General features: G+C 62.0%; 45 protein-coding genes and 1 pseudogene. 19 read left to right on the top strand and 27 right to left on the bottom strand.

The genetic code is table 11. The features are described from left to right. Positions 1-273: 273 nt before the first annotated feature. The 5 genes from ACWRN3_RS20185 to ACWRN3_RS20165 form a co-directional block, all read right to left on the bottom strand. Entirely contained in the window at positions 274-2,121 is a 1,848-nt protein-coding gene (locus tag ACWRN3_RS20185) for a hypothetical protein (RefSeq protein WP_166843129.1), read from the bottom strand. A gap of 152 nt (positions 2,122-2,273) precedes the next feature. Then, complete coding sequence (locus tag ACWRN3_RS20180; RefSeq protein WP_166843101.1) at positions 2,274-2,510, bottom strand: hypothetical protein; 237 nt, start codon at positions 2,508-2,510, stop codon at positions 2,274-2,276. Between the two features lie 246 nt (positions 2,511-2,756). Then, positions 2,757-3,065: a hypothetical protein gene (locus tag ACWRN3_RS20175; protein ID WP_098937225.1), complete on the bottom strand. Its 309-nt coding sequence runs from the start codon at positions 3,063-3,065 to the stop codon at positions 2,757-2,759. Between the two features lie 15 nt (positions 3,066-3,080). After that, positions 3,081-3,845 carry a hypothetical protein gene (locus tag ACWRN3_RS20170; RefSeq protein WP_166843102.1) on the bottom strand — a complete coding sequence of 255 codons (765 nt, stop codon included), beginning with the start codon at positions 3,843-3,845 and terminating at the stop codon, positions 3,081-3,083. Next, on the bottom strand, positions 3,842-4,579 hold the full coding sequence (locus ACWRN3_RS20165; protein ID WP_166843103.1) for a hypothetical protein: 738 nt from the start codon (positions 4,577-4,579) through the stop codon (positions 3,842-3,844). The genes ACWRN3_RS20170 and ACWRN3_RS20165 overlap by 4 nt, the downstream gene beginning before the upstream one ends. Before the next feature lie 391 nt (positions 4,580-4,970). Between ACWRN3_RS20165 and ACWRN3_RS20160 the strand changes: the two genes are divergently transcribed. The 10 genes from ACWRN3_RS20160 to ACWRN3_RS20115 all read left to right on the top strand — a co-directional run bounded on the left by ACWRN3_RS20160 (position 4,971) and on the right by ACWRN3_RS20115 (position 16,002). Next, positions 4,971-5,864 carry a M23 family metallopeptidase gene (locus ACWRN3_RS20160; RefSeq protein WP_324645363.1) on the top strand — a complete coding sequence of 298 codons (894 nt, stop codon included), beginning with the start codon at positions 4,971-4,973 and terminating at the stop codon, positions 5,862-5,864. Then, the gene (locus tag ACWRN3_RS20155) at positions 5,864-6,394 is read left to right on the top strand and encodes a hypothetical protein (protein WP_166843105.1); all 531 of its coding nucleotides are present in this window, start codon (positions 5,864-5,866) and stop codon (positions 6,392-6,394) included. The genes ACWRN3_RS20160 and ACWRN3_RS20155 overlap by 1 nt, the downstream gene beginning before the upstream one ends. Before the next feature lie 178 nt (positions 6,395-6,572). Continuing rightward, the gene (locus ACWRN3_RS20150) at positions 6,573-7,748 is read left to right on the top strand and encodes a MinD/ParA family ATP-binding protein (protein ID WP_166843106.1); all 1,176 of its coding nucleotides are present in this window, start codon (positions 6,573-6,575) and stop codon (positions 7,746-7,748) included. A gap of 17 nt (positions 7,749-7,765) precedes the next feature. Further along, positions 7,766-8,095, top strand: a complete 330-nt coding sequence (locus ACWRN3_RS20145) for a hypothetical protein (RefSeq protein WP_243753418.1) — start codon at positions 7,766-7,768, stop codon at positions 8,093-8,095. A gap of 3 nt (positions 8,096-8,098) precedes the next feature. After that, positions 8,099-8,878: a hypothetical protein gene (locus tag ACWRN3_RS20140; protein ID WP_166843108.1), complete on the top strand. Its 780-nt coding sequence runs from the start codon at positions 8,099-8,101 to the stop codon at positions 8,876-8,878. Beyond that, positions 8,859-10,745: an MraY family glycosyltransferase gene (locus ACWRN3_RS20135; protein ID WP_324645364.1), complete on the top strand. Its 1,887-nt coding sequence runs from the start codon at positions 8,859-8,861 to the stop codon at positions 10,743-10,745. The genes ACWRN3_RS20140 and ACWRN3_RS20135 overlap by 20 nt, the downstream gene beginning before the upstream one ends. A 46-nt stretch (positions 10,746-10,791) precedes the next feature. Continuing rightward, positions 10,792-12,357 carry a hypothetical protein gene (locus ACWRN3_RS20130; protein WP_166843109.1) on the top strand — a complete coding sequence of 522 codons (1,566 nt, stop codon included), beginning with the start codon at positions 10,792-10,794 and terminating at the stop codon, positions 12,355-12,357. Beyond that, positions 12,354-13,928 carry an ATP-binding protein gene (locus ACWRN3_RS20125; RefSeq protein WP_166843110.1) on the top strand — a complete coding sequence of 525 codons (1,575 nt, stop codon included), beginning with the start codon at positions 12,354-12,356 and terminating at the stop codon, positions 13,926-13,928. The genes ACWRN3_RS20130 and ACWRN3_RS20125 overlap by 4 nt, the downstream gene beginning before the upstream one ends. Then, positions 13,925-15,622: a type IV secretory system conjugative DNA transfer family protein gene (locus ACWRN3_RS20120; RefSeq protein ID WP_166843111.1), complete on the top strand. Its 1,698-nt coding sequence runs from the start codon at positions 13,925-13,927 to the stop codon at positions 15,620-15,622. Before ACWRN3_RS20125 ends, ACWRN3_RS20120 begins: the two co-directional genes overlap by 4 nt. Then, on the top strand, positions 15,619-16,002 hold the full coding sequence (locus ACWRN3_RS20115; RefSeq protein WP_166843112.1) for a DUF4913 domain-containing protein: 384 nt from the start codon (positions 15,619-15,621) through the stop codon (positions 16,000-16,002). Before ACWRN3_RS20120 ends, ACWRN3_RS20115 begins: the two co-directional genes overlap by 4 nt. A gap of 141 nt (positions 16,003-16,143) precedes the next feature. On the opposite strand, the pseudogene ACWRN3_RS20110 reads toward ACWRN3_RS20115, so the two are convergent. Together ACWRN3_RS20110 and ACWRN3_RS20105 are read right to left on the bottom strand one after the other, a co-directional pair. Further along, positions 16,144-16,836, bottom strand: a pseudogene (locus ACWRN3_RS20110) (MFS transporter); the annotation flags it as partial. A gap of 72 nt (positions 16,837-16,908) precedes the next feature. After that, complete coding sequence (locus ACWRN3_RS20105) at positions 16,909-17,529, bottom strand: Lrp/AsnC family transcriptional regulator (protein WP_324645365.1); 621 nt, start codon at positions 17,527-17,529, stop codon at positions 16,909-16,911. Between ACWRN3_RS20105 and ald the strand changes: the two genes are divergently transcribed. The 3 genes from ald (at position 17,528) to ACWRN3_RS20090 (ending at position 19,996) form a co-directional block, all read left to right on the top strand. After that, positions 17,528-18,643, top strand: a complete 1,116-nt coding sequence (gene ald, locus ACWRN3_RS20100; protein WP_142122576.1) for an alanine dehydrogenase — start codon at positions 17,528-17,530, stop codon at positions 18,641-18,643. The two genes, ACWRN3_RS20105 and ald, sit on opposite strands and share 2 nt — an antisense overlap. A gap of 68 nt (positions 18,644-18,711) precedes the next feature. Continuing rightward, entirely contained in the window at positions 18,712-18,969 is a 258-nt protein-coding gene (locus tag ACWRN3_RS20095; protein WP_324645366.1) for a hypothetical protein, read from the top strand. A 532-nt stretch (positions 18,970-19,501) separates the two neighbouring features. Further along, positions 19,502-19,996, top strand: coding sequence for an HtaA domain-containing protein (locus tag ACWRN3_RS20090; RefSeq protein WP_235565123.1), 495 nt, complete (start codon positions 19,502-19,504; stop codon positions 19,994-19,996). Positions 19,997-20,217: 221 nt separating this feature from the next. Here ACWRN3_RS20090 and ACWRN3_RS20085 read toward each other — a convergent pair whose 3' ends face one another. From ACWRN3_RS20085 to ACWRN3_RS20040, 10 genes are all read right to left on the bottom strand, one after another. Continuing rightward, positions 20,218-20,982, bottom strand: a complete 765-nt coding sequence (locus tag ACWRN3_RS20085; RefSeq protein ID WP_324645367.1) for a type 1 glutamine amidotransferase — start codon at positions 20,980-20,982, stop codon at positions 20,218-20,220. A gap of 265 nt (positions 20,983-21,247) precedes the next feature. Beyond that, positions 21,248-23,032 (bottom strand): helix-turn-helix domain-containing protein, encoded by a 1,785-nt coding sequence (locus ACWRN3_RS20080; protein WP_207597854.1) that lies wholly within the window; start codon positions 23,030-23,032, stop codon positions 21,248-21,250. Positions 23,033-23,036: 4 nt separating this feature from the next. Then, the gene (locus ACWRN3_RS20075) at positions 23,037-24,197 is read right to left on the bottom strand and encodes an NAD(P)/FAD-dependent oxidoreductase (protein ID WP_324645368.1); all 1,161 of its coding nucleotides are present in this window, start codon (positions 24,195-24,197) and stop codon (positions 23,037-23,039) included. Further along, positions 24,194-24,430, bottom strand: a complete 237-nt coding sequence (locus ACWRN3_RS20070; protein WP_056332056.1) for a ferredoxin — start codon at positions 24,428-24,430, stop codon at positions 24,194-24,196. Before ACWRN3_RS20070 ends, ACWRN3_RS20075 begins: the two co-directional genes overlap by 4 nt. Before the next feature lie 5 nt (positions 24,431-24,435). Then, positions 24,436-25,629, bottom strand: a complete 1,194-nt coding sequence (locus tag ACWRN3_RS20065) for a cytochrome P450 (protein WP_056331965.1) — start codon at positions 25,627-25,629, stop codon at positions 24,436-24,438. After that, the gene (locus ACWRN3_RS20060) at positions 25,626-26,366 is read right to left on the bottom strand and encodes a gamma-glutamyl-gamma-aminobutyrate hydrolase family protein (protein WP_207597855.1); all 741 of its coding nucleotides are present in this window, start codon (positions 26,364-26,366) and stop codon (positions 25,626-25,628) included. Before ACWRN3_RS20060 ends, ACWRN3_RS20065 begins: the two co-directional genes overlap by 4 nt. A 1-nt stretch (position 26,367) precedes the next feature. Continuing rightward, complete coding sequence (locus ACWRN3_RS20055) at positions 26,368-27,141, bottom strand: SDR family NAD(P)-dependent oxidoreductase (protein ID WP_324645369.1); 774 nt, start codon at positions 27,139-27,141, stop codon at positions 26,368-26,370. Between the two features lie 58 nt (positions 27,142-27,199). Beyond that, positions 27,200-28,645, bottom strand: coding sequence for a glutamine synthetase family protein (locus tag ACWRN3_RS20050; protein WP_324645370.1), 1,446 nt, complete (start codon positions 28,643-28,645; stop codon positions 27,200-27,202). 213 nt (positions 28,646-28,858) lie between these two features. After that, on the bottom strand, positions 28,859-30,565 hold the full coding sequence (locus tag ACWRN3_RS20045; RefSeq protein WP_324645371.1) for a diflavin oxidoreductase: 1,707 nt from the start codon (positions 30,563-30,565) through the stop codon (positions 28,859-28,861). Continuing rightward, a complete protein-coding gene (locus tag ACWRN3_RS20040; RefSeq protein ID WP_324645372.1) occupies positions 30,562-31,929 on the bottom strand; it encodes an aldehyde dehydrogenase family protein in 1,368 nt (455 codons plus the stop codon). Before ACWRN3_RS20040 ends, ACWRN3_RS20045 begins: the two co-directional genes overlap by 4 nt. 410 nt (positions 31,930-32,339) lie before the next feature. Here ACWRN3_RS20040 and ACWRN3_RS20035 point away from each other — a divergent pair, with 410 nt between their 5' ends. From ACWRN3_RS20035 to ACWRN3_RS20015, 5 genes are all read left to right on the top strand, one after another. Further along, on the top strand, positions 32,340-33,836 hold the full coding sequence (locus tag ACWRN3_RS20035) for an APC family permease (RefSeq protein WP_324645373.1): 1,497 nt from the start codon (positions 32,340-32,342) through the stop codon (positions 33,834-33,836). Positions 33,837-34,037: 201 nt separating this feature from the next. Then, entirely contained in the window at positions 34,038-35,402 is a 1,365-nt protein-coding gene (locus tag ACWRN3_RS20030; protein ID WP_324645374.1) for an aminotransferase family protein, read from the top strand. A 151-nt stretch (positions 35,403-35,553) separates the two neighbouring features. Further along, on the top strand, positions 35,554-36,669 hold the full coding sequence (locus ACWRN3_RS20025; RefSeq protein WP_324645375.1) for a Zn-dependent alcohol dehydrogenase: 1,116 nt from the start codon (positions 35,554-35,556) through the stop codon (positions 36,667-36,669). A gap of 207 nt (positions 36,670-36,876) precedes the next feature. Beyond that, a complete protein-coding gene (locus tag ACWRN3_RS20020; protein WP_324645376.1) occupies positions 36,877-38,373 on the top strand; it encodes an aldehyde dehydrogenase family protein in 1,497 nt (498 codons plus the stop codon). Between the two features lie 151 nt (positions 38,374-38,524). Then, entirely contained in the window at positions 38,525-39,796 is a 1,272-nt protein-coding gene (locus ACWRN3_RS20015) for a M20 metallopeptidase family protein (RefSeq protein ID WP_159636078.1), read from the top strand. A 547-nt stretch (positions 39,797-40,343) separates the two neighbouring features. Here the strand turns inward: ACWRN3_RS20015 and mobF are convergent. Next, complete coding sequence (gene mobF / locus ACWRN3_RS20010) at positions 40,344-44,804, bottom strand: MobF family relaxase (RefSeq protein ID WP_243753420.1); 4,461 nt, start codon at positions 44,802-44,804, stop codon at positions 40,344-40,346. Between the two features lie 406 nt (positions 44,805-45,210). On the opposite strand from mobF, the gene ACWRN3_RS20005 reads away from it, so the two are divergent. Next, positions 45,211-45,624, top strand: coding sequence for a hypothetical protein (locus ACWRN3_RS20005; RefSeq protein WP_166843118.1), 414 nt, complete (start codon positions 45,211-45,213; stop codon positions 45,622-45,624). Here the strand turns inward: ACWRN3_RS20005 and ACWRN3_RS20000 are convergent. From ACWRN3_RS20000 to ACWRN3_RS19960, 9 genes are all read right to left on the bottom strand, one after another. Next, positions 45,568-46,050: a hypothetical protein gene (locus ACWRN3_RS20000; protein WP_166843119.1), complete on the bottom strand. Its 483-nt coding sequence runs from the start codon at positions 46,048-46,050 to the stop codon at positions 45,568-45,570. The genes ACWRN3_RS20005 and ACWRN3_RS20000 overlap by 57 nt on opposite strands. Before the next feature lie 7 nt (positions 46,051-46,057). Next, a complete protein-coding gene (locus ACWRN3_RS19995) occupies positions 46,058-46,315 on the bottom strand; it encodes a chemotaxis protein (RefSeq protein ID WP_166843120.1) in 258 nt (85 codons plus the stop codon). Positions 46,316-46,453: 138 nt separating this feature from the next. Then, positions 46,454-46,741: a helix-turn-helix domain-containing protein gene (locus tag ACWRN3_RS19990; protein WP_166843121.1), complete on the bottom strand. Its 288-nt coding sequence runs from the start codon at positions 46,739-46,741 to the stop codon at positions 46,454-46,456. A 2-nt stretch (positions 46,742-46,743) separates the two neighbouring features. Continuing rightward, entirely contained in the window at positions 46,744-47,010 is a 267-nt protein-coding gene (locus tag ACWRN3_RS19985; RefSeq protein ID WP_166843122.1) for a ParB family protein, read from the bottom strand. A gap of 14 nt (positions 47,011-47,024) precedes the next feature. Next, the gene (locus ACWRN3_RS19980) at positions 47,025-47,474 is read right to left on the bottom strand and encodes a P-loop NTPase family protein (protein WP_166843123.1); all 450 of its coding nucleotides are present in this window, start codon (positions 47,472-47,474) and stop codon (positions 47,025-47,027) included. A 28-nt stretch (positions 47,475-47,502) separates the two neighbouring features. Next, complete coding sequence (locus tag ACWRN3_RS19975) at positions 47,503-47,703, bottom strand: hypothetical protein (protein WP_166843124.1); 201 nt, start codon at positions 47,701-47,703, stop codon at positions 47,503-47,505. Positions 47,704-47,780: 77 nt separating this feature from the next. Continuing rightward, entirely contained in the window at positions 47,781-48,677 is an 897-nt protein-coding gene (locus ACWRN3_RS19970) for a single-stranded DNA-binding protein (RefSeq protein ID WP_420716283.1), read from the bottom strand. 5 nt (positions 48,678-48,682) lie between these two features. Then, positions 48,683-48,949, bottom strand: a complete 267-nt coding sequence (locus tag ACWRN3_RS19965; protein WP_166843126.1) for a glutaredoxin family protein — start codon at positions 48,947-48,949, stop codon at positions 48,683-48,685. A gap of 742 nt (positions 48,950-49,691) precedes the next feature. After that, positions 49,692-51,041: a ParB/RepB/Spo0J family partition protein gene (locus tag ACWRN3_RS19960; protein WP_166843127.1), complete on the bottom strand. Its 1,350-nt coding sequence runs from the start codon at positions 51,039-51,041 to the stop codon at positions 49,692-49,694. Positions 51,042-51,244 lie beyond the last annotated feature (203 nt).

The following is a 51,244-nucleotide window of genomic DNA, read 5'->3' as shown; positions in this document are numbered from 1 at the left end:
GGACACGCAGTGAAGCTTATATACCTTTTATACCTAATGGATTTATTACACCCAGGCACGGTCAGGCCACCCGCCACAGCGTCACTTCGTCAGGGGGCAGCCAGTATTCGTCCCGCTCCTGGTCCCAAGCTTCGCCGTGATCCCGGGTATGGCGGGTGAAGTCTCCAAGGCCCCTCGGTCATGACCCGACAATCGGGCGGTTGGAGCTTCGTGGACACGCAGTGAAGCTTATATACCTTTTATACCTAATGGATTTATTACACCCAGGCACGGTCAGGCCACCCGCCACAGCGTCACTTCGTCAGGGGGCAGCCAGTATTCGTCCCGCTCCTGGTCCCAGGCTTCATGTTCGCCAACCTGACTCGTGAGAAAACGATCCAGATACGCGTGCCAGGAGGCCCGCTGCAGCCGATTACGACGTATGTGCGCCTGGTAATCCTCCAAGACGCCCAGTCGCGCGGCCAGATTGGCGAGATCGATGGCAACGGTCTTCCATTGGCCGTTGTCCCGGCGGATCATGCCGAGAGCTTCCATCTCGGTAAGGGCTGCCGTCACGGCGTTGCGGCTAATGCTGGTGGAGCGCACGACGTCAGCGGTGGTGGGGGAGTGGCGGGCTCGTTCGATGGACTCGTATACGAGAGCTGCGACGTCTCCTAGGGCACGGAACACGGGCCGCACAGCGTGGATGCGGCCCTTGCGCCACATCAGTTCCCTGGCCAGTTGTTCATAGTGTTGAGGCAGCTGGATGAGATAGACGTCGGCTGCCTTGTGACGCGCGTCCGCCACTTTGGTGAGAATGCCATCTGAGGCCTGGGCCAGAATCGGCAGCAGCCGCGCAATGGTGACGTGGTGTTTGCCCAGGGCGACCGCGAGAGTGCGGCACCCAACGTCGAGAAGGTCGGTTTCTTTCGCGCGCATGTACCCCAGCAGTCCACGGATCAGCAGGCGGAGGCTGAGGCCTTCCCGGCCTCTAGCTGCCAGCCGGTGATCCAGTACAGCGAACAGGATGTTTTCCAGATCGTTGACCAGTTGGTGGATTGATGCAGAGCTAGCGTTGAGTGCCCCCCCTGTGGGTTTAGTGGGGCTTGTGTTGTTAATAAGGGCATTGTTTTTCCCTGTTTTACGGGGACTGCGTTTTTGGGCTTCGCGGGCATTGGTGAAGGCCTGGGCCTTGGCCCATTCAGTGGGCAGCAGCCGTGCCTGTTTGGCCGGCGTGCCGTACAGGGCAGCTAGGCCCGGGAACTGCCCGGTGAGTTCGTTCTGTACGTCTTCCAGGGCCCACCCACACGCGGAGAAGTGATTGAGTACGCCCATGCGTGCTTCTGAGGGGCTGGCGTACTTGGCTGTGTCGTAGAGACCGGTACGTGCGATTCGCCGCAGCGGAGATTCGCTGTGACCAGCGATGGGCAGCTGCGCAGCAGTAGACCTGGCTGTTGGCGCTGCTTTGGCCTGCCGTTCTTTGAGGACGCGGAGGCGGGCCAGCTCCGGCGCCAACGCAGTTCGAAGGGCTGCTAGTGCGCGCGGGGAGTTGCGGACGCGGAGGGTGGCGTAGGCCTGCGACAGGGGAGTGAGGAGAGTCTGGTGGCCGCCGGCCTTGTGCTTGGAGCCAGGGACACGGATGCACCCGTCGGTGATGTTCTGGTGCGGGCTTGGGTCCAGGCTCGTCGCCAGAAGGCCGAGGGCCTCGATGAGGTCTCGGGCTTTGGCCGCGGTAAGCCGTTCCTGCAGTGGGATGTAGATGTGCCTGCCGCCGCTGGGGGAGAAGTCCTCCACGAAGCTGACGTTTGCTTCCTGGAGAAGCTTTCCAAGCCGTGCCGCGTCTGATTCAACGACGCCCTTCACTGCCTTGGAGGTATCTAGGTCGATGCAGAGCGTGGCTACGGAGCCGTCCACGCCGTGGATCATCACTGCTGCCGGTCGTTCGGGCAGTGATGCCGTGATCGTGGGCGGGGTCGCGGGCCGGGGGTACTGGAACCGTGCGCCGATCCACCGACCCAGACGGTAGGACGGCTGACCGGCAATCAGTGGTGCCAGGACCCAGGCGTCTTGTGGCGTGACTTGACGTACGGCGGCGACACTCTCACGGGCATGCGTTGACGCGGAATTGACTTCCGGTACCATGGGGAACAAGACCTTTCCGTAAGGAGGGTGTGAAAACGGGAGCGTCCTCGAATGAGGAAGCTGCTGAATAGTTCAGATCGCTGTAACTGCCAGGAAACGTGGATCTGAACGGATACTTAGTGAAGGCCCGCCTTGTGCGGGCCTTCAGCTATTTAACTGGCCTTCGCAATAGGCAATGCCTCCTGCAGGCTGTCGCGGTCTGCCCATGCGGGCAGGCCGTCTGCTTCGAGTTCGAGGTGAATCAGGATCTGTTCCAAGCCCTGCGAGTCACTGAGGCCCATCCGCCTTGAGACTTCGCGTACGAGGTCTTTGCAGTGGGGCGGGATCGAGTAGTTGGCCTGCACATTGTTCATGCCAGTGCCGCGTTGGCGGCGAAGAACGGTTCCCATATGGCTCACCCTAGCCTTAGCCCTAGGGCTAAGGTTTCCAGACACGCCCGTGGGCTCGGGGATTCTTTCGGGCCCCGGTGCTTTGCTAAACGTGTGGCTGACGTCTCGGGCAGGGACTCGGCGTCCCGTTGTAACTATTGTGCGCGCGCAGCTTTCTTGACCGCCGTGTGACAGATTGCGTGAGCTCATTGCTCCAATATGTCATAAAAACTGGAAAATTTAGATATGGGACGACCCGCTGTTCGATTATCTGTTCCAGGCGCGCCGTACGATGGCATCAACCGCCTTGGGGCTCGCCTCGCTCTCTCCTGCTCCGCCGGAGAATGCGCTGCGAAACAGGTCCCCCGTAGCCTTTAGTGACCTGAAATAGCGCCCCTGGCCGTCAATACGCCATCGGGAAATTCCAAGGTAGCTGGCAGCTGCGCGCCGGTCCATGCCGGCCAGCAGGCAAACTTTCACAGCCTCATAGATGACGCGATAAGCAGCCTCATGCTCCCGCGGGACTTCCGCCAGGACGCTCTGAACGGCTTTCTGCGCTTTTTCTGGAGTGGTCATTCTGCTGCTGCCTTCCTAATCGAGGGAGAGGGCGGAGCCCAGGTCGGCCTCAACCTTGCGCTTTCTGCGGGCGTAAGCGAAGAGTGCAAGGCCTACGACGACCAGGGCGGTGGATGCGTAGGAAACGAGCATGTAGAGGTAAACCACATCTCCGGCCCCAAACCACTCGATGGGGTAGGCACCCGCGCGCAGCAGCGAGAGTGTGAAGCCCGCGGCAATCATTCCGGACGCCGTGCGGCCTGTGCGCAGTGGGTTGTTTCTGGAATCGAGGTAGGCCGGCCGCACAAGAGGAAAGACGACGTAAGCCACATAGAAGAGCACCAGCCAGATGTTGATGCGGACGCTGGGCTGGGTGGCAAAGTCGAGCATCTGGGGCGATGAATAGGGGGCGTCTGTGGCCAGGACGGTCCAGAGAAGGCCGGCCGACACGAGCCCCAGCACTGCAGCCCCAGGCGCTCCGACGGTCCAGCGCCGTGCAAAGGACGAGCCGTAGGCGAGGCTTAGGTGGCCGCCGAGGAACGCAACAGCTACCAGGGCGCAATACTTCGAGATGAGGTCGGTTGCGTTGTGGATCGGCATCATCGAATCCAGCGGGTAATACACCGGCGGCAGCAGGAGCAGGTAACCGATCGTGAGGAAGATTCCCGACAGGGCAATGCTGCTGGCCTTGCCCCGTAGGGCGTGCTGATAGCCGGTGGCCGGTGTGTTGATGCGCTTGAAAGTCAGGCTTCCCAAGAGGATGAGCATCAGCGTCACAGGGACAACGGACAGTGGATTCACCCGAGCAGCTCCGTCATTTTCTCCGCGTATTCCCGGGCCTCTTTGCGCTGTTTGACCCGTCGCTGCAGCAGGTTGATCCTGCCTGAGATCAGCTCCACTAGGGCATCATCGGAAATCTCAAGTAGCTCATCCTCGCGCGCACGGGGTTGCCAACCACCCTCGGCCGGTAACACGAGGCCGATAACGACCAGACCCGATGCGAAAGAGGTCCCCGCTGCTCTGGAGGCTGCTACTGCCAGCGGCGGTGTCAGCTTGTTTTCGGTCAGCTGAGTAAAGATGTAGGTCAGGGCCATGCCCGTTTCTTCGGCCATGCGGTGCCGCAGTTCGCCAGGGTCGATGGCATCGATCCAGGCCCGGTTGGAGCCTTCGTGCGGAAAGTCTATGAGCGGGATATGTTTCCGAAGATCCCGTGGATAGTGCTTCTTGGAGGTGCGGAACTGCAGCTCCGCCATCAGATCGGCGTGATGGACCTGGCTTAGCACTTCTGCTGGTGTGGGCTCGATCGGCCGGGTGTACATGTCCCTGTATGGGTCAAAGGCAGCCAGCGCTTCCAGCACGTTCATTTCGGACGCCCGCGCCACGGCAACGACTGTCGATTCCGCAACGTTTCCGCGCCGCAACTGGTTGCCCAGAGTGCCGCGATGTAGGCCTGTCAGGGCGCTCAGAGCGGCAGGGGAAGTGCTGATGGACTGGGCGTCCAGCCAGCTCTTGAACTCTGAGGCTGAGACGGGCACAAACACTCCTTGGACGGACCGAACATGACAAGACGGGCGCAACAGATTCTGCTAAGATGCTCCCAATAGTTAAGTTTTCAACCACACTTAACTAATGGTCTTATTTTCCATCCTAGCCTTAGGGCTGAGTTTAGCCGGGATGGGTTTTCCGCTCGGGGGAATAGGCCCCGGATTAGCCCAGGGGAGGGGCGGCATGTCTTTGACAGTCGGTCGAGCTGCTAGCACTGTTGCTGTCGCTACCGCCCTTACATTGGGGTTCGTTGTCGTGGTCCTTGACGATGGCGGCTCTCCGGCCCAGGCGGCTTCTGCTTGTGTCGCTCCTGGGACCGCAGCTGAGCCGGCATCCTCAACGATTTCCGGCAGCACAGTGGCCGGGTTCGACGGTGAGCAAATGAAAAACGCGGCCGCCATTATGAAGGCTGCGGCTGATTTGAAGCTGCCGGTGGCTGCCCAGTTGATCGGTGTCCAGGCTGCCATTGGTGAGTCATCGTTACGGGTCATTGATTTCGGGGACGGCGCAGGCCCTGACTCCCGCGGGCTGTTCCAGCAGCGGGCGAACGGTGCGTGGGGTTCCTATGAGGACCGTATGGACCCTCACACCAGCGCGACCAACTTCTTCAAGGCCCTGCAGAAGGTCGAGGGCTGGGAAACCCTCGAACCGACCATCGCTATTCACCGCACGCAGCGGAACGCGGACCCGAACCATTACACCCGCTTCCGGGAGCAGGCCACGCAGATCGTGAAAGCCCTCGGCGGGGAATCCGCAGCGTTGGTGGATCCCTCCGGGGTGTGCCCGGCCGAGGGGAACCAGGTTGTCGGGGACATTGCCGGCAAGTGGGTCAAGCCTCTGCCAGGGGCTGACATGACCAGCGGCTACGGCCCGCGGCCGGCCCCGCCCGGCACTGCCGGGGGAGTGCTGGCGAACTTCCACTACGGCATCGATTTCTCCACCCCGGGACATGCCGGGACGGTCCTGGCGATCACGGATCTGAAGATCGTGAAGATCCGCAACCTCGACGGCCAGTTCGGGACCGGTGTCACCGGGCAAACGCTCGACGGGAAGCTGACCATCGGCATGTACCACATGGAGGCCGGGTCCCTGAAGGTCAAGGAAGGCGACATCGTTGCTGCCGGGACTCCACTTGGGATCGAAGGGGCCACAGGAAACGTCTCAGGCCGGCACACGCACATGGAGTTCTATGCCGGGGCTCTGCCGAACCCGATGATCCCGATCAACGCCACCATCGACCCCACCCCGATCCTTCAAGAGAAAGGCATCCTGTGATGCGTAGAACCGCACTCGCCCCGGCGCTGCTCGCGGCCGCAGCGCTACTGACGGCCTGCGCCGGGACCCCCACCGCAGACAGCACGGCCACCGCGACGGCCGCGCCGACCATCACAGCCGACGCTGACGGGAATTCCACCGGTGACGGTCATGACCACGACGAAGCCACGGAGCACTATGACGGCCCTAACGTCACCTGGGATGCCGGCGCAGAGCAGACAGTCAAGGACACCGCCGGAAAGGCCATGGCCCTGTTCGGCCGTCCCACTGTGGAAGAGAAGACCTGGTTCAGGGATCTCGAACCCATGCTCGCCGCCGAGTACAAGGAGGATGCCCGCTACATCGACCCGGCCCAAGTCCCGTTCTCCACCGTCACCGACGGTCCGGCGATCAGCCGGGAAGCACAGAACCCCATGACCGTGACCGCCACCTTCGACACGGACGCCGGGCCCTGGACGATGATGCTCCACCGCATCGGCCAGGACGATCCCTGGCTTGTGACCTCGATCAGCCCGGTGAGTGCCCCATGAATGCCCCGGCCACCGGCGCGGATGAGTTCGGCACGGCACCGCTGTTCACAGATCCGCTCACCAACCCGGACAGTCCGGGACCGGCACAAGCAATCGCGACGGCTGCCCCGTTGCTGTTCCAGGAACCTGTCCCACAGATTTCCAGAAGTCAGAACCCCGCGAATGAAAGGAAGACCCGATGAGTACCAACTGGTCAGGCGCAGAGCGGAAGTCACGCGCCCCCATCAGCCTGCTCGATCCGGAAACCAGCGCAGAGGACAACACCCCGGAAACGGCAGAGGCCGCCGTCTCCGAGTCAGCACCGGATAAGGCACTTGCAGCAACAGCTGCGCCGGCCCCGCTGGTCAGCGGCCGGCGCAGCGCCTCGGTGCTGCAAAAGGACAACTTGAACGATGAACTGCCCCCGGCCACTGGCTGGCAGGCGTTCCTGCGGGCAGTGACGTTCGGTCTGGTCAAGCCCAAGGTCGGCGCGGCCGAGCTGGCCCGCCGAACGGACCTCTCCGCGATCCAGCGGGTCTATTCCCGGCCCATGCGCATCATGGTCGCCCAGCCTCTGGGCGGGGTCGGTAAGACCATGTGCAGCGTCGGGATCGGCTCCACCTTCGGGATTCACTCGGGCCAGCACGCCATCGTGTGGGACAACAACGAAATGATGGGCACCCTTGGTGTGCGGACCAACGCAAACGGCTCCACCCGTACCGTGTGGGACCTGCTCAACGTCCTGGAAAAGTTCGAAACCATCGAAGCCCGCAAAGGCGACTTCTCCTACTACACCCGCCACCAGGGAAAGAATCAGTTCTCCGTCCTGGCCTCCGACGAGGACCCTGACCGGATGAAGTCCATTGGGGCCGAAGAATTCAACCGGATCCACACAGTGGTTAGCCGGTTTTACGACACCATCGTCCTGGACACCGGCAACAACACCCGCTCCGAGAACTGGTTGGCTTCAATCGAGGTCACAGACCAGCTCGTGATCCCGGTCCGGCTACAGCGCAACGCTGTCGTCTCAGCCCTCCGGATGATCGAACAGCTCGAATCCATGACCGAACGCACCGGGAACCGGCACTACAAAGACCTGGTGAACAACGCCGTGGTCGTCGTGACCCAGGGCGGCGGGGCGAAAGTTTCAGCCGCCGATCGGGCGGACCTCCGTGCCCAGCTCGAAGGTACGGTGCGGGCCATCATCGATATCCCATACGACGCGGCACTCGATAACGGCTCCATCATCGACTGGCAGCTCGTGGGCGATCCTGCCCGCCGCGCTTTCGAACGCGTGACCGCCGAAATCGCTGCTGGCCTGCTCGAGGTAGATAACCGCACTGCCCACGCCCCTAACCACTTCACCAACCGATAGGAAACCCCATCATGTTCATGAGCATCGTCAACGAAGTCATCGTTCCCGCGGCCGCCAACAACCCCCTGGACGGGGTGACACCGAACATCAACGTCTTCGGCGTCAAGTTCCAAGGCGCGATCCAACTCATCCTCGGCGGCATCTGGGCGTTGGTCCTGATCCTGGTTACCGCCGCATTCCTGATGAACTTGGGCAAGTGGGGCGTCGCCCGCCAGCGCGGCCACTCCGACGACATTGCAGACGGCGCAGACGGCGCCAAGCGCAGCGGCATCGCCTTCGCCGCCGTCGCCGGCGCCAGCGTCATCATCGGCGGCATCCTTGCCCTCACAGCAGCAGCGGGAGCCTAGTCCATGCAGAAGCACTGGAAGGCGCTTACGGCGGTAGGAGTTGTGATCGTCGCCGTTGCCGTGGCCGTAATCCTCATCAGCCGTCCGACACCTTCCGCTGAACAAGAACCCAGCTCACTTCAGGCGTCCGGGAAGTTCGGGTTTCCCGTCTCCACGATCAAGATCGGTGAAGGAGGAACAAAAACGGCCGGTGATGGCAAGACCATCACCGGCTATAGCGGCACGTGTGATTCCGCCGCCCAGGCAGCGGCCAACTTTGCTCCGCTGCTATCGGAAGTCAATCTGAAGACCTGGGCGGACCAAAAGAAAACCCTGACTGAGGTTTCCGTTCCGGGCCCCTGGTTCGAAAAGGTGACTTCCGGGGGAGACCTCATGACCACCACCAAGAATCTGCCGTCCGGCGCTTTCGATGGCGGGTGGGTTTCCCGTTCCGACGTGGCTGCCGGCGGCCTGTACCGGGTTGCCAGCTGCGAAGAGAAGAAGCGCGCTGTGGTTCAAGTCTTCATCGGATCTTTGAATGCCCAGGTCAAAACCGTTCCGGCCGGGGGCTTCGGAACGGTTCCGATGGAACTGACCTGGGATGGCGACTGGAAGATCACGGACGCCCGACAGTCTGCCGATGACCCGAATTTCGGCGGCCGCGTCCAAGACAGAGGACCTGCTGGAGCGACGCCTGGAGAACCCACTGGAGATTTTCCGGTGTTGACCCAGGACCTTGTGAACTCGGTGTTCGCGGACGTGCGCAGAGATGGGTGGATTGAGTATGCGAACGCTAAGCGCTAATAAGACGATTCGCCTGGTCGCGGCCCTATTGTCGTTGTTCCTCAGCCTCGGGGTTATCACCGCCGGACCTGCTCAGGCAGCGGACGACATAACGAAGTCCGAGAAGTTGAACGCTGATCAGATGAAACGCCTTGCGGGATTGCCCGATGATCAGAGGAATGCGATCCGGGACAGGCTGAACCTGGAGCTTGGCAAGACAGCTTGTGGTGACATGGCCTTCTACGCGGCCATGGGCGGAAGCAATTGTGAGAATGTCGCGGCAAAGGCCTTTGAGACGTTCCTGACGACGCCGGAGAAGTCTCTGGACTACGGCGGGGACACTGCGTCGTTCTGCGCCGCGCTGCCCTCTGCGGGAGCGCCTCTGACGGGTACAACCTGGTGCACGGGCGGGTCGATTATTCAGAAGTTCGCTCCCGTAGCTGGCGCCGTTCTGCGGACCGCCATCGCGGTCCAGCCTGGTGGGCAGTTCGTGCTGGGTGCGGTGGACACGGTGGCCTTTATCGCCAATGCCAAGGATGGGTTTGAGAAGTTTGCGAACTCGACCAAGGAGGCCGGCGTCTCGGCCACGAACGAGGTCCTGGTGAACCTGTTGAAGGTCTCGAAGTTTGACGTCGATGAGGGTTTCCGGACCACGTGGGCGATCTTTTCCGGGCTTGGGATCATCCTGCTGACCCTCATGTTTTTCAAACTCTTCCGGGACTACTCGGACGAGAAAATCGATCCGGACTCCATGCGTGAGTCCGTGCTCTGGTATGCGCCGTTGGCGATTCTCCTGGCCTTGTTCGGTCCGGTCCTGGGCTACGTGGCAAATAACGCGCTGATCAGTCTCACGGAGTCGATCAGCCCGTGGACGGCAAACCAGATCGGGACCTTCTCCACGACCATTTCCCGGTTCGCCTCGTATGAGTCGAACGGGGTTTTCGGCCCGCTGGCAGCTGTACTGCTGTTCGGCCTGCTGTTTATCGGGGCGTGGGCACTCCTGGGGCTTTTCGCTCTGGCGCCGATCGCCCTGTACCTCCTGGGCGTAGGTATCGCGTTAATGCTCGGATTCATGATTCACCCGGAGCACCGGGCCCGGGTCGGCAAGGTCGGGTCGCTGTGGCTGGGAATCGCTTTGTCCAAGCCGCTGCTGCTGTTGATCATGGGTGCGTTGTTCAGTTTCATTTCCTCCCGCCCCGCGTTCCAAGGCGGGGGAACCAGCGATGCGCTGGTGAACGCTTCATCTGTCTTTATTGCGGCCGCCGCGATGGTGGTCCTGGCGTTCTCGCCGGCATTGCTGTTCAAGTTCGTCCCCATCCTTCCCTCTTCCGCTACCGGGCTGGGTGCCAACCGTCCCTCGATTGCAGGGGCGGCGATGGTCGCCGGAGCCGGAGCCGGAATCGGCGCGATGATCCGTCAACGCCGCACAATGCAAGCCCAGTCCGGCCCGGCTAGCGGCGGCCCAGTCGGCCCGAACGGCGCAGGGCAGCGGCAAGGTAGTCCCGGCCTTCCTGTCGGGCCTGACAACGGTATGACCGGCTCGCCGGCAGGCGCTGGGACTGGCCGTCGCAGTGCTGGCCATGCCGGCCGGGAGGCGTCCGGCGCCCAGGATCCAACGCCAACTCCTGATACCCGCACCATCGCCCAGGCTCAGCGGGACGATCGGGCCGGGACACCGACGGGGAAGGCTGCTGCAGCGGCGCGCAATGGCGCTGCCGCCTTCGGTAAGGGCACGGCAACAGCCACACGGGGATCGGCCAAGATCGCCGCGGGCGGTGCGACAGCGTTCCTCCTGGCAGGACGTGAAGCATCGCGGCAGGCTGCGATGCGCGGCCGTCAGGGCGTGCATTCGATGGCCCCGGATACCGATCACATCAGCGGCCGGTAATGAAGCAGTTTGTAGCGGGCAGTAAGGAAGCGGGGGAGTAGGTCTGATGGGACGCATGGTTGTTGTCGGTGGTGAGGTTTCCCGGCGTGGTTTGTGGGGCGGGAACCGCACCGGTCCTGAATGGATCGGCCTGAGCACCGCCTTGGCATTGGGACTGGTGACGGTCATTTCCCTCAAGGACGTGATCGTGCTGGGCCTGATCCTGGCCGCGGCCATCGTCGGGCTCGGGGTGGTCTTGACCACGCCGAGCAAGATTACCGGGTACCGCTCTCTGGGGGCGTTGATCGTTGAACGGCAGCACCAGCGGTCCCGCCGCAAGAACAAGTCCGCGACGTTTGTCCCGGTGAAGTTCCGGGACCAGACCCGCATGGTGAAAGCCTCTAAGGCTGATCGGGCCCGTGCCGATGAGAAGGGCATGATCGAGGTTCCGGTGAAGCACCGGAACAATGCCCCGCTGATGGTCGGGACGGTCCGCCCGTTCACTGTGCAGACCCCGACGGGGCCGATGACGGTTTTCCGTCACGGCGGGAAGATCAAAACCCCGTACTACACGGTGACCGTGGAAGTGATGGGTTCTTCCTCCGGGATCCGGGAGGAAAACCGGGAAGACTCCGCGTACGTGGCCCGCGGTCAGTTCCTGGCCCGGATGGCCCGCCGGCAATCCCTCATCACCCACGTCCAGACGCTCTCCCGCGCGGTCCCGATGGATTCGACCGACCACCTGCTGTGGATCAAGGACAAGCAGGCTCAGGGCATCAACCGGCTGCTGATCACTTCCTACGGGGACCTGGTCCAAACGTTGCAGTCCCGTTCCGAGCAGCACCGCACCTACGAGACGTTCCGCATTCCCCGCTCCGCTGCGTTGTCGCTGAAGGCCTCCAAGCTCGGCGGCGGTGACACCGGCCTTGGGCTGGCTATCCATCAGGAAATCCGCACCGCCCTGGCGCAGGCGCAGATGATGGGCGGGATCCAGGATTACCGCACCCTGGGACCTGAACAGATGGCAGCCCTCCTGCGGCACCTGCAGGACCCGGATTTCGACATTGACGATGATGAGAACGCGGACCTGGCCGACTGCTGGCAGCACATGGACGGGGATTCCTCGGATTCTTCGGTGGTCATCAACGGCCACTGGCACACCCGCACCGGGTACGTCCCGGCTTCAGCGTTCAGCCCCGAAGCAATCCCCGTCTCCGCCCTGCAATCGTTGGTCTCCGGGATCCAACCGGCCGTGGTCCACACCGTCTCCATGGTCCTGGAACTGGCCGATGCCCGCACCGCCCGGGGGAAAGCCCGCACGGACGCGGCCATGGACCGGGCCAAGGGCAAGGAAGTCGCGAAGTCCGGTGTCGTGACCGACGGATCCGAAGAAGTCCTCATGGGCGCCTCCACCCAGCGGCTCCTGGACCTCAAACCCGGTTCCGGGCACCACGGCGCTTCCTACGCGCTCTACATCTCCTACTCCGTGGAATCAGAGGACGAGCTGCTGGCCACCGCCGATCTGATCGAGGCTGCGGCCGCGGACGCCGGGATCGAATTCATTGACTGGATGGATCACCGCAATGACCTGGCCTTGATCACCACCATGCCGTTCACGAGAGGAATCCGATGAACACCCCCAAACTCATCAAAGGCCTGCGGATGCCTTGGGCCCTGACCACAAAATCCCGCCGCACCAAGCGTTCCCAGACCCGGAAACAGCGCCTAGCCGCAGAGAACAGCGTGGCCGCCGCTACCGGAGATGCCCTGGCAGCCAAGCGCCGTGCAGGAAAAGACAGCCGCGAAGCCACAGCGAGCGTGCAGTGGCATTGCGAGCGGAAGAGCTCGCGGGCCTCCCGGCTGGGGTATTACGATCCGGCCGCCCCTGGTGTGTTGTCCTCGACCCGGCAGATGGAATTTTCGCACATGGCCATTGCCTCGCCCCCGACCTCGCACCGGGGCCTGGCGTTCGGGATCGATGCAGGTTCCGGGTGGATGGTCGTCCATGACCCGTTCACGTCCTACGGCAACGAGCTCGAATCCCCGAACGTCTGCTTCATCGGGGACCTTGGCCAGGGCAAGTCCTCCGGGATCAAGACTTGGGCGGTGCTGCGGCAGCTGCTCTTGGGCCGCCGCGTCGTGGTGATCGACAAGAAGTACCAGCTGGACCAGAACGGCGGGGAATACACCTCCCTCGCCCAGCGCCTGGGCATCACGCCGGTGAAGTTCATGGTCGGCGGTGGAGGGGCCAAGATCAACATCCTGGACCCGCGTATCGCTGCCCGGCTGAACGAGGACAGCCACGACGACACGGCACTGTCCACCCCGGCGGGTCAGTCCATGCTGGTCCGTGCCGTGGTTGAAGAAGCCCTGGGCCGGCCGCTGCTGCCCAAGGAGGGCAAAGCCGTCCGGATAGCCCACAAACAGGCGCTCCGCACGGCGGCCGCGAACAACGAAACCGCCCATATCCGCCACGTCCTCTCAGCGCTCTACGCACCCGACGCGGACGCCGCGGCGGCCTCGAACCTGTCCGTGAAGGAAATCCGGCAGTGGGGCCAGGACCCCGCGTTTGAACTTGAACGCATGATCGAAGATGACCTCGCCGGCCTGATCGACGGCGAAACCAGCACCGAAATTTCCCTGAACGCAGGGCTGACCGTCTTTGACGTGTCCCTGCTCCCGGAGGACGGGCCGGCGCTGGCGATCGTCATGACGATCATCAACACCTGGCTGGCGAACACGCTCTACCGGCAGGAAGAACCTGTCCCCACTGTCCTGGTTATCGAAGAAGCCTGGCACACCGTCCAAGGCTCCGTTGCGAAGGTCACCCGCCGCAACACCAAGCTTTCGCGGGCCCTGTCGCTCTCGTGCATGTTCGCGTTCCACCACATCTCCGACATTCCCGGAGACTCCCCGGCCATCGCCATGCTCAAAGAGTGCGGAACGGTCCTGCTCTACAAGCAGCAAAAATCCGATGACGCCTGGGCGTGCGAGAGGATGTTCAACCTTCCCGCCGGGTCCGCGGCCGATATCGCGTCCCTGACCAAAGGCACCTGCATGATGCGGATCGGCGGGAAGGATCCTTTCATTGCCATCCACGTCCGCAGCGCCCTGGAAATCGAACTCACCGACACCGACAAGGCCATGAAATCCACGGCCACCATCAACCAGCACGAAACCGACACCCAGGAGGAAGCAGCATGAGCGCGACCAAACGTATGTCCACGGATTCAGTGATGAAAATCGGCCTGGCCGTCATCGTGATCGTCCTGGTTGTTCTCGGCTGGGTATCGGCATTCCTGGGAGAGTTGCTGACACCCACAGGGATGCCCTGGACCGACTTCTCCGCGCTGTCGGCAAAGATCAAGGCCGGCGAATTCGCTTGGCCCGGTGCAGCCACGTGGATCCTGATCGTCCTCGCTGTCCTGGCCCTCGTCGGCGCGGGAATGCTCACGGCCCTCTTTGGCGGGAACAAGCACCGCGACGACGGGCTGCCCCGCTACAAGGACCTCGAAAAGCGGATGGGCAAAAAAGCCGCCTTGGCCAAGGCCAAGCAGTCACTGGAACTCCCGGACGACGCCACCGAAGAAGAGATGATTGTCGCTCTGTGCAAGCTCGACGGACAGACGCTCTACGTCCAGCACGAAGACTCCATGTGGGTGTTCGCCCCGCAGCGCTCCGGTAAGACCCTGTTCCTGGCCGTCGGGATCGTCCTGGACGCACCAGGTGCCGTGATCGCCACTTCCACCAAGAATGACCTGCCGATGTTGACCGGTGTTGCCCGGCAGCGCAAGGGCGATGTGTCCGTGTTCGACCTTCAGGACATTTCCGGGTGGCCGAACAAGGTCCGGTGGAACGTCATCACCGGGTGCGAGGATCCCGACGAGGCACTGGCGCGAGCCAAGGCCTGGGCAGGCGCCCAGCCCATGGGCAACGTCAAGAACGGGGACTTCTTCAACTCCAAGGCCTCAGCCGTCCTTGGCCGGTTCCTGCACGCCGCTGCTTTGGGTGGTAAGAACATCGAAGACGTGGTGCGCTGGTCGAACAACTTCGCGGATAAGGAGCCCTTGGAAATTCTGCTTGACCACGGCGCTCCCGCAGCGTTCTCGGACCGCCTGCGGGCCCTCACCACCTCACGGGCCGGCGAAACGGTGGACTCAATCCAGGAAACCCTTGCCGGGCTGCTCGAACCGTTGTCCTCACCGAAGGCCATGCAGATGCTCAGCCCTGCGGAGGGTGAAGGATTCGATATGGAAAGGTTCCTGGAAAAGCCGAACACGGTGTACCTGCTCACGGACGGGGAGCGCTCACCGGTCGCACCGTTGGTGGCGATGTTCGCCGACTTCATGTTCCGCAAAGCCCAGCGCATTTCCCAGTCCATGCCCGGAGGCCGGCTGTGGCCGGTGCTGACGATGGTCCTGGACGAGGCGCCGAACGTCGCCGCCATCCCGGACATGGCCAGTGCGCTGTCGGATTCCGGCGGTCGTGGGATCCGCATCATCGGGTTCAGCCAGTCCTTTGCGCAGAACCGGCAACGCTGGGGCAATGAAGCCGCCACAGCAATCCGTGGAACCTCCTCGATCAGGTTGTTCCTGCCGGGCCTGGAAGAGCTCGACGAGCTGGACAGGATCGCCCGGGCCGCGGGGACTACCCGCAAGGAACGAGTCTCCACCTCCCAGGGCCGCGGTGGATCCTCCCGGACCATCAGTGAGGAAGAGCGGCCTGTGATCCGTGGGAACGAGATCCAGCAGCTTCCAGTGGGGGAGGCCTTCATGCACTACAGCAACGTCGCCCCTGCGGTAGTGAAGCTCATGCCGTGGTGGGAACGTGCTGATGCGGATCAGATCAAGTCAGATAAGGCAGCTGCAGGAGAGATTGTCAGGAAGGTGCAGGTATGACCCAGCACGGCCATGAGCAAGACGATGGAGTGGATGAGGCCGAACTGATCCAGCAGTTTGTCATGTGGGTTGAAATGTTCGTCCACGATGTTGAAGCGGTTCCCGACGAACCCACCGGCCGGCACTGGTGCCCTGAGTGGTGGCAACACCCAGAAGCTGTAGCCCGCTTAAAGTCCCTATTCGAGGCTTACAAGCAGGCTGACGAGGACAACACCATGTCGGCCTGGTGGGTCCAGCACTGGGACCCACAGTCCCGCACGCTGTTCTCCGCCGCCGGCCCCTTCAAAAACTGCCAACGGCAGCACGCATTCCTTGACCGGGCACAGGACTACACGCCGCGGCTGGTTACGGTGCCGCCGCCGGTTGACTGGAGTCCATAGAACTGGAGCCCACTCGCTTGTTGACGGAATCGCTGTTATCGGCGTTTATAAAGATCTGTGGGAGACGCCGCATAGCCAGTAGGCGCTGGCGTTTGACAACGCCAGCGCCTACCAAAGGCTGTTACGTAGAGAAAGTGGCTCTCAGACTGTTAGTTCGTCAGTGCTTGTGTCGGAGTTTTCGGCTTCGGGTGTTGGGTGTCCATTGAGCGTTGTTAGGGCCAGTACTCCAGCGATGACGAGAATAGCGGCGGCGACTAGCAACGCTGTACTGTAACCCGCTGTGAGAGCTGCCCCGAGGCTGACGCCGGCGCGTTCGTGCGGCGCTGAGATGGTGGCCGCGACAGCGGCCAGCACGGCTAGACCGAGAGCGACGCCGATCTGCTGGGCTGAGTTGAGCAGCGCCGAGGCGATCCCTGCCTTGTCCTGGTCGACGTGGTAAACGGCGGCCTGTGTGAGCGCTATGACGCCCAGGCCGAATCCGCCGGCGAGTACGAACATGGCCGGTGCCAGGTGGAGCCAGTAGTTGGCGTCCTCGGCGATGGTGGAAAACCAGAGCGCAGCGACGGCGCTGAGGAGTGCCCCCGTTGCAGCGACGACACGCGGTGCTATCTTCAGCAGAAGCTTCGGGGCACTACCGGCGCCCAGTATGAGTCCGGCAGCGAACGGCAGCCAGGCAGCACCGGTCTGGAGCGGGCTGAATTGCTGGACCTGCTGGAGGTAGAGGGTGATGACATAGAAAGTGCCCATCGGGCCAATGGCGAGCAGGAGCATGGTGGCGTAGGCGCCGGCACGGTTGCGGTCCCTGAAGAGGCTTAGGGGCACCAGTGGGTTTTTGCTGCGCGCTTGAGTGACCGCGGGATGACCCTCGGCTGGGCCATCTACGGCGAGCGAGTTGTCCTAGGCCACCTAGAGCCCGAAGGCGGTTCCATGACCGTGTTCGAACACGAGGTTGGTCTGGGTGCCTGCGACGGCAGGATTCGAGGACAAGTGGTCCAGTACGAATTGACGGATGTGCTCGGTGTTTTTGGCCGTGATGTGGATCAAAAAATCGTCGGCACCGCCGAGCACGAAGAACTGCTTGATTTCGGGAAGGTCCCGTAACTCGTTTCCGAAGGCGTTCATGAGGTGACGGGCACCAGGCCTAAGCCGCACGCTAACCAGGGCTTGGAGAGGCAGGCCCATCGCTTCGGGTGCGACTTCGACGGTGAACCGCTTGATCACCCCGGACTCTTTAAGCGCCTTAAGGCGGGCAAGACAGGTTGAGGGCGCAAGCCCCAGGGCTTCCGACAACGACTGATTGGTTCGCCTTGAATTCTTGGATAACAGACCCAGAAGCCTCTGGTCGACTTCGTCCAGAGTCACCTGCTGCAGTTTCTGCGGGTCGGACACCATGTAATACTCCTCACAGTGCAGGAATTTGCCGGTTACTGGCATTCTGCCGTAGATCCTGTGCTGAGACACGCCTAATCCGCAGTTTCTGTCATTCTTTTTCCCACAAGCATCAATCTCCCCAGAAAGCGTGAGCATGATCATCTCCGTCCCCAAGGAAATCAAGAACAACGAGTTCCGCGTCGCCATCACAGCTGCCGGCGTACATGAATTCAAAGCAAACGGCCACGACGTGCTCGTGGAAACCGGTGCCGGCGTTGGTTCCGGCATTAGCGATCAGGAGTACGCACTCGCCGGAGCTGAGATCGTTGAGACTGCGGAAGAGGTCTGGGCCCGAGCCGACATGGTGATGAAGGTCAAGGAACCCGTGGCGTCCGAATACCGCCATTTCCGCGAGGGATTGCTCCTTTTCACCTACCTTCACCTTGCCGCGGAGCCCGCACTGACTCAGGCGCTTGTCGACTCCGACGTCACGGCCATCGCTTATGAGACGGTGCAGGAAGGCCGGGCGCTGCCGCTGCTCGCACCCATGTCCGAAGTAGCCGGCCGGCTCTCCGTTCAGGTCGGCGCGACCTCCCTCATGGCGCCCGCCGGCGGCAAAGGCGTGCTGCTCGGCGGCGTACCCGGCGTCCGCCCCGCGAAAGTGGTGGTCCTCGGTGCAGGTGTCGCAGGCACCAACGCCGCCGCCATGGCCCTCGGCCTCGGTGCCGACGTCACCATCCTGGACATCAACATCAACCGGCTGCGCGAACTCGACGCCCAGTACCAGGGCCGGCTCAAAACCGTGGCGTCGAACTCGTACGAGATCGAAAAGTCAGTTATCGATGCAGATCTCGTCATCGGCTCCGTCCTGATTCCGGGAGCGAAGGCCCCCAAGCTCGTCACCAACGACCTCGTTGCCCGGATGAAGCCCGGCTCGGTCCTGGTGGACATCGCCGTGGACCAGGGCGGCTGCTTCGAAGACACCCACCCCACCACGCACCAGGAACCCACCTACGAGGTCCACAACACCATCTTCTACTGCGTGGCCAACATGCCCGGAGCTGTCCCGAACACCTCCACCTACGCGCTGACCAACGTCACACTCCGCTACGCGGTTGCTTTGGCCAACTACGGCGTCAAGGGTGCTTTCGACCGGCTCCCCGCTCTGGCGGGCGGTCTGAACGTGGCGGCGGGAAAGGTCACCCACAAGTCTGTCAGCGATGCCCATGGACATGACCTCGCCGACTGGCAGGACCTCGTAACGGTTTAGGACATCGGCTGTGCCTGCCCGAGAGAAGGCAGGCACAGCCCGCTCCATAGGAAGGGGCACGGCATCAAATGGCATTTCACCTGCAACCCCAATGGCAGCCGCTGGTTGGCCAACTGGTCATCGTGAAACTTCTGGATAAGGAGATCCGCCGCGGAGTTGTCGACGCGGTAACCGACGATGATCAAATCCTGTGGCTCGACAGTGACGGCGCCGAGCCCCGCCGTCTCTTTCACCGGGCAGACGGTTTCAAGGTGTGGGTCGACTATAGATGGGAAACCGACAGGTCCAGCCTCTGCCCTGGCTTCCAGCATGCTGCTGCACCATGAGGTGCGAACACTCCGCCGCGCCTGGACGCGTACAGCTTCTGGAACGGCTGCATGACGATAATGAGTTAGCAAGAGCCATTACTCGGCTGCGCTCTGAAACAGTTCAGGATGAAGCGTCAGGTGTTCTTGTCACCTGGCACGGCCCTTGGTCCTACACCCTTGAGCTCAGCCACCAGATTCCTCCTGGACTCGTCTACGAGTGCGTCGCCCCGGAACAACTCAACTGCTGAGACTGATTCAGGAACGGTCTGACTGATCGAGCCCATCGCCGCCCCTCCCCCAACGGTGGCGGCGGGGCCCCTCCAGCAGGCTGTCGACCTCAATAACGAGCCGGCCGCGGGGCCCACCGTCCGCCGGATGGGCACCAGGCACACAGCCGGTGCGAACGCTATGCCCGCAGTACATATCGATCATCTGTGCCGGCGCGACAATGGTCGAATATGAAGAGTCGGTAAGCCACTCCCATTTCTGCTGTGTCGGGAGCGGGAGCACCACCGGCCGTGTGCAACCTGGCAACGAGAAGGAACCCCTGATGTCCGAACCTACTGTCGAAAGAGCAGATCTCGGCATGGCCTGGGCGGTGAAAGAGAGCTTTGTACAGTACGTGCAGTCTATGCGCGATGGACGCATACTCCTGCGCGAGGGTGCTGCCGTGACAAATACCCGGCAGTTCTATTTCCCGTTCAGGAGCCTGGATCATTCTGACGGGCACAACTTTGTGCTCCAGTTCGGTGGAGAGGCCCGCTTCCTCGCCCATCACGGGCTTATGTCGGTCTCGATTTGCAACCCAAAAATAATAGTCGGGCCCGACGGGGCATGCCTGTCCATCGAACAAGGAAACGAGATCGTGCACCTCGCCCATCTCGACTTGCCGGCGGTGTCTGTGGAAGACGGCATCAACATGTGGGCAAATGTCCCAGTAGCTCTGACCAGCGCAGGAGCGGCTGTTTTCGCAGATAGCTATTCAGCCGGAGAAACGCTGGCTCCGCTGACCATGAGGGCACCATCCTTTGTGGAAGTATCCTGACCCCGTTCTGGGGTGAACTGGCGGTACCAGCTGGGACAAGGTCCTGGGCCAGACATGAAGACGCCGTGCTTTGCCCCGCTCCATACTGGTGGATCCGGGCACGAGGTACTGGCAAGGGCCTGTTCCTGCCCGCAGACTCAATGGGTCCAGGGGCAGGAATCGCTGCATCGGCTAGTGTCCTACGTCCACCCCGCGGCCGCAGCGCCACTACGCACTGTTGGTTACTGAGTAGCCACCGTTGCCGTGGTTCGGACCAGGTGGGCGAAGCGTCGCGCCATCGCTTCGGTATGCTCCCTCACGATCTGGTCTTGATTCTCGAATGCTTTCATTCCGCGGCCGGCCCGCTCCACGGCAACCGTGTCATTCTCCTTGACCAGGGACAACCACTGGCGGTAGACCACCGGCGAGATCTCCGGGTGAAACTGAACTCCCCAGGACATCTCGCCTACTCGAAAAGCCTGGTGCGGATACTGGTCCGTCATCCCGAGCCATACCGCTGACGGCGGGAGTTGTTCGATTACGTCCCCATGCATGGCGCCTGCGAAGAAGGGACCCGGCAATCCGGCCATCAAGGGATCCTCGGCAGCATCGGGCCGTAATGCCACCTCTACGACCCCCGCCTCGAGGCCTTGGTCTCCCCTAGCCACGGTCCCGCCGAACGTCTGTGCCATCAGCTGAGCTCCAAGGCAGATCCCTAGCGTGGGCTTCCTCTGGATGGCGGCGGCCGCCATAAGGCGTCGGATGTCGGTAAGCCAGTGATAGGCATGGTCGTCCAAGGAGCTCATGTCTCCGCCAAGAACCACCAGGGCGTCCTCCTGGATCACGTCCGGGATCACGTCGCCACTGAAAGGCTGGATAATTCTGGTGGTTATTCCCTCGTCATGCAGCCAACCACCGAGACGGTCCAGCGGGCAGTGGAAATCTGGCTGTATGACGAGTGCCTGCAGGGTACCGGTACCTCGGGGCAGGCTTGGCTGATTGGTCATGCTCGAATTCCTTATCGGGCGGTCGGAGTTTCAGATTTCGAAACCCCCGGTTGTGAAGGGACGGTGGCTTCCTGCGCGGGCAACCCGGCCACCAAGGCCCATGGCCTTAGTCCCCGGAGCCACGCGGACAACTTCAACGTAGCGAACACCATGGCCGGGACCGCAGTGCCGTTTGCACATTAAGATCCAAATGTGTGTGCCATAGACAGCCTGGTGCCCTTGGGATCCCGCGAATATTCCTCAGCGGACCCGGCCGCTGTTGCCGTCATTGAAGAACCGCGCGGTGGCCTTCGCGCATCGCCAGTCGCGCAGCAATGCCCGTGGGCAGCCAGTCGCCGGCTTCTTCGAATGAATGACCGATGAGCTGCTCTACGCGCTGGAGCCGTTGCCGGAGTGTGTTGCGGTGGATGTGCAGTTTGGAGACCGTGTCAGCACTGGATCCTTTATTGGACAGGAGCATGGCGACTGTTTCTGCCAGCTGGGTTCCATTTTCCGCATCGTAGTGCATGAGGGACCTGAGTTCCGCGAGCACGTCCCTGATCTCCGCAGACATCCCCTCGCCAACAAGGGGCAGTTCCTGCAGGTGTTCTATGTCGCTGAAAGAGGTGACCCGTCTCCCGGATGTCCTGCCGACGAGTTCTGTCCAGGCCAGTGCGGTTTCGGCGTCTGAGAGCGCTGGCTGCAGAGAGGCGACGTCCCGCGCCAGCGGACCTACGCCGGCGAAGGCTGAGACGCCACGGTGTTCGTCGAGGTCAGAAAGAGTCGTCTCCAGCTTCGCCTTGATCTCTTCTCCGGAGCCGGAGGGGGTATCGATAAAGAGCAGGCTGAGGGGGCCTTCGGTGAAGACCAGGGATCGGGGGCCGGCCAGCTCCTGAAGGTAGGGGGCGATGCGTCTGGACACCGCGTCAGAGTCGAATTTCAGCCGTTTCACTCGTACCAGGACCGGCAGAGTGCGGCCCTTGGACCAGCCTGACTCCTCGAGAATGCGGGCGAATGTGCTCGTGCCGACGCTTCGGAGCAGGCGTGAAGCATGGGATGAGCCGACGGACTCCAGTTCTACTGCTTCAAAGAGGGCGGCCAGCTGAGAGCAAATGGCGCTGAGCCGATCGAGCTCTCTGGTGGAATAGCGGCGTGGACGATAGCACGTGACGATGCCCCGGGTGCTCGTCAGGCCAAAGGAGACAGATATCCGCTCGTGTCCGGCGAAGTTGGATTCAATGAATTCGGACGTTGCTGTTCGTGAGTGAGTGGTTCTAACTACGATTCCGCTTCGCTCGCCCTTGTCCATTGCGATGGCGGTGGGCGGCGATGTGGCTGCACCCCGCCCGAAATATTCAATGACGCAGCCATCGGAGCTCATGTGCTTAAGAATCGCCTGGGTGGCCACTTGGGCGCATTGCAGGACGGAAGTGGCGGAGTTGATTGGGAAATCGACGAGGAAGTGCGCTGCTGCGGATTGGCGCCGCAAGTCATCAACTGTCTCAGCCTGCAGCAGGCCGCTGGCAAGCAGCACTCCCACCTCGTCAGCAATCAGCTTTGACTCCCAGGTGAAGGTTTCCTCCTCATATGACCAGAGGCTGAACACGCCAAGGAGGGTCCCGGTCGGTGCCACGATCGGGACAACCAGCATCGAATTGAATTCTTCTTCCTGCAGTTCGCTGATGCTGGCGAACCTCGGGTCCTGCTGAATGTTCTTGTTTAGGACAACCGACTGTCTGGTGAGTCCTGCCCAGCCAGTTACACCTTCGCCGAGGCGAAGGGTGATTCGTCCCACTTGCTGGCTTTGCACTCCAGGGGTGCCTGCGCGCATGACAAGGACTTGTTCCTGTTCATCCCACAGGTAGACGAAAACCCCTGCTGAGTTCGTTGCCCTGGCTACCAAGTCCACTGCCCTTTGAGCAAGCGCGAGTGGATCGGGTCCTTCCATCATGAGCTGCGTGAGCTCGGACAGGGTGTCTGCGCGAAGCTCTGCTATTTGGAGTTTGTGGCGATAGCCAGCGGGCAGGACCTCATTCGGTTGCGGGGCCGCGGGTTCAGCAGGGGGTTTCATCGTTTCAGCTTAGAAGGCTCATGCCCAGGGAGGCCCGGCTGAACTGCCTGGGCGCGTTGACACCGATCCAAGCCACGTCCTCCTCCGCAGATCCAATCCGGTACAGGGCGGCGTTGCGTTCCTCCGCAGCGTATACCTGTACAAGTTCGCCTGCCGGCGGAAGCATTCCGTGTACCTGTACCTTTCGGCCGAACTGCTCCGTCCACCCGTACGGAGCCTGTTCCAGTTCGCTGGAGTTGAAGCCTGCAAAGTGTTCAGCCAGGGCTGCGCCATGACGTTGGGCCTGGGTCCAACTCTCGAACCGCCGAAAGGTTTTGTCCTCGGCCCGCCGGGCCGAAACGTCTCCGATAGCGAAGATCCCGTCGGCGATTTCACCGCTGGTCAGCAGGGCTTTCCCGTCCGCACTGCAACGGACTCCGTTGGAAATGTCGAGCTCGCTGTAGGTCAGCCATTCGGTGTGGGGGCGTGCGCCGACAGCGCTGATCACCAGGTCGGCGTGCAGGTCCAGGCCGCTGACCCGGACCGTCCACTGCGCATCCGTTTTCTGAATGGATTCCACAGCAACCCCAAAATGAGTTACGACACCGGCCTGATGCATCCATGCCTTCGCTTCCTCTCCCAGATGTCCTGAAAAGAAGCGCTGCATTGGTTGCGGAGCCAAATCCACTACCGTGACGGCAAGCCCACGCTGGGCGAGTGTAGATGCCAGTTCCGCACCAATGGTTCCGGCGCCGATGATGATCGCACTGGCAGCTCCTGCATCCACGGCGCTGCGCAGGGCAAGGGCGTCCTGGGCGGTTCTGAGGCTGAGAACGCCCGCTGGCTCGTTCGGCAGCCGGATTGAGCCGGCTCCGGTGGAGATGACGACCGCGTCAGCCGCTACTTCTCCGAGCTTGTCCGTCAGGACAGTCCGCTTGTCGGTGTGCAGCCCGATGGCCTTTGCATTGAGGATCGGCGTAGCCTCCGGCCACCACTCGGCCGGTTCGACGGGACCAGTGCCAAGAAGGAATTGCTTGGACAACGGGGGCCGGTCGTAGGGCGCGTTCGGGTCTGAATCAATGACGATAAATTCGCCTGCAAAGCCCAGCTCGCGGCTGCGTTCAATCAGCATCGCCGACGCAACCGAAGCACCAATGACCGCAACCCGGTTTGGCAGATGTGTCACGATGCCGAAACCTCTGATGCTTTCTCGCTGGCCTCGTTCGTTTCCCGTTCCAGGATTGCCCGTTCGGGGCAGTTCCGGATGGCCTTGCGGACGTTGGGTTCATCGCCGCTGTTTTCGCGGCCAGGAATGACGTGCGCGTAGCCTTCCTCGTCGATCTCAAAGGTTTCGGGTGCCAGAGCCCAGCACCGGGCGTGGCCTTGGCAACGCCCTCCGTCGACCCAAAGTTCTCCCATGGTGATCAAGCTCCAATCTTGAGGGTAAGCGGGCCGACGCCGTGCCACGGTTCGTCGTCATTCGCCCGTTCGAAGTGAGGGACAGCCTTCAGGAATTCCTCCATGGCGATAACCATTTCGGCGCGGCCAAGGTTCGAGCCGAGGCACCGGTGGATCCCTCCGCCGAAGGCCAGGTGGCGGTTGTCTTCACGGTCAATCTTGATGTCATTGGGTTCTTCGTAGACCTCCGGGTCACGGTTGCCCGCGCCGAAGACGAGCACTACGCGTTCGCCAGCCTTGATTTCCTGGCCCCGGACAACTGTGTCCTTCTTCGCGGTGCGGGCCATGGCCTGGACCGGGGAGAGGGTCCGCAGGAATTCTTCTGCTGCGGTGGGGATCAGGTCCGGGTCTTCCCGCAACTGCTGCTGGGCCTGCGGGTTGCCGGCCAGGTACCAGAGGGCGGAACGGATCGCCCAGGCGGTCGTGTCCAGCCCGGCGAGGAAGAGCAGGTAGCAGTACGACAGCAGCTCTTCACGCGTGAGCTTCCGGCCTTTCACTTCCGCTTTGAGAAGCTGGGTGATCAGGTCATTGCTGGCGTCCGCTTCCGGTCCGGCCTTTTCCCGTTCGTCGAGAAGGCGGTCGAAGTAGTCGTTGAGTTCGCGTCCGGCCGCATATGCGGTTTCCGGATGCGCGGTCCGCTCATAGATGATTTCGTCGATCCACCGGTCGAAGATTGGCCAGTCCTGTTCCGGATATCCGGCCAGGCGGCTGAAGATAATGGTCGGCATCGGGCGGGCAAGCTTTGCCGAGACATCAACGACGTCGCCGGCTGTGAGGACTTCCTGGCACAGCTGCTGAGCGGTCTCCCGCATGCCGGGTGTCAGCTTTGAGATGTTCATGGGGGTGAACATCGGCAGCAGAATTTTGCGGAAGTCAGCGTGGGTCGGGGGATCGATGTCGATCGGAATCAGGGGGACGTCAGTGCCGAACGCTGGGAGGAGCATTGAGGGTCCGACCGCGAAGGTGTCGGGGTCCTGCTCGGCGTTGAAGATATCTTCGCTTTTGGTGATGTACCAAAAGCCTCCATACTTGTTGCTGTGCCCAACAGGGCCGTTGGCCAGGATGTCCTGGTATTCGTCGAAAATGTTGTCGAGCGACCGTCCGTGGAAGTCAAAGTCTGACTTGTTGTGGCTGAGTCCCCGCTCAGTTTCTGTGCTCATGAGAATTGCTCCTGAAGTGGTTTCTGTGACTGTGCGTACGCTGCGGCCTTCTCCACGAGATCGACGAAGAGGGCCTTCTGGGCTTCGTGGTAGTCGACCATGTGCTCGGGATGCCATTGGACTCCGATGAGGCGGGCATCGTCGGCTTCAATTGCTTCGATAACGTCGCCTTCCCGTCCCACGACACGAAGGCCTGTTCCGAGCTTTCCCAAGCCCTGGTGGTGGTAGCTGTTCACGGGAATGGTCAGGTCTTTGGCGATCCGGGCAAGTTCGGAACCGGGCTCCAGCTGTACCTGGTGCCATGGTTCATGAGAGGGATGGTCCTGCCAGTGCCCCCTGTCCGGGCTCACTTCCTGGACGAGGTTTCCGCCTCGAATAACGTTGACTAGCTGCATCCCCCGGCAAGTGGCCAGGATGGGCAGGCCGCGGAGCATGGCCTCGTTGTAAAGCTCGATTTCGAAGTCGTCCCTGATGTCGCACACGTCATAAACAGTGTCGACCGGGTCCTCGCCATACAACCGGGGGCTGATGTCACCGCCGCCGGTGAGGATCAGCCCGTCGAACCCTTCAAGCGCCGCATCCGGGATCGTTGCCGTGGACGGAAGAATGGCGGGACGGCCGCCTGCGGCAAGCACGCCGTTGGCGTAGGCCATGTTCTGGACCGTTGAAGGCATCGGGCCGAAGGCGGTATCGACGGTTTGCCGGGCCGCGGAAATGGCAATAAGGGGCGACCTCATGTCAGTAAACCAGCCAACCGCCGTCGACGTGGATGGTGGTACCGGTCACCCAGCTGGCCTCGTCGCTGGCCAGGAATGCGACTGCGTTGGCAACGTCGGAGGGCCGTCCGATTCGTCCAAGCGGCGTGCGGTCGAGGAGGAACTTCACGGCCTCCTGGTTTTCCAGCACGGACTTGGTGAACGGGGTCTCGATGAAGCCGGGGGCGACAGCGTTGACGCGGATTTTGGAAGCTGCGGTTTCGATGGCCAAAGCCTTCGTGAACATAAGGAGTGCACCCTTGGAAGCGTTGTAATGGACCTGGGGGTGTCCGCTGCTGGCGATGACGATGTGGGCCTCGACAGAGGTGATGTTGACGATGGCACTGGTTGAATCGTCGCCCCGGGCCGCGGCGCCCTTCTCCAGCAACGGCCGTGCGGCCTGGCTGACCAGGAACGGTCCGGTGGAGTTCACGGCGAACACCTGGTCCCATTCCGCTACGCTCACGTCGTCGAAGTTGCTGCCCTTGACGATGCCTGCGTTGTTGACGAGGGTGTCAAGCCGGCCGAATTTTGCGTCGATTTCCGCCATGCCGCTGCGGACCGAGGCTTCGTCGGCGACGTCCATAACAACAGCCACCATTTCCGGGTGCTGGCCGATCAGACGCTCGAGCGCGGCCTCGTCACGGTCGAGGGCTACGACGGTGGCGCCCTCCTTGAGTAGCTTTTCTGCGATGGCAAGGCCGTTTCCGGACGCGGCTCCGGTGACTGCAGCGATCTTTCCGGGGTGAGTGGTCATTGGGTGCTTCTTTCTGAGTATGAAAAATGGAAATGGAGCTCTTAGCGCTGCACTAGCGCTAGATGCGTTCCAGGTACCGTGCGATTTCGAAGTCGGTGACGCTGGTCTGAAGCTTGCGGAGCTCCCAGCGCCTCGTCTGGACGTAGTGGGTCACGAACGTTTCGCCGAAGTACGCCTTGGCGACCTCGCTTTTCTCGAACTGTTCGATGGCCTGGTCGAGTGTTCCGGGCAGCTGCTTTACCTGGTGTCCTTCCTCCAGGGCGTAAGCGTTGCCTACCACCCGCTTCGGGGCGGTCAATTCCTGCTCCACGCCGTGCAGGCCGGCAGCGATGTTAGCGGCGATGACCAGGTAGGGATTGGCGTCAGCGCCCGGTACCCGGTTTTCGATGCGTGCGGCACTGCTCTTTGACGGGATGGACCTGATAGCGACCGTTCGGTTGTCCAGGCCCCAGGTGGCACTGGATCCGGCCCACTGTCCGCCTTCGGTCCGCTTGTAAGAGTTGATGGTGGGCAGGTAGAGGGCCGTGAGCTCCGGTGCCGTCTCGACGACGCCGGCCAGGTAGTTGTACCCGATGGCGCTCAGTTCACCGGGCTCCTCGGCATTGGCGAAGGCGGACTTGCCCGACTGCGGATCCCAAAGGCTCTGGTGCATGTGCCCGGAGGAGCCGGCCCACTCCGAATTGATCTTGGCCATGAATGACGCCGTGTAGCCGGCCTCAGCTGCAACCTCCTTGACGGTGGCCTTTAGCCGGAGGGCGTTGTCTGCGGCTGCGAGAGCATCCGAATAATGGATGTTCATCTCAAACTGGCCTGGACCGTTTTCACTGTTGCTGGCCTCGATGAAAATGTCCTGCTCAGACAGGCGGCGTCGGATCTCACCGATGAGGAACTCGGTGCCTGTGTCCCTGACGAGGCTGTAGGTGTGACTGCCCGCTGTGATGGGGGTCAGGTCGCGCCAGTCCTTGGCGGCAAGGTCCGTCGGGGTGCCTTTGAGCAGGTAGAACTCGAACTCGTAGGCGCAGACTGGCGAGTATCCAAGGTCTTCGGCTTTCTGCACGACCCGCTTGAGAATGCTCCGGGGACAGATTGCCGCCGGCTCGCCCGACATCTCGTAGGCGTCGCAAATGACGGAAGCCACGCCGGGTTCCCCGGGAACGACCTTCAGGGTACTGAGATCGGGGAGGAGCGTCACGTCAGGGTAACCCGTGTCCCACCCCGTGTAGCTGAGATCAGAAATGATTTCGTCCTGAATGTCCCAGCCGAAGATGATGTTGCAGATATTCGTTCCGCGCTCAGCGACGCTTTCCAGGAAGTACCTGGCAGGGATGCGCTTGCCGCGCCAAACACCGTCCAGGTCCACCACGCCCACTTTGAACGTTTTGATGTCGTTGTCGGAGACGAACTTTTGCAGTTCGTCATGCGCTGACGCGGCTGAGGATTGATCCTGCATGTCGATAGCCTCGAGTTCGTGGAGGTCCTCCGGGACCTGTGTGATGGGATTCACTGTGTACCTCTTATCCTCATTGATATTGGTTACTAAAAACACTAAGAGCGGCGTCCTATAGGCGTATGTGCAAGGTGCACATCATGATTGCCGGCTACATGCACTCGGTAAGCCAGGTCACATTCCTGTGCGGTACGCAGGCCAAGACTTTTCCGTGTTCTGCCCAGTACCCAGGACACGAAAGCCCGGGTGCTGGGCAGGGTCAGGCGGGGCCTAGTAGACGTCCTTGACGTAACGTCCTTCGCTCTTCATGGACTGCAGGTAATCGTGCGCCTCTTCGGGGGTCATCGCGCCGTGGCTGCTGAGCACCGCCAGCAGGGCTTCGTCGATGTCAGGTGCTATTTGTTTGCCGCCGCACACATAGACCGAGGCTCCACCCGATAGCCAGGCAAAGATGTCGCCTCCTTCTTCGCGGATCCGGTCCTGGACATAGACCTTGCCCTGTTGATCCCGGGAAAAAGCCAGGCTGAGGCGGTTCAGCACACCCTTGCTTTGCAGTTCTTCCATTTCCGCCTGATAAAGCCAGGAAGGCTTTTCATGGCGGTCCCCGAAGAACAGCCAGTTTCGTCCCCGGGCTTGTGAGACTTCACGGTCACGGAGGAAGCCACGGAACGGGGCAACTCCGACGCCTGGACCGACCATGATCACGTCAGCTGAGTTGTCGTGGGGTAGGTGGAACTCGTGCGCCGGCAGCGGGAAGACTTTTATGGTTATCTTGGCCTGCGCGGCGGACTGGAGGAATCCGCTGCATGCACCCGAGTGCCGGCGGCCGGCGGTCTCGTATTGCACAGTGGAGACCGTCAAGTGGACGCGGTCGCCGTCAGCGAGGGGACTGGATGCAATGGAGTACGACCGGTGCTGCAGGGGCCTCAGCATTGAGAGGAACTCGCCGGGATCGACATCTGTTGACCGGGTTTCCTGCAGCACGTCCAGCATGTCCCGTCCCCACAGCCAGTCCTCCAGCGCATTGCGGTCACCGGACTCGACCAGGTTCCGCACGGGATGATCCGGTGCGAGTTCTTCGACGAGCCAGGCCACGATGCCCAGATGGGGCAGCCGAAGCTCATAGTCGTTTTGAAGCGTCTCGCGTACATTCTTGCCGTCCTCACCGAACACCTCGCTGCCAGCGAGGCCAAGGAATCCGAGGAGGTCTTCCACGAGTTCGATGGAGTTGGTGGGGATTACGGCAAGTGAGTCACCTGGCCGGTAGTTGCGGCTGTCGCCGCTAACCTCAAGCTCATAGTGCCAGACCTCTTTTTCGGACTCTGGAGCGCTTAGGAGTCGGGCCTCGACGACGGTGGCAGTGTCAGGTTCCCGGCGTGTGCCCTTGGGCTGCTCCCCGAGGTTTGCTCCTGGAACAGTGGAGTCTTGCGGGCTCTTGTCCCGCTTCTTGGGAACAACTGTCTTGAAGGTCTCAAGCATGCCCCTGATCCACTTGCCTGACGTCAGGTCATAGTCGACATCGCAGTCGAGGCGGTCAAGGATCCTCTTGCCGCCGAGTTCGCCAAGGCGCTCGTCAAGATCGCTGCCGGCTTTGCAGAAGTCTTCGTACATGGAGTCGCCAATGGCAAGGACTGCGAAGGGAACGTCCTTGAAGAGGTCTGAACCGGCGCTTTGAAGCTGGTCCCAAAACGGTTGCGCATTGTCCGGCATGTGGCCGTTGTCGTGTGTGGCGGTAACGATCAACAGGCGGTCCTTGCGTGCCGCATCTTGCGGGGTCAGCATGTCCAGGCTCATAAGCTCGGCTGAGTAACCCTGGCCGTTTGCCTTGTCCACGATTTTGGACGCAAGAAACTCAGCGTTCCCGGTCTGGCTGCCGTAGAGGACGCTGAGGGTCTGCACGGCGGTGTCTGTCTCACTGGATACTTCGGATGAGGTGCCGTGGTTGGTCCGAACCAGCTCCCCTGTGTCAGTTGTCACGGTTCTGTCCTCACAAAAACGGTCTTGAGTTCGGTGTATGCCTCGATGGCAGCCTGGCCCAGTCCGCGGCCAATGCCTGACTGTTTGAAGCCGCCATAAGGTGTCTGGATTCGAATGGATGAGTTTGAGTTGACCGACAGAGTCCCGGACTCAAGTGCCCGCGCCGTCCGCAGGGCCTGCCCGACATCGTTGGTCCAGATGGAGCCGCTCAGGCCGTAAATTGAGCTGTTGGCCAGCGCGATGGCTTCCTCTTCGGTGTCGAAGGGAATCACCGAGGCGATGGGGCCGAAAATTTCATCGGTTGCCACCCGGCTCTTGGGGTCCGGGGCGATGACGATTCTGGGTGCCATCCAGAAGCCGGGGCCATCCGGTGCTTCACCGGCGGTGACGACGTTGAGACCGTTTTCGAGGAAGCTGGAAACGGTGTCGCGGTGGGCAGCCGAGACCAGAGGTCCCAGGTTGGTCTTGTCGTCCAGCGGGTTACCGATTTTCAGTGCACGCGTAGTTTCGATGAATCCCTCGACGAACTCGTCGAAGATTCCCCGCTGCACGAGAAAGCGGCTGCGTGCACAGCAGTCCTGGCCCGTGTTGTCGAAGACCGACATTGGGGCTGCCTGCAGACACTTGGCGAGGTCAACGTCGTTGTAGACGATACTGGCGGACTTCCCGCCGAGCTCAAGAGAAACCCTTTTCATCGTCGTTGAAGCCGCCTGGACGATGGACCGGCCGACCTCGGTGGAGCCAGTAAAACTTATTTTGTTAACATCCGGGTGTTCAGCGAGGGCATTGCCGATCCGGGCGCCCGAACCAGTGAGGACCTGAAGCGCGTCCCCGACGACGCCCAGTTCCTTCACGATCTCACCAAATCGGACAGTTGACAGGGGGGTAAGGGCCGCGGGTTTCACAATTACCGAATTACCGCTGGCCAGAGCCGGGGCGATACTCCAGGATGCGATAGGCAGAGGGAAGTTCCACGGGGCAATTACGGCCACAACACCCAGCGGCTCGCGGAAAGTCATGCTGACGCCGCCATCGACCGGAATGGTGTCCCCGAGGATCTTGTCCACCGTTCCGGCGTAGTACTTGAAGCACTCGGCGACACCAAGAACTTCCTGTCGGGCCGCCGCCAATGGCTTACCAACGTCGGTGGATTCGAGAAGGGCCAGTTCGTCGCTGTGGGCGATGACAGCATCGGCAATAGCCCAGAGGGCATCACGGCGTTCAGCCAGTGGCTTGCGGACCCAGGCGCGCTGGGCGGCCCCTGCGCGTTCGACCGCTGCATTTACGTCCGGCAGGTCGTAGGCGGGCACCTCGCCTATCTGTTCTTCTGTAGCGGGGTTGTAGACCGAAATAACGCTGTTCATAATCGGGTGCTCCTTCAGGAGAAGTGGGTTTGTCGAAAATTTCCTAGTCTCGTATGGACTCTGGGAAGCTCCGTTAGTTCCGACAATGCCTGAGGAAACTGCGGCCAGCGAGTGCTGGGAGCACCACGATAAGTAGCTGTATGTGCGCGGTGCACATTCCATAAACTCCTCGTTCATAGGACTGCGTCCATTTTTTTGCCTGCCCATTGCTGTGCATCAGGACCATGCGCAGGACGGATGTATGTGCAGGCTCAACATCGCAAACTCTGGGGCAACTCCTACGCTGTAATCCAACTCACAGTGATGTTCGGCAAGGGGGCCGGCCCGATTGTGGGTTCCGCGATGCCGCTCAATTCCGCCGTGTCGAAGGCATCGCGATGACACTCAGCTTCTACGTCCAGGAGGGACGAATGGCAACTAAAGATGTTAAATTTGAGCCGGTGGATGCGGGACCCAACGGAATATTGAGCCCGGACCGCTTGCTCAGCAGGGGCCTGGGAGTCCGGTCGATTGTGTTCATGGTTGTGGCGGGAGCTGCGCCCATGACAGCTGTCGTGGCTGGTTGGCCTGTTGTCGTTTCTGCATCGGGAAGCACGGGCGGTCCGCTGTTCTTCCTTATCGCGACCGCTATTCTGTTTCTGTTTGCCGTTGGTTTTACGAGGATGACGCCCTTTGTGAAAAATGCTGGGGCGTTCTATTCCTACATCCAAACGGGGCTGGGCCGGGGTGTTGGCATGGGGGCTGCCACTTTTGCGCTCGGAACATACTTGCTGCTGTTTCTTGCGCTGTGTTCATACCTTGGATCGGCAACGCAGACCACCATTCAGGACCTGGGTGGCCCGGAGGTCCCCTGGTGGGTTTGCAGCATCACTCTCATGGTCATTTGTGGGCTCCTCGCCTATCGGGACGTCGAACTTTCCGCCAAGGTGCTTGGAGTTGTTCTGATCATCGAAACGGCGGTTCTGCTGGCCGTCAATATTGGTGTGATCGCCCATGGCGGCGCCGAAGGACTCAGCGCCGATTCACTTTCGCCTCAGCGGCTTAGCGAAGGCGTCGTTCCCCTTGGTGTCATGTTTGCCTTCTTCTCGTTCATTGGTTTTGAGGCCACCGCCGTCTTCCGGAACGAAGCACGTGACCCTGATCGCACTATCCCGCGGGCAACCTATATCGCCGTTATCGGCGTCGGCATCTTCTACACGTTCACTGCCTGGGCACTGCAGGCGGGAGTCGGAAGCAGCCAGATCGTCGAAATCGCGACGAATGATCCCACGAGCATTGTGGTAGGGCTCGCGGGACAGTACGTGTCCCCGCTCCTTGCCACCCTGCTCCAGGTTTTCCTCATCACCAGCCTTTTCGCCTGCATCCTCACTTTCCAGAACGTACTGACCCGGTACCTCTTTACCCTTGGTACGCAAGGTGTGCTTCCGACTGGACTTGGTGCAATCCACCCACGTCACCACGCTCCGTCCAGGGCAGCCTTGATCGTCTCGGTAGTAGCGATAGCACTGCTTGGTGTCGAGGCGATCATCGGGCTCGACCCGGTAACGCAGGCCTACACCTGGTTCGCCGGTTCGGCGACATTGGGCATCGTTGTGCTGATGGCTCTCACATCACTCGCGGTGATCGTGTTCTTCCGGAGGAATCCCCACAACAAGAAGGTCTGGGGCACGTTGCTGGCCCCCGGGATTGCCCTTCTCGGACTCGGGGGAATTGTCTTTCTGGTTCTTCAGAACTTCGGGCTTCTCGTCGGCGGTGACCTGGCGGCGGGAATACTGTTGACGCTCATGGCTGTACTCTTCCTGGGCGGCGTGACCACCGCGCTGGTTATGCGATCCAAGCGGCCGGCGACGTATGCCGCACTGATCCCGGCAGGTTCCAGCAGCGAAGAAAGTTCCGCAGCGAGCTAAGAAAAAAGACTCATCTCCGTAGCCGCCGTCGCACAAGCCTTCTTGGAACGACGGTAACGGTGGCCGGCCGCGCAAAAGCACGGCCGGCCACTAGCGCCGTAGACGACAAGAACCTGCCAGGGGATTCACTACCGACTGGCTTTAAAAGCTGCGAGAGCAGCTGCTGATATTTAGGAGCTTCCCATTTCCGACAGCGCGTTGTTGAAACAAATCATCGACAAGAAGTACCCGACAGTGGCCTACGGCGAAGGCGTCTTCCTGTATGACACCGAGGGGCGCCAGTACCTGGATGGTTCAAGCGGCGCCATGACCGCCAGCATTGGCCATGGCGTGGACGAGATTGCGGAGGCGGTGAAAGAACAGTGCCGCCGTGTGGCTTTCACGTATAGAACCCAGTTCACCAGCCTGCCCGCTGAAGAACTGGCCCGCCGGCTCACTGACATTGCTCCCGGGGACCTCGATATGGCGTTTTTTGTCAATAGCGGGTCCGAAGCATCCGAATTCGCCATCCGCGCCGCAGTGAGCTACTGGCGCGAAAGGGGGCTCCCAGGCAAAGTCAAAATCCTTGGCAGGACCATCAGCTATCACGGCATGACAATGGGCGCCCTGTCGATGTCCGGGCACGCAGCGCGCCGCCCCGACTACGGATCCTTGCTCCATGCGTTCTCCTTCGCCCCGCCGGCCTACGCCTACCGCTTCGCCCTGCCAGGCGAGAGCGAGGAAGTGTACGCTGCGCGCGCTGCGAAAGCCTTCGAAGACGCCATTCAGAACGAGGACCCCGGCACAGTCGCGGCAGTCATCGTCGAACCAATCGTCGGAGCCGCCGGCGGGGTCCTGACGCCGCCGGCCGGCTACTTCGCCGGCCTTCGCGACATTTGTGATCGGCTGGACGTGCTGCTGATCATCGATGAGGTCATCACGGGAATGGGGCGCACGGGCGACTGGTTCGCGAGTTCCTACGAGGACGTCGTGCCGGACCTTCTTCTTATCGGCAAAGGAATGAGTGCCGGATACTCCCCTGTTGCTGGCGTCCTGCTGCGGAGCCACATCGTTGAGGCGCTCAGAGAGGGCAGCGGCGTCGCTCCGTTCGGGCACACCTTCTCGGGGAACCCCCTGGGGGCAGCGACCTGCCTGGCGGTCCTGGACTTTATGGAACGCGAGGATATCCTAGCGAACGTCCGGCAACGGGGGAAGCAGCTTGAAGAGGGTCTGCTCTCCCTGGCAACGAGGTACCGCTGCATGGCCGATGTCCGTGGGCGGGGCCTGCTCTGGGGCTTCGAGTTCGTTATGGACCAGGAAAGCAAGCAGGCACCCGATCCTGCACTGGGAGCGGCTGGCCTATTCGTCGATGAATGCCTGGACCAAGGGCTTCTTGTCTACCCGGCCGGGATCGCCCCGCTGAACAACGCCGTGATCCTGTCCCCGCCCTTGGTGATCACCGAAGAGGAGACACGGGTATTGCTGGCGAAGCTGGAAAAAGCCCTCCGCACCCTGGAACGCCACGTTGAGCGCTGGGCCGCTGTAGGTGAGAACCGGCATGGATCCCGAGTTGGAACCGGAAGCTGACACTGATCCCGGCTGTTCTAACGTCCGCGCTGGTCAGCTTGCACATAGTGGTTGTAAAGGCTGTTCCGTCCACACACTTTTGAAACTCGACCAGGGCTGAAGATGGTCGAAGCGACCCATCTGCCAGCTCCTCAACCATCAAGGAAGCCAAGTGACTACACCGATTCTTGCCGCCGTGCTGGAAAAGCCCGGAGCCCCTCTTCGGATCCGCGAACTGCTGCTGGATGATCCGGAGGACACTGAGGTTCTCATCCGGACTGAGCGAGTGGGCCTTTGCCATAGTGATCTGCACTATCTGAAGGGGTCGCTGGATATCTCCCTGCCGGTGGTCCTCGGGCATGAAGTCGCAGGCATTGTCGAGCGCGTCGGTTCTGCAGTCACAAGAATTAAGACTGGTGAAAGGGTCGTGGCAACGGTCACCCCCTCCTGTGGGGCATGCCGCAACTGCATAAGCGGGCGCCCGACCCAGTGCGACCGGGTCGACTCGATGCGTGAGCGGCCTCGACCCAGGCTGCTCTCACCTGATGGATTAGGCGTGGAGTCGCTCGGCGGTATCGGCGCATTTGCAGAGGCCTTCCTCGTGAGGGAGGCATCCGTTGCAGTGGTCGGCTCGGATCTGCCTCCCCAGGTGGCGTGTCTTCTCGGTTGCTGCATTAGTACAGGAGTCGGCGCGGTTATTCACGGCGCAAAGGTCGGACCAGAGGATACGGTTGCCGTGATCGGTTGCGGCGGTGTCGGAATAGCGGCCATTCAAGGTGCCAGGTTGGCTGGGGCACGACGAATCATTGCCATTGACGCTGTGCCGGCGAAGCTGGAGCTCGCCCGTAACTTCGGTGCCACGGACACTGTTGTCTCATCATCCGACCCGACAGAAACACTCATTCAGGTCCGATCACTTCTTCCCCAAGGTGTCAGCCATGCAATCGAGGCGGTGGGCCGCAGCCAGACAGCGGAACTCGCCTTTTCGCTCCTGAGCCCGAACGGAACAGCCACCATCCTCGGTCTCATGCCCGCAGGGTCCGAACTGCGTATCCCCGCAGATGCGCTCGTCTACGGCGACCGACACCTGCAAGGCGCCTACATGGGCGCGAACAGGTTCCTCAGCGACGTCCACATGTTCACGGACCACTACCTGAACAACCGACTGGATCTCGATGCAATGGTCACCAAGGAACTGCCCTTCGAACGTATCAACGAGGGATTCGAAGCGATGGCGGAAGCGTCGACGATCCGAGTTGTGCTGAACATGACCGACAGGCAACTGTGATCCGGACAACTTTGAAGACCGTTTGGCAGCTGACTGTCAGGCCGATCACGATCTGATTTTGCGCCACGGCCAGCGCCGGAACGAAAGCTGCGAACTGTGGCGCTGCAAATCCTCCCGAACATAAACGGTCAAACGTCAATGCCCAGCCCCTGCCGTCGCTGGTCCTGGACGACAAAGACAACAACGAAAATCAGAGGAGCACCTTGAATGACTGCTGAAGGACTAGCACAACTGACCGCTAACACCCCCGACCTTGTCGAGCAACGCTCCTTTGTCGATGGCGCATGGCTGCAGCTCGACGAAAACGGCCGCTACCTTACCAACCCAAATACGGGCGAACCGCGGCAGCCGATGCGAAAGACCGGAAAGGCTGAAGTCGAGTGCGCACTCGCCGCAGCGGCGGCTCTGCACGAGTCCGGGAAACTTGAAGACATCAAACTCCGGGACCGTCTTGAGCTCCTGACGAAGGTGGCCGCATCTCTCGATGCCCAGAGCGAAGAAATCGCGCTGCAGGACAGCATCAACACGGGAGTCCCTATCCGGACCACTCGCCTGATTGCCGGTGCCCTCGGGGACAGAGTCCGGGGAACTATCGCTGAAGCGGAGCAGCTTGGCGAGTCGGAGACCCTTGACGGCGGTGACCGGCCTGTGGTCATCCTGCGCAAGCCCCTCGGCCCGGCCCTCATCGTTGGCCCCTGGAATGCTCCAACCTTTACCGTGGTAGGCAAGGTGGCGGCAGCAATGGCGGCTGGTTGCCCGGTCATCCTCAAACCCTCCGAGAACGCCCCCGGAGGTTGCCAGCTCTTCGCCGAATCGATCGCCGCTGCCATGACCGAACTCGATTACCCGAGCGCCGCGTTTCAACTGGTTCATGGGAATTCGGAGACAGGATCACTGCTGACTTCGGATCCCCGCATCGAGGCTCTTTCGTTTACAGGGGGCGATTCGGCAGGCCGCACGGTCGCGAAGGCTGCGGCGTCCAATCTGGCTGTCATGCAGATGGAGCTCGGATCCAACAATCCCGTGATCATTCTGGATGATGCCGATGTCAGCTCAGCGGCACAGTCCATTGTGCAGGGCATGACCCGTCTCAATGGCCAGTGGTGCGAGGCGCCCGGCAAGGTACTGGTTGACGGGTCGGTTCACGACCGTTTCGTTGAAGCTATGAAGTTCGAACTCAGTAAGCTTCGGGTCGGAAATGCCTTGGATGAGACAACGGAAGTGGGTCCCCTGGCGTTTGAGCGGCAGCGTGATGGTTTGGTAGCCGCAGTGAATCGACTCGTCGAACTGGGGGGAACGCTGGTCACTGGCGGCGATCTACCGGATCTTGACGGCTGGTTCCTGGCACCGGGGATGATCGTCGGATGTCCGGCCGGCGCCGCCGCGGAAGAACTCTTCGGGCCACTGGTCACGGTACATCCCGTGCATTCCGTTGAAGAGGCGCTTGGCCATGCAAACGGACCGGCAACCGGTCTTGATGCCTACGTATTCGGCGGTGACGAAACACGGGCCATCGACGTGGCATCCCGTATTCGTGCCGGGGAGGTCCGCATCAACGGCACGTTCATGAGCGACCTGGCCGGCAATTCGCGGCAGAGTTTCTGGGGTACCAGCGGTATGGGAGGCCACGGTCCCCAGTACGGCGTTCGCTTCTTTACCGGCGACCGCGTGGTTGGCGTGGACAGGACGGATTTCCCGCTCTAGGCGCCGTATCCGACCCCAAAGCGTAAGCGAGGCCCTGCGAGGCCTGCGACAGACATTCCGGGAACGTGACGCCTGGCTAAGGCGGGGGCTCCGCGTCCTCTCGGGCAAGCAGCAGGCCAGGGCCTGGCAACATGAGACGAGAAACCCTTCAATGACAGATACTTCAACGACAGATACGGTGCGGTTTTCACCGCTGAGTTTCCTTGAGGGCGCCACGGCGGCGATCCCGGCCTTTGGAAGCGACCTGGTCGATTTCCGTAGGGAAATGCACGCCGATCCTGAAGTCGGCCTGTATCTGCCCCGCAGCCAGGCCCGGGTCCTTGAGGCACTCAAGGGACTCGACCTCGAAATAAGCCTGGGAAAAGCGGCCTCGTCCGTGGTTGCGGTACTCCGGGGCGGGGCCACCCAGTCCCCCGTTGGGAGCCGTCCTACTGTACTGCTTAGAGGGGACATGGACGCCCTTCCTGTGGCAGAAAAAACGGGTATACCCTTTGCATCGACCAATGGCGCAATGCATGCCTGCGGTCATGACCTGCATACAGCGGGCCTGATTGGTGCCGCCCGTTTGCTCTCGTCCGTACGTCACAGCCTGACCGGCGACGTCATCTTCATGTTCCAACCGGGGGAGGAAGGACATGACGGGGCCCGCATCATGCTGGAGGAAGGCGTTCTTAATGCAGCCGGCAGGCGACCGGATGCTGCCTACGCCCTGCATGTCGTTTCAGACATGCCGTCAGGCGTGTTCACGACCCGGGCCGGCTCCTACATGGCAGCCTTCGGAGATCTGTCCGTCAAGGTTATCGGGCGTGGTGGGCACGGTTCCCGCCCCTTCCAGGCTCTGGATCCCATACAGGTAGCTGCTGAAATGCTTGGAGCGCTACAGACGTACATCACCCGGCGATTCAACGTTTTTGATCCCGTGGTTCTTTCCGTGGGCCAGTTCCATGGTGGTTCCGCCTCTAATGTCATACCTGATTCGGCGGAATTCAGGGCCAGCGTCAGATCTTTCAGCCCCGGTGTCGAAGCACGGCTCGCACAGGAGTTGCCGGATCTTATCCGGCAACTGGCGTCCGCTCATCAACTGACAGCCGACGCAACGTTCACTCCAGTTATGCCGGCCACCGTCAATCACGACAGTGACGCCGAACTCTGGGGCAGGACAGCACGGACATTCTTCGGAGAGCACCGGTTCGTGCCCAGCCCGTCCCCCAGGACCGGCTCTGACGATTTCTCCCGGGTCCTCGTGGAGGTCCCCGGAGCGTACGGGCACCTCGGAGCTGGGTCTCCAGATATCGACCCCATGGAGTGGGCTCCCATGCATTCGCCCAGGGCAGTGTTTGACGACAGTATCCTCGTTGATCAGGCACAATTCATGGCGGGTGTGGCGCTTGGAAAGCTTCAGGAGTTGGAGGTGCTGGGGTAGCTCGGAGGGCTTCCGGAGCGGCCACACCTCACTTGAAGCAGTGGACCTAGCAGTACCCGTCTCGAAGCTCGAATGGATAGCACTTCAACCACTATCAGGTTGCCGTACACCCCAATCTGACGTCAGGCGGTGCGCCTGAAACCGTCAGGATAAGATTTCGCAACGGACTTACGGACACCAGATGGTGACGGTCTGAGGCTTCAACCTGACACGTCGTAACTCACAGCGTTAGTCCGAACGCATCGTGAGCGGATGCTAAGTGCTTTGCTAACCGCAATTTACTGCTAGCCACCTTCCCGCCGTCGGGCAGGTGGAGGACCCAAGAGCCTTCAGCGACACGGAGGATTTGGTAACGCCCTTTGTCTCCGTCGGCAAACCACGCGGTGCGGACGCCCGTGCGCAGATCCTTGCGCCACTTCAGAGGGTAGTTCACCGCATCGTCTCCTACTTCAATTACGATTGCGCCCTCACGCCGGCGGCTCCAACTGTCCAATGATTTTTTGGATCATTGGTTCCGCTGCCTACAGCCGGGGACAATCCTGATGGGTTATAGGCCAATCCCAGGTCCGCGGATCTCGTCCGCTGACCGCTGCTGTTCCCTCACGGCGCGTTCACTGGCTAGGCGGGCTTGCCGCTGCGCTTCGGTTTCCGTTGCCTGTTCTGTCGGTTTCCGGGCCGGTGTGTTCTTTGCCTGCTGCTCTGCGATCATGCGTTCGAGCTTGGTCCGCAGGCGTGGTTTGTCCTTTTGGGCCGGCGTGACGGCAGTGGGTTCCTGTGCGTTCAGGGCGCGGTCCTTGTCCGTAGCGTCCTGGGCCGGTGCGGCGGGGGCGTGAGTTCCCTTGGCGCGGTCCAGGGCCTCGGCTGCTGCTGTGAGCTTTTCCGCTTCGGTGGCGTGGTCCTTGAGTGCCCGGGCACGTTTGGAGACGGTCACGGCGCGGTCGTGGAGGTCTTGGCCAATGTCATTGGTGCGGAGGTTTTCGGGCACGGGGACCTGCTCTGTGTCGGGGACGTTGTAGCGGGCGCGGAAGAGTTCAAGTTCGGCGGCGGTATCCCGCCACTGCTGTGCAGCGGCGGGGTCCGCGGGGACGGGGCCGAGCTGCTGCGCCCACACGGGCGGCTCGGCAGCAAGCATGTGGCCGCGTTCGTCCAGGCGTGCGGTGAGAACTTCCCGTCGGGCCATGAGTTCTTCCCGCCACTCCTGGGGCAGGTATTCGCTGGCGACCGTATGGGCCGGGGCGAGCCAGTCAGGCAGCCGGTCAATCTTCTCTGCCCGGACGGGCGTGCCGGGGGTGATGGCTCGGAGGCGTTCTTCTGCCCTGACGCGGGCTGCGATGACCTGGTGGTTCATGGACCGGTTATGCTCCGTCGCCACATTAGGCGCGGCGGCGTACTGGCTCCGGGAGCCGCGTTCGGCAGCTTCGGTGCTGTTCTTTCCGGTGCGGGCCTGTTCGGCGCGGATCTTCTGCTCTTCAACCAGGGCGCGGAGGCGGTACTGGTTCCTGCGCGCCAGGGCAGGATTGTTGATTGATTCGGTTTCCCGGGCCGTGAAACGTGAAGTGAAGATCCGGCGTTCGAGCTCGGCGTCGCTCAGGCCACCGTGGCGGCGGTTGGTCCAGTGGTCCGCCGGGTGCGGGCCGTGGACGGCTGACGCCGCAGTGTAGGAGGCTGCGCGGTCTTCCCCGATGGCTGCAACGTCCTTTTTCAGGGCGGCAAGCTGTTCATCGGTGAGGTTCGCCAGGGGCCGGGCGCCGGCGGCGGCGAGGACTTCGGGGGCCTTCTCCACGATCGATTCGATCCGCCAGGACAGCACAGCGGACTTATCCTCAGCGCCGTCGAAGTCACGTTCAGTTGCGGCACGGGTCAGCAGCTGGGCGGGATCCCAGCCGTCGTGTTCGGCCTTAGCCAGGTTGGTAGCCACGGCACCCCAGGACTCGGTGGCCACGAACGTTTCCGCACCTTCTCCCAGGACTTCCCGGGCGAGGGCGGCCATCCGGATCCTGTTCGCTTCTTCGGTGACGTAGCGGTACTGGTCCGCGAGGGTCAGGGGGTTGTTGATGCGTTCGTATTCGGTGCTGAGCCCTTCGTGCGCGGAGGTTTCGTGGCTGTGGTTTGCCGCGATGGTGGACAGGACGCTGTCCCGGTCCTGGCCTTCGTCCAGGACAACGAACAGGACGTTTTCATCCCGGCCACGGGTCGCGGCGACGTAGGCGTTTTCGCGGGAAGTGGCAGCGTCAAGGATAGGGATACCGGCGTCTTTGGTCATGCCCTGGGCGCGGTGCGTGGTCAGGGCATAGCCAAGGTGAACATGCTCGGTGACGTACGCGGCGGGCAGCTGCACAGTTCCGCCGTGGCCAAGGTGGGTCACGGACAGGGAGCCGTCCTGGTGGGCTTCATCGACGGTCCACAGGTCCCCGTTCTTCACCACGTCGCGGCCGCGTTTGGTTTTCAGGGCTGAGTCGTTCTGACGGGTCACAATGGTGTCACCCATCCACGCGGTGGACCCGTCCCGCAGCGGCACGGACACCCCGGCGCGGGCGACTTCACCGGTTTCAACCCGGTAGGCCTGGGCGCGTTCGGAGAGCCGTTGTGCGCTCTCGTTGGTCGGGGCCATCATCACCGCCTGGTCCCCGGCGTTCAGGCGTTCCTGCCACAGCCCAAAGGCCAGTCCTTCAACAACGTCAGCGGCACCGGCCTGGACGCGACCGTTGTCTTTGTACCAAGCGAACGGGTCTGCTTCGTTCTCCGTTGGCGTGCGCAGAGCCAGGGACGCTTCGGCTTCTTCAGGTGTAGTGAAGCGGTGGATCGTTTCGAGTTCGGTCGCGCCGATCTCATTGATCAGCAGCCGCAGCGCCCCGCCGGCCTGCACGGCCGAGAGCTGCCGGTCATCGCCCAGCAACCGGACGAGGCCGCCGTGGGCTTCGACTTCCCGGACAATATCTGCCAGCTTCCCAGTGCCCTGCATCCCCGCTTCATCAACGATCACGAGGGTGCCGGGGGTGACCGTGAACGGTCCTGGATTCGCCGGCGGGTTCGCCGGGTCGGAGCCGTGGTTGATGTGCAGGAATTTGTCCGTGGTGGCCGCCAGGATGCCGAGCTGTTCGCCCAGGTTCGCTGCTGCAACCGCTGAGGGCGCGAGCCCGATAACCCCGCCACCAGCATGCGTCACGGCAGAACGGACCAAGGCCATGGCCGTCGACTTGCCGGTGCCGGCTGCACCGATTCCCACGGCCAGGAGCTTGGAGCTGGTGGCGAATGCGCGGGCGAGTTCGATCTGTCCGGCATCGAGGGGGTGCGCCTTTTCCCCGGCGGCCACAGCGGCGTTGTAGGCCTCCACGGCGGCGGTGAAGTCTTGGTTGGATGCAGCCGGAATCACGTCGCGGGTCCCGGCGCGCAGCAGCCGGTTTTCGTCTTCGAGGATTTTGGTGGAGGTGTAAAGGGTGTCGGTGCGGTGGTTGAAGTCCGCGGTGCCGGCGTTACGGGTGAGCGCTTCAAACCGGCCGTGGACCTGGTCAGGGGTGATGCGCACGGACGCGGTGCCCAGGGACGCGGACACCACGTCTTCGATGGTCCCGGCCGGTACCGGGCCGTGGACGCTCGCGTATTCCTTGGCCCACCGGTGGGCTTCTGCCATGACGTTTTGCGCGGTCCAGGTGGAGCGCTTATCGGAGACGGCAGCGACGATGGATCGGGCTGCGGCGTGGACGTCTATACCGGTAGCTGCTTCCCGTGGTGCGAGGGTCCGGGCACTGGTGAGGGCGTCGAGTTCGGCGTCGCTGTAGAGGGTACGCGCTTCCTCACGCCATGCTTTGCCCTGTTCCTGAAGTGTCTTCGGGGCTTCCTTGTCGGGTCGGGTTTGCAGGGTCGCGGCCTGCGCGAGCTTGATCAGGGCGGCAGAGTCAGGGGCGTGTCCGTGCTGTTCTTCGTACGCTTTGCGCAGTTCAGCAAGGGAGGTGCGGATGCCTTCGCTGCGCTTGGAGAACAGGGCGGTCAGTTCCCTGGGCACCGAGGAAACTTCCATGACGGGCTGCTTGGATCCGTTGACGGTACGGGTTTCGAACTCCACGCCGGCAGCTTCAAGGTGGGCCTGCAAGCGGGTGTTGTAGTGCTCGGAGACGGCGACCGCGGAGCGGTGCAGGAGCTTACCGTCGATGGTCTTCCATTTCCCGGCGTCGTCCTGGACCTTGTTCGAAACCACCACGTGGTGGTGCAGGTTCGGGTCTCCCAAACGCGAGTCATGGTGGCGGAAACTCGTGGCGATCAGGCCGCCGCTGACGGAGGTTTGGGCTATTCCGTTGGTCCCTGAACGGGTCGCCAGGGCGTGCTGTTCGAGGTAGTTCAGGGAGTCGGTGAGGGCGGCCTGCTGGGCGGATTCGACAAGGGTCCTGGTGTCGGCGTCGCCCAGGGCCCAGAGGACGGAGACGCTTTTGACGGGCGTGAACGTCAGGTCATATCCGGCCACGGCTTCCTGCTGCGGGCGGAGCTGGGCGGTGATGTACCGGCCGAGTTCTTCCTTGGAGACCGGGTTGCGCCCGTGGGATTCGCGGAACATGAGAGCGCCTGCGGTGGCCCGTATGCGGTGCCGTTCGTCGGGCGTGGGCTTGCGCTGCTTGAGGCGTTCAAAGTCGCTCTCGCGGACGCTGATGGCCTGTGAGAGGGCATTGTCTTTGGGGCTGTACTCGTAGAACTTCCGGCCGAGTTTTGCTTCCTTATCGGCGGCCTTCGTGGCCTCCTTTTCGCTGAGTCCGGAGGCGCGCTTCTCGGCAAGGATGCGTTCGTAGTCAGGGTGCCGGCCCTGCCCGAAAAGGTTGGCCATTTGCTCTTCGGTGACGTTCCCGGCCATGCCCAGGGCGGCCGCGCCGTTGCCGATCCACTGCCCGGGCGGCAGGCCTTCTACGGTGTAGTAGTCGCCCAGCTGGCGGTCATTGGAGCGCAGCTGATCCCCGCTGGCGGTCTCCTGTGTGTAGTACAGGTAACCGGTGCCAGCACTGAGAACGTGCAGCGACATCATCACCCGATTCTAACGGAATCGGCCTCGTTTATTCGAAATGCAAGAGGTGTGACCGATTTCTGAGTTTTTCTGCTGGGTGAGGTACGAGCGCAGCGGCTTTCGAAAAGCTCAGAGGGCTGTCCATTCTTTGAATGCGGCTGTCCATCATGAAAAGCAGAGCTTTGATTGTGGGCAGGCGCTGTCGCGGTTCTCCACAGGCTGGATTAGAACGCAACCTAACTGGGCACATACGGGGTGCCGTTCCTGCCTTGAAGCGGAATTGGAGTTAGGCTGCCCGCCCGGTCATGGTCGCACCCGCAAGCACGGCCCGGGTGGGGCCTCTAACCGTTAGGTTCGAGGCAGGTAGGCTCTGGCACAATGGTGATGAGGCACGTTCGATTCGACAGCACACCCAAGGGGGGCCGTGATGGCTGGTAAGACACGCAATTCGATGATGGTTCAGGCACGCAGGAAGACCGAAGAGCTGGCAGCAAAGCGGCGCGAGCGTGAAGCGGAGCTCCAGTCTCTGGCCACCGACTTTCACGCTTCAAATCTTCTGGCGGATGCCATCGTTGAGGAAGCAGAGCGTCAAGCCGCTGAGCTGATCGCTAAAGCGAAGCAGGAAGCGGCCGCGGCCGCTGAGGAAGCGAAGGCCACGATTGAGAAGATGCTTGCCACCGGGGAAACCCGCCAGGGCGTCGCGGAGCTGCTGGATGTGAGTGTGTCCTACGTGCGGAGCGTCGATGTTGCGGCAGCGAAGAAGAAGAAGACGGCCGCTGCCGGGTCAGAAGAGAGTGGGGGCGTCCGGGTCGATGCCGGACATGAGGGGTCTGATCACTGACTCGTCCCAGCCGTGCGCTTTGAGCGCGTCGCGGAGCTCGCGTGACTGAGCGGCGAAATTAGCGCGGCCGACGCCACGCCATCGCCAGGTATGGGCGTTGGCGTGGCGTCTCTTTTGGGCCCGGTCCAGAAGGTTCGCGGCCTGGGTTCCTGGGTAGGTGTGGCTGTCGGTCCCGCCGGTGGAGCGGACGCACAAGGGAATGTCGCATGAGTGCATGAGGACTACCCCGGGGTCCAGTTCCTCACCCGTGAGAAGCGTGTGCGCGTAACGTTGTGGGCGGACGGCTTGCTGGCCGCCGGCCTCGTTGCGGATCCAGTACCTTCCGTAGCCGTCATCGGAGACAGCGCCGGTCCACAACCAACAGTCATCCGGGCGGGGGCCTTTGATGACTTCGGACCAGAAGCGGTCCTCCGGGGAGCCGGTCACGGTGTGTTCACCAGCGACGCCAGCGCGATTCGAGCTTGTTCGCGGCCGCGAAGAATACGATCATGAACAGGGCCGGCACCACGGCGTGAAGCAGGCTCTGTCCAATCCACGCTGCCAGGGCTGTCAGCAGGGCGATGAACCCCGCGGCCTTCGAGAGGAAGATCAGTGCGCCCCGCCCGGCCAGGATGGGATGGGTCAGCGCGTAAATGATCCAACCGGTTAGTGCCACAGCTGCGAACGCTGCGAGGAAAACGATGATGAACATGTCCGCTCCTAACGGGTGGGGTGGACTCTAAAGAGGGCAAGCCCATGGTCGGTCATGGTCCGGTTAACCAGGGAACCGTCCATCGCCCGCACGAAAGGCCTGGAACCGGCCACGACTGCCCCCTATGGCCCCGGCTCACTACTGCTCTTCCTCGGCTTCACCTGCGGGCAGTTGCCCGGCTGCGATACGTTCGGCTGTCTTCTCGTAGGCGGCATCGATGTACGCGGTCAGGTCATCCAAGCGAATGCGCCAAATGCCCCTCGGACCGAACTGCGCGCCCCTTAACTCGCCACTTCGCAACAGCCCGTAGACCATCGGTTTACCCAGGTTCAGGATCTCCTGGACCTCGTCAATCGTCAGCATCTTCGGGAACGGCAGAGACGCCCCGGTCCCCGCCTTGTCCACTTCTTCAGTCCACAGAGCCATAGCTACTTTCCTTCGTCCCGCTGCCGCATCTCATCCATCGTCCGCTGCCCGCGCCGCAGCTCGCCCGCCGGCACCGGAGGCCAGGGCTTGCCGCCGTTGTACTTGCGTTGCATCCGCTTCACCTCGCGCATGGTCGCCCGGACAATGAGGTCAGAGACACTGGCGTCCCCCTCCTGCAGACCGGCGGCCTTGAACGCGGCCCGCACCTGCCCGGCCTGATCCTCGGTGTAGTACGGCGTGAACGCCGGCACCTTCTTGGGTTTCACCATCAGCAGGCCTTGGCTTAGACGGCGCGCAGCGCCTGCGGCCAGGGGTGGAGACTGTCCAGTAAGCCCTTGCCCCTGGTTACCGTTCCGTCCTCGTGGAAGCGGATATCGGCGTGCTGGTGGCTGCCGCCGGCGTGTGCGATCGCTGCCAGGACAAGGTCCAGGTTCTCCCGGTCCAGGCCCGGCACTACGTCGCCCAGGACCACCGGCACATCCTCAGCCAAGGAGGCGGCCAACATCAGGAAACGGCGCTCCCCGCCCGAGAGTGCGCCGGCCTCCTCCGGGATGGACGCAAAGTCGATCCACGCGTGTTCCTGGTAGCCCTCATCGCTGGTGCTGGCGGCGTGAACCCAGGGGTTGCCGATCGCTGCGAAGCGGCCACCAAAAGCCTTCAGCAACATTTCCGTGGCTGCCTCGGTGGTGTACGTGCCTCGCGCCCAAGCGCGGAGGTCATCTGCATGCGTCATCTTTGTGTCCTTTGTTTGTGGTCTTGGGTTAGTAGCCGGCCCTGGCGGCCCGGTCGAGGGCGGCCTTTGCATCGCGGATGGCGCGGCGCGCGTCCCGCAGGGCGTCGGCCTGCTCATTGTTGGGGCCAGCTCCGGGACGCCAGTCCGAGCGGAGTTCGTCTTCGACGTCGCCCAGAAGTGCGAACGCCCTGGAGCGCATGTCTTCGAAAGTGGGCAGATTTTCGGCCATTCTGGGTCCCATCGTGGAAGTTGAGAGCGATGCCTGTCGGGGCCAGCGTATCGGCTGACCCCGACAGTTGTACTGCTTTAGAACGGGGGTTCGGAGTCGGGTCCGTTGCCCCATCCGCCGGCTGTGTTGCTGTTGGCTGGAACGGCCCAGGGATCGTCCTGCGGCCCGGTCTGCTGCCGGGTGTTACCGTTGCCCTGGACGCCGTTCCCCTGCGTGCCTTGGTTGCCGCGCTGGGTTCGGATGACCTTGGCATTCGCGTAGCGGAGTGAGGGACCGACCTCGTCCACCTCCAGCTCGATCACGGTGCGCTTCTCGCCCTCCTTGGTTTCGTAGGAACGGGACTTCAGCCGGCCTGTCACGATCACGCGCATGCCCTTGGCCAGGGACTCGGCAACGTTCTCAGCTGCTTCCCGCCACACACTGGCCCGGAGGAAAAGCGTCTCCCCGTCCTTCCACTCGTTAGACTGACGGTCGAACGTCCTGGGCGTGGAAGCGATGGTGAAATTCGCGACGGCAGATCCACTGGGCGTGAATCTCAGCTCTGCATCTGATGTCAGGTTTCCAATGACGGTAATGGTGGTTTCGCCGGCCATGATGGTTCCTTTTCCTCGCGTGCTGGTGATGTTCTCAGTCTCTGTTGCGGGTTGGTCTGCGGGGTCGGTCCCGCCCGGTTCGTCGTGGGTGAGGTCGTTAGGTTGGTACTGGTTCGCGGTGTGTTCGTCCCAGAGCCCGCCCTCCCCGAGCTGGCGGCGGCTGATGGCCTCAAAGAACCGGTCATCCCCTGCTTGGCCCGGGATGGCATAGCCCTCGTACAGGTCCTCGCTGAGCGGTTCCACGATCGCGGGTTCCACGCGGTAGGGGTCTACAGCCTCGAAGGGAATCTTGCCGCTGGGGTTGACCTGCCTGAACAGGTCCACCTCCAACGGGATCCGCGGGTGGAGGTTGAACCCCACGACCGGGCGCATTCTCTCCACGGTCCTCACGCAGCCTTGTGGCTCATGGCCGCCTGGACGAGCTTGTCGCGGCGCAGACCCGACCAGTGGTCCTGGTCATCAAAATTGTTCTGCACAACGGGCGCCTGAGAGTAGCCCAATTCGGCGGTGATGTACTCCAGCGCTGCCAGCACTTCGGTGATGTCCACGGCCGTGTAGGTGATGCCCTTGGAGTCGAAGTAGTCCTTCGTCTTCTCGCAGTTGGGGCAGTCGGGCTTGGTGTAGACCGTGTAAGCGGTGGGCGAAGCAGTCATTTTCAGCACCTGGTTTCGTATCAAATAAGTTTCGTTCGTCTGGCTGACTTGCTACCTCAATTCTAGCATTCATTCAACTGAAAGAACAGGGGTTTTACCGCTTATTTCCGGGGTTTTTGCTTCCAAGAATTACCCGCGCAATAGGTGTAATCCATTGCAAGGGAATTTCGGTCCATTTCAGAAGCTGACTGCACAGATGTCAGAAGTCCTCTGCACAGCTCCGGTCACCACCGAGGAAAGGTTGGTGACGCCGCCGGCAACTGTGGTCATCCCCGCCGGTTCCTCCAGCGGCAGCCCCCCTGTGCCTTGGAAGGCTCCAGGGAGGTTCGGTGACGTGCAGGTCGTGGGTGGAATGTGGGAGTGGGTGGGTGTCGTCCCGGCTGAAGGAACTCAAACCACAGCGAGCCTCGCGCCGGCGGTGCATGGTGTGGACCATGGGAACGGTGCCCCGTTAACCCGGAAAGGAGCCGGCGTGTGCCGGCTCCTTTCGGGTTTCTCTGCAAAGAAATCTATGGTCAGTCTAGCTGAATGGTGGGCCGCGGGCTGTGCAGCTCCATTGCTGCAGCGCGGCTTTTGTCCTGGGTTCTGGGTGTGGCGGAAAGCGGCGGTCCGCCGCCTGGTGAGTGGTTGCTGTGGTTCGCCCTGGGCGGCGGACCGCCCGACTTCTGGAAGGTTCCGTCCCACCCTGTGGTGATTGGCTGGGGCCTTGCCGGGCGGTGGGGGGCCGCCCGGCAAGGGGTCTTTATGCCGCTGGTTCGTCCTCGACCGGTTTGCCGCTGTCGATGATGATCTGCTCAGTTTCCGATGCGGTGTAGCCCCAAACCACCAGTTGGTTCAGGTAGTCCCGGTGGGTTTGGGACGGTGAGCGCCACGAGTCTTTTTGGATGGTCTTTTCATACCCTGCGCAGATCAGGGCGATAAGTCCGAACTCCGGGCGGGCGGTCGTTTTGGCGACGTGGTCCCGGAGCGGGTTCCACGCCCACTGGTTGGATTCCTCGATCTTGGCTCCGACCATCTCAGCTGCGACCTTGCCCTCGTAGCCGCTGGCGGTTTCGGGGTGGTGGGTGATCGCGTGGAGGGTGAAGTACTGCCAGCCCTTGGGGGCCTGCTTCTTGGCCAGCAGGTTCTTGACCCATTCACGCCTGACAACAGTTGCCGACTGCATCAACTTGTTGTTCTCTATCAGGGTCGTCCGCTCGGCCTTCTGCTCGTCGGTCATCGGGCCTTTCGGGGCCGATGTGCCGTAGCCGCTGTAGTAGCGGAGAGTGAAGCCCAGGTCTTTCCAACCGGTGACGACAGCGACGGCGGAGTGCTCGCCACGATAGCCCGTCTCGATGTAGACGGCGTTGCCGTCCTCATCGGTGGCCGGTTCCCCATCTGCCCTTTTCAGGGACGTGACGCGGAGGGTTTCGCTGTCCTCCCCGTACCCGCATTCGGGAACAATAATCGTTCCTGCTGCTTCCAGCTCTGCGGTGAAGGCAGCCAGCGCGGCGGCGCGGTCGCGCTTGTCGCGCAGCTGCTGGGTGACGTGCAGGAGCATGTCGGGTTCGTCCATGATGACTGACTCGATTTCGGCCGTCGCTTCCTCGTCTGACTCAAACTCGGCGAGAATCAGGGCTGCTTCGATGGTGTAGCCCTTGCCCAGGGCGGCGGCTCCGGTCTCGGTGGACTTGGCTTTGAGGGCGGACTCGACGTTGGTCTTGGTCCGTCCGGTCTTCTTGGCGATCGCGGCCGCCGAGACACCGATCAGGGACAGCTGGTGGTAGGCGTCGGCCTCGTCGGCTTCGGTCAGTTCGGCGCGCTGGATGTTCTCCACCACCTGCGTGACGATGCGCTCGGCTTCCTCGGGAGACTCGATGATCATCACCGGGATCAGGGGCCGTCCGGCTTCGACGGCGGCGCGGGTGCGGCGCTGTCCCATCAGCACGTGCACGGTTCCGTCGTCCTTGCGGTGGGCGATGACCGGTTCCATCACGCCGTGCTCTTTGATGCTGGCGACGAAATCGGCGGTCAGGGCAGCGTCCTTTCGGACGTTAATGTCAACGGTCAGGGTTGCCGGATCGAACATTTCAAGCGTGGGTGTTGCGTTCATGGTTTTTGCCTTTGCAGAGACGTGGGGTGTGTGGGGCGGCTTAGGTGACCGGCCAGCTTCCCTCTCCCCCGGATTGTTTTTGGTTGCTGGCAAGCTTGCTTGCTCGGCGGCCGACGGAGCCCTGTCTACCCGCCAGGGCAAGGAGCGGGAAATTCCCGGAGGAAATAAGCGACGAAGGAGCGCCGGAGGGACATTTCCTGCAC

The sequence above is a fragment of the Pseudarthrobacter sp. rb genome, from assembly GCF_056389225.1.
Note: the sequence above shows the minus strand (reverse complement) of the source record. Positions and strands in the feature narration are given on the sequence as shown.

Excerpts from the sequence above, each read along its gene's own strand:
- ACWRN3_RS20185 (WP_166843129.1), bottom strand. The coding sequence starts at position 2,121 with ATGGTACCGGAAGTCAATTCCGCGTCAACGCATGCCCGTGAGAGTGTC.
- ACWRN3_RS20180 (WP_166843101.1), bottom strand. The coding sequence starts at position 2,510 with ATGGGAACCGTTCTTCGCCGCCAACGCGGCACTGGCATGAACAATGTG.
- ACWRN3_RS20175 (WP_098937225.1), bottom strand. The coding sequence starts at position 3,065 with ATGACCACTCCAGAAAAAGCGCAGAAAGCCGTTCAGAGCGTCCTGGCG.
- ACWRN3_RS20160 (WP_324645363.1), top strand. The coding sequence starts at position 4,971 with ATGAAAAACGCGGCCGCCATTATGAAGGCTGCGGCTGATTTGAAGCTG.
- ACWRN3_RS20155 (WP_166843105.1), top strand. The coding sequence starts at position 5,864 with ATGCGTAGAACCGCACTCGCCCCGGCGCTGCTCGCGGCCGCAGCGCTA.
- ACWRN3_RS20150 (WP_166843106.1), top strand. The coding sequence starts at position 6,573 with ATGAGTACCAACTGGTCAGGCGCAGAGCGGAAGTCACGCGCCCCCATC.
- ACWRN3_RS20145 (WP_243753418.1), top strand. The coding sequence starts at position 7,766 with ATGAGCATCGTCAACGAAGTCATCGTTCCCGCGGCCGCCAACAACCCC.
- ACWRN3_RS20140 (WP_166843108.1), top strand. The coding sequence starts at position 8,099 with ATGCAGAAGCACTGGAAGGCGCTTACGGCGGTAGGAGTTGTGATCGTC.
- ACWRN3_RS20135 (WP_324645364.1), top strand. The coding sequence starts at position 8,859 with ATGCGAACGCTAAGCGCTAATAAGACGATTCGCCTGGTCGCGGCCCTA.
- ACWRN3_RS20130 (WP_166843109.1), top strand. The coding sequence starts at position 10,792 with ATGGGACGCATGGTTGTTGTCGGTGGTGAGGTTTCCCGGCGTGGTTTG.
- ACWRN3_RS20125 (WP_166843110.1), top strand. The coding sequence starts at position 12,354 with ATGAACACCCCCAAACTCATCAAAGGCCTGCGGATGCCTTGGGCCCTG.
- ACWRN3_RS20120 (WP_166843111.1), top strand. The coding sequence starts at position 13,925 with ATGAGCGCGACCAAACGTATGTCCACGGATTCAGTGATGAAAATCGGC.
- ACWRN3_RS20115 (WP_166843112.1), top strand. The coding sequence starts at position 15,619 with ATGACCCAGCACGGCCATGAGCAAGACGATGGAGTGGATGAGGCCGAA.
- ald (WP_142122576.1), top strand. The coding sequence starts at position 17,528 with ATGATCATCTCCGTCCCCAAGGAAATCAAGAACAACGAGTTCCGCGTC.
- ACWRN3_RS20105 (WP_324645365.1), bottom strand. The coding sequence starts at position 17,529 with ATGCTCACGCTTTCTGGGGAGATTGATGCTTGTGGGAAAAAGAATGAC.
- ACWRN3_RS20095 (WP_324645366.1), top strand. The coding sequence starts at position 18,712 with ATGGCATTTCACCTGCAACCCCAATGGCAGCCGCTGGTTGGCCAACTG.
- ACWRN3_RS20090 (WP_235565123.1), top strand. The coding sequence starts at position 19,502 with ATGTCCGAACCTACTGTCGAAAGAGCAGATCTCGGCATGGCCTGGGCG.
- ACWRN3_RS20085 (WP_324645367.1), bottom strand. The coding sequence starts at position 20,982 with ATGACCAATCAGCCAAGCCTGCCCCGAGGTACCGGTACCCTGCAGGCA.
- ACWRN3_RS20080 (WP_207597854.1), bottom strand. The coding sequence starts at position 23,032 with ATGAAACCCCCTGCTGAACCCGCGGCCCCGCAACCGAATGAGGTCCTG.
- ACWRN3_RS20070 (WP_056332056.1), bottom strand. The coding sequence starts at position 24,430 with ATGGGAGAACTTTGGGTCGACGGAGGGCGTTGCCAAGGCCACGCCCGG.
- ACWRN3_RS20065 (WP_056331965.1), bottom strand. The coding sequence starts at position 25,629 with ATGAGCACAGAAACTGAGCGGGGACTCAGCCACAACAAGTCAGACTTT.
- ACWRN3_RS20060 (WP_207597855.1), bottom strand. The coding sequence starts at position 26,366 with ATGAGGTCGCCCCTTATTGCCATTTCCGCGGCCCGGCAAACCGTCGAT.
- ACWRN3_RS20055 (WP_324645369.1), bottom strand. The coding sequence starts at position 27,141 with ATGACCACTCACCCCGGAAAGATCGCTGCAGTCACCGGAGCCGCGTCC.
- ACWRN3_RS20040 (WP_324645372.1), bottom strand. The coding sequence starts at position 31,929 with ATGAACAGCGTTATTTCGGTCTACAACCCCGCTACAGAAGAACAGATA.
- ACWRN3_RS20035 (WP_324645373.1), top strand. The coding sequence starts at position 32,340 with ATGGCAACTAAAGATGTTAAATTTGAGCCGGTGGATGCGGGACCCAAC.
- ACWRN3_RS20020 (WP_324645376.1), top strand. The coding sequence starts at position 36,877 with ATGACTGCTGAAGGACTAGCACAACTGACCGCTAACACCCCCGACCTT.
- ACWRN3_RS20015 (WP_159636078.1), top strand. The coding sequence starts at position 38,525 with ATGACAGATACTTCAACGACAGATACGGTGCGGTTTTCACCGCTGAGT.
- mobF (WP_243753420.1), bottom strand. The coding sequence starts at position 44,804 with ATGATGTCGCTGCACGTTCTCAGTGCTGGCACCGGTTACCTGTACTAC.
- ACWRN3_RS20005 (WP_166843118.1), top strand. The coding sequence starts at position 45,211 with ATGGCTGGTAAGACACGCAATTCGATGATGGTTCAGGCACGCAGGAAG.
- ACWRN3_RS19995 (WP_166843120.1), bottom strand. The coding sequence starts at position 46,315 with ATGTTCATCATCGTTTTCCTCGCAGCGTTCGCAGCTGTGGCACTAACC.
- ACWRN3_RS19990 (WP_166843121.1), bottom strand. The coding sequence starts at position 46,741 with ATGGCTCTGTGGACTGAAGAAGTGGACAAGGCGGGGACCGGGGCGTCT.
- ACWRN3_RS19985 (WP_166843122.1), bottom strand. The coding sequence starts at position 47,010 with ATGGTGAAACCCAAGAAGGTGCCGGCGTTCACGCCGTACTACACCGAG.
- ACWRN3_RS19980 (WP_166843123.1), bottom strand. The coding sequence starts at position 47,474 with ATGACGCATGCAGATGACCTCCGCGCTTGGGCGCGAGGCACGTACACC.
- ACWRN3_RS19975 (WP_166843124.1), bottom strand. The coding sequence starts at position 47,703 with ATGGCCGAAAATCTGCCCACTTTCGAAGACATGCGCTCCAGGGCGTTC.
- ACWRN3_RS19965 (WP_166843126.1), bottom strand. The coding sequence starts at position 48,949 with ATGACTGCTTCGCCCACCGCTTACACGGTCTACACCAAGCCCGACTGC.
- ACWRN3_RS19960 (WP_166843127.1), bottom strand. The coding sequence starts at position 51,041 with ATGAACGCAACACCCACGCTTGAAATGTTCGATCCGGCAACCCTGACC.